At 61.4% G+C, this 57671-nt stretch carries 46 protein-coding genes and 1 pseudogene (2 of these 47 cut by a window edge); 10 read left to right on the top strand and 37 right to left on the bottom strand.

From position 1 onward, the window contains the following. Both rffA and PQR54_RS26480 read right to left on the bottom strand, forming a co-directional pair. Positions 1 to 479: the beginning of a dTDP-4-amino-4,6-dideoxygalactose transaminase gene (gene rffA, locus PQR54_RS26485; protein WP_408250839.1), read on the bottom strand. 694 nt of this gene lie to the left of the window's left edge; only the first 479 of its 1173 coding nucleotides appear in the window; the start codon lies at positions 477 to 479; its stop codon lies beyond the left edge, outside the window. Positions 480 to 638: 159 nt separating this feature from the next. Then, complete coding sequence (locus PQR54_RS26480) at positions 639 to 3014, bottom strand: polysaccharide biosynthesis tyrosine autokinase (RefSeq protein WP_408250837.1); 2376 nt, start codon at positions 3012 to 3014, stop codon at positions 639 to 641. A 933-nt stretch (positions 3015 to 3947) separates the two neighbouring features. Between PQR54_RS26480 and PQR54_RS26475 the strand changes: the two genes are divergently transcribed. Together PQR54_RS26475 and rfaE1 are read left to right on the top strand one after the other, a co-directional pair. Further along, positions 3948 to 5051 (top strand): glycosyltransferase family 9 protein, encoded by a 1104-nt coding sequence (locus PQR54_RS26475; protein WP_408250835.1) that lies wholly within the window; start codon positions 3948 to 3950, stop codon positions 5049 to 5051. Between the two features lie 5 nt (positions 5052 to 5056). Next, a complete protein-coding gene (rfaE1, locus tag PQR54_RS26470; RefSeq protein WP_408250833.1) occupies positions 5057 to 6118 on the top strand; it encodes a D-glycero-beta-D-manno-heptose-7-phosphate kinase in 1062 nt (353 codons plus the stop codon). A gap of 795 nt (positions 6119 to 6913) precedes the next feature. Here rfaE1 and PQR54_RS26465 read toward each other — a convergent pair. Then, complete coding sequence (locus PQR54_RS26465) at positions 6914 to 7750, bottom strand: hypothetical protein (RefSeq protein ID WP_408250831.1); 837 nt, start codon at positions 7748 to 7750, stop codon at positions 6914 to 6916. Between the two features lie 417 nt (positions 7751 to 8167). Here PQR54_RS26465 and PQR54_RS26460 point away from each other — a divergent pair, with 417 nt between their 5' ends. Then, positions 8168 to 8623: a helix-turn-helix domain-containing protein gene (locus tag PQR54_RS26460; RefSeq protein WP_408250829.1), complete on the top strand. Its 456-nt coding sequence runs from the start codon at positions 8168 to 8170 to the stop codon at positions 8621 to 8623. A 2369-nt stretch (positions 8624 to 10992) separates the two neighbouring features. On the opposite strand, the gene PQR54_RS26455 is transcribed toward PQR54_RS26460, so the two are convergent. From PQR54_RS26455 to PQR54_RS26395, 13 genes are all read right to left on the bottom strand, one after another. Next, positions 10993 to 12150: an acyltransferase family protein gene (locus PQR54_RS26455; RefSeq protein WP_408250827.1), complete on the bottom strand. Its 1158-nt coding sequence runs from the start codon at positions 12148 to 12150 to the stop codon at positions 10993 to 10995. A 307-nt stretch (positions 12151 to 12457) separates the two neighbouring features. Then, positions 12458 to 13498 (bottom strand): hypothetical protein, encoded by a 1041-nt coding sequence (locus tag PQR54_RS26450; RefSeq protein ID WP_408250825.1) that lies wholly within the window; start codon positions 13496 to 13498, stop codon positions 12458 to 12460. A gap of 212 nt (positions 13499 to 13710) precedes the next feature. Continuing rightward, positions 13711 to 14844, bottom strand: coding sequence for an AGE family epimerase/isomerase (locus tag PQR54_RS26445; protein ID WP_408250823.1), 1134 nt, complete (start codon positions 14842 to 14844; stop codon positions 13711 to 13713). A 114-nt stretch (positions 14845 to 14958) separates the two neighbouring features. Then, positions 14959 to 16203: a glycosyltransferase family 4 protein gene (locus tag PQR54_RS26440; RefSeq protein ID WP_408250821.1), complete on the bottom strand. Its 1245-nt coding sequence runs from the start codon at positions 16201 to 16203 to the stop codon at positions 14959 to 14961. Between the two features lie 310 nt (positions 16204 to 16513). Beyond that, positions 16514 to 17377, bottom strand: a complete 864-nt coding sequence (locus tag PQR54_RS26435; RefSeq protein WP_408251036.1) for a sugar transferase — start codon at positions 17375 to 17377, stop codon at positions 16514 to 16516. A 933-nt stretch (positions 17378 to 18310) separates the two neighbouring features. After that, entirely contained in the window at positions 18311 to 19045 is a 735-nt protein-coding gene (locus PQR54_RS26430) for an ABC transporter ATP-binding protein (protein WP_408250819.1), read from the bottom strand. Between the two features lie 29 nt (positions 19046 to 19074). Next, on the bottom strand, positions 19075 to 21015 hold the full coding sequence (locus tag PQR54_RS26425; RefSeq protein WP_408250817.1) for a branched-chain amino acid ABC transporter ATP-binding protein/permease: 1941 nt from the start codon (positions 21013 to 21015) through the stop codon (positions 19075 to 19077). Positions 21016 to 21023: 8 nt separating this feature from the next. Beyond that, positions 21024 to 21899: a branched-chain amino acid ABC transporter permease gene (locus tag PQR54_RS26420; protein ID WP_168792830.1), complete on the bottom strand. Its 876-nt coding sequence runs from the start codon at positions 21897 to 21899 to the stop codon at positions 21024 to 21026. A gap of 96 nt (positions 21900 to 21995) precedes the next feature. Continuing rightward, positions 21996 to 23213: an ABC transporter substrate-binding protein gene (locus PQR54_RS26415; RefSeq protein WP_408250814.1), complete on the bottom strand. Its 1218-nt coding sequence runs from the start codon at positions 23211 to 23213 to the stop codon at positions 21996 to 21998. 224 nt (positions 23214 to 23437) lie between these two features. Further along, complete coding sequence (galE, locus tag PQR54_RS26410) at positions 23438 to 24460, bottom strand: UDP-glucose 4-epimerase GalE (RefSeq protein WP_012431967.1); 1023 nt, start codon at positions 24458 to 24460, stop codon at positions 23438 to 23440. 12 nt (positions 24461 to 24472) lie between these two features. Beyond that, positions 24473 to 25621 carry a glycosyltransferase family 4 protein gene (locus tag PQR54_RS26405; RefSeq protein ID WP_408250812.1) on the bottom strand — a complete coding sequence of 383 codons (1149 nt, stop codon included), beginning with the start codon at positions 25619 to 25621 and terminating at the stop codon, positions 24473 to 24475. 39 nt (positions 25622 to 25660) lie between these two features. Beyond that, positions 25661 to 26491 (bottom strand): glycosyltransferase, encoded by an 831-nt coding sequence (locus PQR54_RS26400; RefSeq protein WP_408250810.1) that lies wholly within the window; start codon positions 26489 to 26491, stop codon positions 25661 to 25663. Beyond that, a complete protein-coding gene (locus PQR54_RS26395) occupies positions 26488 to 27750 on the bottom strand; it encodes an oligosaccharide flippase family protein (protein ID WP_408250808.1) in 1263 nt (420 codons plus the stop codon). The genes PQR54_RS26400 and PQR54_RS26395 overlap by 4 nt, the downstream gene beginning before the upstream one ends. 292 nt (positions 27751 to 28042) lie before the next feature. Between PQR54_RS26395 and PQR54_RS26390 the strand changes: the two genes are divergently transcribed. The 4 genes from PQR54_RS26390 to waaA all read left to right on the top strand — a co-directional run bounded on the left by PQR54_RS26390 (position 28043) and on the right by waaA (position 32975). Next, a complete protein-coding gene (locus tag PQR54_RS26390) occupies positions 28043 to 29437 on the top strand; it encodes a phosphomannomutase/phosphoglucomutase (protein WP_134456952.1) in 1395 nt (464 codons plus the stop codon). A gap of 212 nt (positions 29438 to 29649) precedes the next feature. Further along, on the top strand, positions 29650 to 30651 hold the full coding sequence (waaC, locus tag PQR54_RS26385; protein WP_408250806.1) for a lipopolysaccharide heptosyltransferase I: 1002 nt from the start codon (positions 29650 to 29652) through the stop codon (positions 30649 to 30651). 49 nt (positions 30652 to 30700) lie between these two features. Further along, positions 30701 to 31585 carry a Kdo hydroxylase KdoO gene (gene kdoO, locus PQR54_RS26380; protein WP_106285876.1) on the top strand — a complete coding sequence of 295 codons (885 nt, stop codon included), beginning with the start codon at positions 30701 to 30703 and terminating at the stop codon, positions 31583 to 31585. A 70-nt stretch (positions 31586 to 31655) separates the two neighbouring features. After that, positions 31656 to 32975 carry a lipid IV(A) 3-deoxy-D-manno-octulosonic acid transferase gene (gene waaA / locus PQR54_RS26375; protein WP_408250804.1) on the top strand — a complete coding sequence of 440 codons (1320 nt, stop codon included), beginning with the start codon at positions 31656 to 31658 and terminating at the stop codon, positions 32973 to 32975. Positions 32976 to 33011: 36 nt separating this feature from the next. Here the strand turns inward: waaA and ureG are convergent, their stop codons facing one another. The 16 genes and pseudogenes from ureG to PQR54_RS26295 form a co-directional block, all read right to left on the bottom strand. After that, positions 33012 to 33665, bottom strand: coding sequence for an urease accessory protein UreG (ureG, locus tag PQR54_RS26370; RefSeq protein ID WP_408250802.1), 654 nt, complete (start codon positions 33663 to 33665; stop codon positions 33012 to 33014). 11 nt (positions 33666 to 33676) lie between these two features. Then, entirely contained in the window at positions 33677 to 34357 is a 681-nt protein-coding gene (locus tag PQR54_RS26365) for an urease accessory protein UreF (protein ID WP_408251034.1), read from the bottom strand. Beyond that, on the bottom strand, positions 34344 to 35015 hold the full coding sequence (gene ureE, locus PQR54_RS26360) for an urease accessory protein UreE (RefSeq protein ID WP_408250800.1): 672 nt from the start codon (positions 35013 to 35015) through the stop codon (positions 34344 to 34346). The genes PQR54_RS26365 and ureE overlap by 14 nt, the downstream gene beginning before the upstream one ends. A 2-nt stretch (positions 35016 to 35017) precedes the next feature. Next, the gene (gene ureC, locus PQR54_RS26355; RefSeq protein WP_408250799.1) at positions 35018 to 36724 is read right to left on the bottom strand and encodes an urease subunit alpha; all 1707 of its coding nucleotides are present in this window, start codon (positions 36722 to 36724) and stop codon (positions 35018 to 35020) included. 58 nt (positions 36725 to 36782) lie between these two features. Beyond that, positions 36783 to 37088, bottom strand: coding sequence for an urease subunit beta (locus tag PQR54_RS26350; protein WP_408250797.1), 306 nt, complete (start codon positions 37086 to 37088; stop codon positions 36783 to 36785). A 27-nt stretch (positions 37089 to 37115) separates the two neighbouring features. After that, a complete protein-coding gene (gene ureA, locus PQR54_RS26345; protein ID WP_012431981.1) occupies positions 37116 to 37418 on the bottom strand; it encodes an urease subunit gamma in 303 nt (100 codons plus the stop codon). Between the two features lie 175 nt (positions 37419 to 37593). Next, positions 37594 to 38397, bottom strand: a complete 804-nt coding sequence (locus tag PQR54_RS26340) for a transporter substrate-binding domain-containing protein (protein WP_408250794.1) — start codon at positions 38395 to 38397, stop codon at positions 37594 to 37596. 252 nt (positions 38398 to 38649) lie between these two features. Next, positions 38650 to 39753, bottom strand: a complete 1104-nt coding sequence (locus PQR54_RS26335) for an acyltransferase family protein (RefSeq protein ID WP_408250793.1) — start codon at positions 39751 to 39753, stop codon at positions 38650 to 38652. Between the two features lie 35 nt (positions 39754 to 39788). Continuing rightward, positions 39789 to 41222 (bottom strand): hypothetical protein, encoded by a 1434-nt coding sequence (locus PQR54_RS26330; RefSeq protein WP_408250791.1) that lies wholly within the window; start codon positions 41220 to 41222, stop codon positions 39789 to 39791. 694 nt (positions 41223 to 41916) lie between these two features. Continuing rightward, positions 41917 to 42798 carry an urease accessory protein UreD gene (locus tag PQR54_RS26325; protein ID WP_408251032.1) on the bottom strand — a complete coding sequence of 294 codons (882 nt, stop codon included), beginning with the start codon at positions 42796 to 42798 and terminating at the stop codon, positions 41917 to 41919. Between the two features lie 116 nt (positions 42799 to 42914). Then, positions 42915 to 43607: an urea ABC transporter ATP-binding subunit UrtE gene (gene urtE / locus PQR54_RS26320; protein WP_106305873.1), complete on the bottom strand. Its 693-nt coding sequence runs from the start codon at positions 43605 to 43607 to the stop codon at positions 42915 to 42917. A 32-nt stretch (positions 43608 to 43639) separates the two neighbouring features. After that, positions 43640 to 44506, bottom strand: a complete 867-nt coding sequence (gene urtD / locus PQR54_RS26315) for an urea ABC transporter ATP-binding protein UrtD (RefSeq protein WP_408250789.1) — start codon at positions 44504 to 44506, stop codon at positions 43640 to 43642. Beyond that, positions 44503 to 45687, bottom strand: a complete 1185-nt coding sequence (gene urtC / locus PQR54_RS26310; RefSeq protein ID WP_408250787.1) for an urea ABC transporter permease subunit UrtC — start codon at positions 45685 to 45687, stop codon at positions 44503 to 44505. The genes urtD and urtC overlap by 4 nt, the downstream gene beginning before the upstream one ends. A 1-nt stretch (position 45688) precedes the next feature. After that, positions 45689 to 47326, bottom strand: coding sequence for an urea ABC transporter permease subunit UrtB (gene urtB / locus PQR54_RS26305; RefSeq protein ID WP_408251030.1), 1638 nt, complete (start codon positions 47324 to 47326; stop codon positions 45689 to 45691). Between the two features lie 260 nt (positions 47327 to 47586). Next, positions 47587 to 48882 carry an urea ABC transporter substrate-binding protein gene (gene urtA / locus PQR54_RS26300; protein WP_408250785.1) on the bottom strand — a complete coding sequence of 432 codons (1296 nt, stop codon included), beginning with the start codon at positions 48880 to 48882 and terminating at the stop codon, positions 47587 to 47589. Positions 48883 to 49363: 481 nt separating this feature from the next. Further along, a pseudogene (locus PQR54_RS26295) lies at positions 49364 to 50458 on the bottom strand (DUF3443 domain-containing protein); the annotation flags it as partial. 47 nt (positions 50459 to 50505) lie between these two features. Here PQR54_RS26295 and PQR54_RS26290 point away from each other — a divergent pair. Continuing rightward, positions 50506 to 50646, top strand: a complete 141-nt coding sequence (locus PQR54_RS26290) for a hypothetical protein (protein WP_408251052.1) — start codon at positions 50506 to 50508, stop codon at positions 50644 to 50646. 321 nt (positions 50647 to 50967) lie between these two features. Here the strand turns inward: PQR54_RS26290 and PQR54_RS26285 are convergent, their stop codons facing one another. The 5 genes from PQR54_RS26285 to PQR54_RS26265 all read right to left on the bottom strand — a co-directional run bounded on the left by PQR54_RS26285 (position 50968) and on the right by PQR54_RS26265 (position 54838). Then, complete coding sequence (locus PQR54_RS26285; protein WP_408250783.1) at positions 50968 to 51420, bottom strand: DUF2844 domain-containing protein; 453 nt, start codon at positions 51418 to 51420, stop codon at positions 50968 to 50970. A gap of 144 nt (positions 51421 to 51564) precedes the next feature. Further along, positions 51565 to 52884 carry a DUF3443 domain-containing protein gene (locus tag PQR54_RS26280; RefSeq protein WP_408250781.1) on the bottom strand — a complete coding sequence of 440 codons (1320 nt, stop codon included), beginning with the start codon at positions 52882 to 52884 and terminating at the stop codon, positions 51565 to 51567. A gap of 30 nt (positions 52885 to 52914) precedes the next feature. Continuing rightward, on the bottom strand, positions 52915 to 53385 hold the full coding sequence (locus tag PQR54_RS26275) for a DUF2844 domain-containing protein (protein ID WP_408250779.1): 471 nt from the start codon (positions 53383 to 53385) through the stop codon (positions 52915 to 52917). 418 nt (positions 53386 to 53803) lie between these two features. Next, the gene (locus tag PQR54_RS26270) at positions 53804 to 54127 is read right to left on the bottom strand and encodes a rhodanese-like domain-containing protein (protein WP_408250777.1); all 324 of its coding nucleotides are present in this window, start codon (positions 54125 to 54127) and stop codon (positions 53804 to 53806) included. A 57-nt stretch (positions 54128 to 54184) separates the two neighbouring features. Beyond that, on the bottom strand, positions 54185 to 54838 hold the full coding sequence (locus PQR54_RS26265) for a protein-L-isoaspartate O-methyltransferase family protein (protein WP_134456908.1): 654 nt from the start codon (positions 54836 to 54838) through the stop codon (positions 54185 to 54187). Positions 54839 to 55140: 302 nt separating this feature from the next. On the opposite strand from PQR54_RS26265, the gene PQR54_RS26260 reads away from it, so the two are divergent. Together PQR54_RS26260 and PQR54_RS26255 are read left to right on the top strand one after the other, a co-directional pair. Beyond that, positions 55141 to 56220: a LacI family DNA-binding transcriptional regulator gene (locus PQR54_RS26260; protein ID WP_408250775.1), complete on the top strand. Its 1080-nt coding sequence runs from the start codon at positions 55141 to 55143 to the stop codon at positions 56218 to 56220. A 3-nt stretch (positions 56221 to 56223) separates the two neighbouring features. Next, on the top strand, positions 56224 to 57671 hold the 5' portion of the coding sequence (locus PQR54_RS26255; RefSeq protein ID WP_408250773.1) for a sugar ABC transporter ATP-binding protein. The gene runs 40 nt beyond the window's last position; the window shows 1448 of its 1488 coding nt (coding positions 1-1448); its start codon is at positions 56224 to 56226; the stop codon falls past the right edge of the window.

Raw genomic sequence — 57671 nt, 5'->3', positions numbered from 1 at the left:
TGACGTTCGGCGATGCAGAGGATCGTGTCCATTTCACACGCCACACCGGCGTAATGGACCGGGACGATCGCGCGGGTTCGCGGCGTGATCGCTGCTTCGATCAAACGTTCATCGAGATTCATGGTGTCTTCACGGACGTCCACGAAGACAGGCACGCCACCGCGCAAGACGAATGCGTTCGCCGTCGAGACGAACGTATACGAAGGCATGATGATCTCGTCGCCCGGTTGAATCTCCAGCAACAGAACCGCCATTTCAAGCGCGGCAGTGCAGGAGTGCGTCAGTAATACCTTGCTGGAACCGCTTCTTTCTTGTAGCCACTTGTTGCAACGTCCCGTGAAGGAACCGTCGCCAGCAAGCTTCTTATTGAAATGAGTTTCCGCGATGTACTTCAATTCGTTACCCGTCATGGCAGGTGTATTGAAGGGAATGCGGTTCTCGTTTACCTCGATTCCAATTTGCGGCGTAGATCGGCTCATGAATAGTTCACCCCACATGATCGAGAATCAATGGTTCTCGCTGCGACACATAGTTGGGTCTCGGAGCTGCCCGGCTTCGAGACCCCGATTTCCGGCGAACTCGCCAGGTGTTTCAGGGAGCAAGCTGCGCGAGCGCACTTGCCGTAGAGCTCTGTATCGTCACGCTTCGGTAGTCTCGTCGAGCGTGCGCGTGTACTGCGCGGCCTGCTCATAGCTTCTCCAATTGCTGGCCCGCTTGGGTATCGCGTTGAAGACCGACCCCAGAAGTCGTCCTCCGGCGCGCCGTAGCTTCTTGACTGTTTCGGAGATCTCGTCTTCGCTTTGCATGCCGGAGCGAAGCACGAGGACGGTCGCGCCCGCGTGGGGCGCCATGATCGCGGCGTCGGTCACCACCAGGAATGGCGGGGTGTCGACCAACACCAGATCGAACTGTTCGCTTAACTGATCGACCACCTGCTTGAAGTCGTGCATCATCAGCAACTCCGACGGGTTGGCCGGATAAGCGCCGCACGACATAAAGGAGAGGCCGCGAACGCCTACGGACCGCACGGCATCGGTGCTGCGGAGCTTGCCTTGGAGAACTTCGGACAGGCCGCCGCGATTGGATTGCTTGAAGAAAGAGGCAAGGTTGCCGCGACGCATGTCAGCGTCGATGAGCAGGATGCGCAAGCCCACTTCCGTGAGAAGTATGGAAAGGTTCGCTGCAACAAAGCTCTTGCCGGTGGACGGACTCGGACCCGTCAACATCACAATGTTGTTCTTCTTGTTCAGACGATCGCGGCACACCTGCGTGCGTACTTCGCGAAGCGCCTCGACTGACGGCTCGTGGGGCAGCCGGCTGGCAAGAATGCGCGCAGCCGCCTCGCGTGCCACGCCGGCGGCGAAAGCGGGCCTCGAGCGCTCTGCATCGAGCGGATCCAACGTTAGCGCATTAGGATCGGGCAGGCCCGGTAGGCCGTCCTCACGCCCGGATAGCGATCCCTGCGAGGTTTGCACTGAAGTTTCATTCTCGAGCTGGGCCTGTTGCCGGCTGAACAGCACTTCGCCGAGGACGGGCACGTCCAGGCGCCGTTCGACAAAGAGCGGGTCGGTGACGCCGGTTGTTGCATAGCGTCGCAGCACGATAAAGAATGCGCCGATGAAAAAGCCCAGGCCGCAGCCCGCGACGATCACCAGCGGGCGGTTCGGCTTGATCGGTCGATACGGCTGCATCGCAGCGTCGACAATGTGAGCGCCACCCGTCGCGCTTGCGCGGCGCACGGACAGCTCGGCGGATTTGTTGACCATACCCAGATAGATGGTTTCTGCCACCTTCACATCGCGAGTCAACTCAGCGTTGCGCCGTTCAGAGGTCGGCATGCTGGTGAAGCGCGCGTCGAAAGCGCGTCTCGCATCGGCCAACTGCGCGAGTTGCGTGTCGATCGTCTTGAGCTGGGGGCTGTTCGGTGTGAAGATCTGCGCCGCTTGCGTGCGCTGCAATTGCAGGTCTGCCGTGCGCTTCTGGAGTTCGATGCTGCCCTGCAGATACGATTGCGCTTCGGTAGTCGGGCGCATTGTCTCGGTCGACGATTGATAATCGCTCAACGCCTGTTCGGCACGCTTGAGGTCCTTGTCTAGCTGCGGCAACTTGCCGTCGATGAAATTGAGTGTCTTCTCATCGTTGGACTGGCGGCTGGAAACGGAAGTAGCGATATATTGCTGGGCCACCGCATCGGCGACATCCGGAGTCAGCAACCGGTCTTTCGACGCAAAGGAAATCTGTACGATTCCCGTGTCTTTAGTCACTTCGGCGATCTTGAGCTGACGGCGCAATCTATCGATTGCGTCCATCATATTGCGGTGGGTAATCGTGAACTGGGTGCCAGGTCTGGCGACGAGATCTTTCACCGTGATCGACAGCCCATCCGGTCCGGTGGCGGGCTTGCCTGTCTCGCCACGCAGCAGGACATCTCCGTTGGACGCGCGAAGTTCGTACTGTCCTTTGTCGAGAGCGGTCAGTTCTAGCGGCTTCTCCTCGAGCTCCGTGGGCACGTTTAGAGCAGGGATTTGGAGCCTCTCGCCACCCCAGGCGAACGAACCTAATCCAAACCACGGTTTCGAAGGATGGCCGGGAAAGGCGAATTGCTCCGCGAAACGTCCGAGCACAGGAACCGAGTGCGGTACGACTTCGACATCGAATTGAAATCGACGAATCACTGGCTCCAGCACGGAACGGCTCTGCATAACCGAGATCTCCGCGGCGGTCGCTTGCATGCCCGGTTGTTGCTGCGCTGTACCGTCCTGGCGGGAAATGCCTAGCGCATTCTGGTCGGGCGGAGCAGGCGGGTCGACGCGCACGACGACGTCGGCGGAGTAGGTCGGTGTCGCGAGGAAGGCGTACGCGGTTGCAAGCGTCGTCGCTATGGCGACGAATGCCAGCAGTGTCCAGATATGGTCTCGCAACAGATGAAGCATGTCGCGCAACGAAAAGTTGCCTTCTTCGTTGCCTGCGCGAGACGATCCGGAGTTGAGAATATGCGTGTTCAAAGGCGCCATCTCCAAGATTCGGGGGTAACTAGCTTCTCGATCGTGCGACGAGCTTCGTCGCGTCGATCATGGGGCAACGGCCCGAGGACTCGCCTGGGGCCGAAATTGATACATGGGTAGACTTTTGTTCGACGAATCGCCGGGCTCGGAATTGATGTCGTTACCTGGTCCGCCACTCGCCGATTCGTCGCAGCCGCGCCCATCGACGCGGCTTTGGGCAAGTGTGATATGAATACCTCTTTTGCCGCTTCCCAGTCTGTGGTTTAGCGCACGTTGGACCGCGCTGGTTCAGGCAAGGCAAGTGGGTACTGGGTGAGCGAGCAAAGATATTTGTTTCATCCGTTTTGGCATGGCAGGATTGTCGGCAGTCCTCCGTCATATTTGCCGACCTGGCGAGAACGCGAACATTCGACCGGACGCCGCTCGGCACTCGGGGTGACACCGGAGAAGGCGTTCCGCCGCCGCAAGCCGCTGTTCGAAGGTCTGACGAATACATCCGGATCAAGCTTTCTACGATTGCCAAAGGACTGGTGAAATGCGCCCGCGAAAACCGTCCATCTATTGACGATCACTCGTGCTAGTTGGCAACATAAGCAGTACTTTACATATCGGGAAATTTTTCCCCCGCTGGTCTCACTTGAACAAAACCTTTCACGCGGACACCTGAACGTTCGCATCCGCACAGACGCCGGCCATTGCGATATGGATGATGTCAGTTGCATCATCGACCATTCATCGGTACAGCAGTAACGTCGGGTAGCATGGATGACCCGATCCAGCGCGGGCCCGCAGCATTCACACCGTGCGGCGTATCAACGACTCCGACGGCTGGCGTCTCGTGATCATCAGCTTCACACCGGAAGGCAAAAGGCGGCGCTTGGCGATCGCCGACAGCCATCGGGAATCGAAGGATTCTTGGGTTGAAGTGCTACTGGACCTGAAATGAAAAATGAGCGCGGACAAAACCTTCTGAAGCGGATCGACCTTATTGTCGGTGGCGCTTTCTTATACATACTAGGAGCGTTTCGCAAGAAACGACGCCTGCCGACTGAGTGCGCCGCGATAGGAATTTTTGCTTTCGCTGCAATCGGCGACTCGATTTTGTCGTCGATAATTATTTCTGAGGTGAGGAAAGTAAAGAAGTTTTCCAGAGTGGTGATATTTGCATCGCGAAGCAACGCGCGCATCTACGATCTGTTCGATGGCTTTGACGAGATCGTAATCGTCCCGCTGACCAGCCCGCTCGATGCGCTCAGGGAAATAAGGAAATACGATGTTGATGTCTTGATCGATACTTCGCAGTGGCCGCGGATTTCGGCGATATTGGCGGCGTTTTCCCGAGCGAAGTTCACAATCGGTTTTAACACCAGACGTCAATTCCGCCATTACGCCTACGATATCAGCGTCGAACATGGCGATGGCCTTCATGAGCTGGATAATTTCAGAAAGCTGCTGCGCCCGCTGGGGATTGAGTCGACGGAATATCCGCGGATAACCAAAGACATTCGGCCCTCCGGCTTACCTTTCGTCATTGACGATAAATATATCGTTTTTCACCCGTGGGCATCCGGAACAAATTTTGCCATGCGCGAATGGCCGATGGCGCACTGGCGCGACCTTGCACGCATATTGATCGAGAAAGGGTACGCCATCGTCATTACCGGCGGTCCGGAAGACTCAATACGGGCCGAGCAATTAGTTCAGCTGATCGGCAGCCAGAAGGTCGTGAGCGTGGCAGCCAAGGTTAGCTTAACTGAGGTGGTCGGAATAGTAAGGCAGGCGGAATGCATAATCTGCGTCAATACTGGAATCATGCATTTGTCCGCAATGCTGGATACACCAATGATCAGTCTGCACGGTCCCACGAATCCGTTTCGCTGGGGTCCTGTCAACAAAGAGCTTGGAGTCATTGCAGTGTCGCGGCGGGAAGGCGGAATGTTTCTGAATCTCGGATTTGAATATCCTAGGAATCCGAAGTATGTGATGGAAAAAATCAGCGTCGCCTCTGTGGCCGACGTTTTGGGTGAAGTTTATTCGATCATTTAGCCACCATGACAAGAAACCCACCGGCGAAGCTCGCGCTTCCTGATTTCGACCGCGCTCAATTAATGATCGTGGGCGACGTCATGCTTGATTGGTATTGGCACGGCTTGACCTCTCGAATCTCGCCGGAGGCACCGGTTCCCGTCGTCCATGTGCAAACTGAAGAGACGCGTGTGGGTGGGGCAGGAAACGTCGCGCTTAACGCAGCGGCGCTCGGGGCCCATGTTAGTCTTCTCGGCCTGGCTGGGCAGGACGCGCACGCTGATCGGATTGAGCAGTTGCTGCGCGAAGGCGGTGTCGAGTGCTTTCTCCAACGTGTCGGCGGTAGCAAGACGATAACGAAGCTTCGCATTATTTCTCATCATCAGCAGATGATCAGGGCGGACTTTGAGGACCATTTCCCCGAACTGAATGGCGACGAGTTGATGTTCACCTTTGAGCAGCAGCTACGCGAAGTCGAGGCGGTCGTCTTGTCCGATTACGCCAAAGGGTCACTGCGGGATTCAAAAAACCTGATTTCCGCTGCTCGCCGTGCAGGCAAACCCGTGATCGTCGATCCGAAAGGAAGAGATTTCGAGCGTTATCGCGGCGCCACTGTCATTACGCCCAACCTTTCCGAGTTCGAGGCGGTCGTTGGGCGTTGCGAGAGTGAAGTCGATATTGAACGGAAGGGTGTTGCCCTTAGAGACGCGCTTGAACTGGATGCGGTACTCGTCACTCGCAGCGAGAAGGGCATGACGTTAATTGCTCGCGGCCACGCCCCGTTGCATTTGCCGACGCGCGCGCGTGAGGTGTTCGATGTGACAGGTGCGGGGGACACGGTCGTTGCGACGCTAAGTGCTGCGCTCGGTGCCGGAGTTCCGCTCGACGAAGCAGTAGCGCTGTCCAATGTCGCGGCGGGGATTGTCGTGGCTAAATTGGGTACCGCGACGGTGGGCCGGCCCGAGCTTCATCAGGCACTACACCAGGACCCGCATTCGGCGCGTCGAGGAAACATGTTGGCGCGAGTTTCCCTGCTACCCTGGCGAGCGAAACGCCGCGCTGATAAGCCGAGTAGTGTGAGCAACTGACGCAGCGATTTTGTGAACGGCACGTTGAAGTCTTTCACGCTGTGGACACCTTCGAGCAGCTTGCGGTACGTCTTCCGCAGATCGAAGAAGGTATTGCTACATTGCCGACTGAATTGGCTAGGCATGCCATGCTGCGGTCGACGCGGATGCCTCGGCATGCGAGTTGCCGCTAGACCTTGCATACCTCGTACTTCTGGGAGTTCTGTGCTTCCGCACGCGCGAAGTTTCGCCGCCCAGCACTGAGTCACAATGTGCTCGCGCGCTGGCCGGCGTGCTCAACTGCCCGCCGGGCCATATGTCGTAAACACGTCGACGAGGTGATCGGCAGTATCCTGCAGACCGCCTGGACCGAATGAACCTGCCGGCGATCTTCGATCAACATGATCATCGCTTCGGTCGGCAGGTCGAGCCGCGTGTGTGCGAAATACACCGATGCCTTTCGCAGGATCTTAATAGATCCATTGCAACTCGCGAACCTCCCGCTCCAGCGCTTTCAGACGTTCCTGATCTGCGACGTTGCCGTCGCCGCGCGAGCCCCCATTTCCTTCGTGCTGTCATACACAGCCACGGAGGGTCTCGCCGAAACGACCCATCCTTGCAGCATCGACGCCATCACACTCGGTTGCGATTAATGTTCGCCACCGCGCTTATTGACCATCTCACTGCCAAATCACGGAGTTCCGGCGACTACCGCGGAGAGCTCGTCTCGATGTTTTCCACAGCTCCACTTTCTCAAGATCTGGAGCATATGGAAAACCCAGGGCGTCAATCTGGACCGCCCTGAAACTCAGGCTGTCAAGGCGTGGGATTCGATGCAACAGCAGTCGTCATCGCGGTCGCACGACCGGCGTTGCCTACGCCCGGCGAGTTGTACAAGCCCATATAGAAGCCGTTCATATTCTGGAAGTTGTAGAGCTCGTACCAGTCAACGCCGATGATGTTGTAGGTCTTTGCAGTGCTGGCGTACTCGGCGATGTTCGAAGCAACGTACGAGTTGTAGGTGGAACTCGACACACTGGTTTGCACACCGATCTCCGACAGCAGGATCGGGAGGTTGAACAGGGACTTGATGACCGCTAGAGTGTTGACGCCGCCTGCGTTCTGGATGTCTCCAAAGTCGTAGTACCAGTGATAGTTGGTGATATCCCACGTCGCGGTCGGATGCCCGGTCGAACCATCCGGCGATTCACCCTTCCACAGGCCCTCGAGCATCCCGTAGTGCAGCCAACCTACGCTTGGGCTGGCAATGAGAGTTTTCTTTGTCGTATCCACGGCACGGAAGCCCGCGTAGAAACCACGCACTGCGCCGCGGAACGCTGCCCACTGACTGTTCGAAGTTGCCCATTCAGTCACGTCCTGACCGCCATACTTGGGCCCCTGTTTGAAGTACATGTTCTCCGGTTCGTTCATCAACTCGATCACCGCGACCTTGCCGGCAAGTTGACCGGCCACGGTTTGACCGTAGGCGTAGAACTGGTTGTACGCGGTAGTTTCGTCGGTGGTCGTCGGGAAGACGTTAAAGACCGGCTGGATTTTGACAGGCGCGAACGAACTCACCAGAGTTGCCATTTTGGCCGTATCCGCAGTGCTGTAGCAGTCCTGACGGATCGACGTGACTCCCATTGCCTTCATGTCAGCGACCTGTTGTGCAATGTTCGACGAGTAGACACCCCCTTGAACATAATGCCCATTGACCCCGTAGAACGGGACCGAGGTAGACGTCGTAGGCGTAGAGGTCGGCGAACCGCTCGACGAACTGCCCGACGAACCTGTCGTTGGGTTTGTCGTTGACGTGCCGCCGCGGTGTTGACGGTTTGCGACTGCAGCGGCGTCTGCCGCGTCGGAGGATGATCCACCACCGCAAGCCGTCAGGGTAGCACTGGCTGACACAAGCAGCATTGTGAGCGTCAAAAATCGAATTCTCAAAACGGAGCTCCAAGTAGATGAAATGAAAGTAATTGGGTCGCAGCGACCCATAAACGGATAGCAGTGCTTACTATTTGTAAGCGACTATCATCGCGACATATGCGGACGGCCTAAAAATCCGAGATGCGACACCTGTCTCGTAGAAGGTGTGGCGATGTACGAATGAACTCAGAGCGCCAGCAACTGCAACCTGAGGAGCGCCTGACCATTGCAAGCCAACACCTGCAGGGTTTGAGTATCCGGACCGTGAGTCGGATGCTCGAGCGCTTGCCGGCGACCGTAAGCCGCGAACTCGCGCTGATCAACTTGCCTGATGGCGACGCACGCTTTCCTGCTGGGCACTCAAAGCAGCCCGACGCACCAGGTTTCTCACGAAACCATCTACGCGCCGAAGGGAATCCCTCGGGGGGGCGATGCAGGCACAATGGCGTGGCGAATTGTGCCGTCGCCGTTGCTCGCCGACGCCATGGCCACGGCATGCGCATGCCGCGCACGCGGGGCACAGACCGACGCGGCCAGTATTCATATACGGCAGCCCGAAATCGAAGACGGGTTGCCACAGGGTCACGGGGAAGGTGACCTTATCAAAGGCGCGGGCAGCCGATCCCCGGTAGGATCCAGGTCGAACGGATACGCACCTTCGCACTACTAAAGAAGATGAAAAATGCCGCCGCCGCTTAAATTCTGGCTGGCGTTCCGCCAAACTCAATTCGATTGCCCAGCCCTTGCGACAAAGCTTCACCTGCAGTCAGGGAAGGAATGTCGCGACGTCGGGAACAGGCGGCTGTAACCGGTGTGGCAGGTCTACTTCTGCGATTCTCATGCGTTGGCTGTACGGCACCTTCGAAAACATCGACGCGCCGCTCCACCAGTACCTGCCTGGAGGCATTTATTTGCCGACGGCCAAAACGAGTTCGACGCTACCGCCGTCGGCCTAACAGTTGGTCTTGCGCGACTCATACCTTGCACTCTCCGGCCAAAGTCTTCGCCGTGACCCTTTTCACAGCAGACCAGGCTCACTGCTCCAAACGCTAAATCCGCTGTTACACCTCACTTTTGAAAGTGCCCTTTACACCCGTCGGCTCGACAGCGGTCGAGGCAATACCCTCGCGTCGCTAGTCGGGTTCGGAACCCAAAAAACCGGTTGACCCGCGGACTTTCCTCGCGTGGTCCAGTGGCGGCGAAAGGCATGATTCGTCGAATCCGACATTTGCCGATCGTCCGTCCGCGTCGCATTGCGTCGGAACAAACTCCCTGCCGCAGCGCAGCAACCGTTGGTGTAACTGTTACAGAGCATGCAGTACCTGTTCGCATACCCGGTATTAGTTACAGAAGTTTCTGGGCAGACGAATTATAAACGTTTCATTCGTGTAACGTGACCAGCTGAGGGGAGATAAGTGACAATTACGAAAAATTTCAATACGATTCGAGCGAAGATTTTGCAAATGCGTTCGTATCGGAAAGCTCTGCCTCACTACGGCTAGGAAAACGTAAATGTTTGATTCGTCTACAGATTGATGAAGAGGTCTATGCCTCATGTGGCCATGAATCTTTTACATTAATACTACAAATTGGCCCTCGGCGACTATCCGTCACTTAGATCGATTGATACCGGTAATGAGAATGAAAATACGTAAATAGTGTCGCATCCATTTTGTCAAATATTCAACTCGTTTTTTAAGGGATTACAGAATCGAAAATCGCTAAGGGCGGCTATGAGCAGCGGCTCGGCGCCTCGAGATCCGGCGCATTTTATTTCGCATTACGAGCTATACCGGTGTGCCCAGAGGAGTCGGCAAGAAGCACGGCAAATACCGCTGACGCACTACTGCTCGCATGGCGATCAGCCGCAGAGTCGCCAGATTCGGGGGCGCGGCATGCCACGTAAGTCGCAAGTCGATCGACAGCGTGAAGATTAATGCCACGATGGCCCGCGGATGGGTCAATTGGCTGACCTACCGCTGCCTCAGCGACAGGGCATGCATCGGCAAATGCCGCCATCAGCATCAACAGAGAGCGGCCGGAATGCACTACGCCTGCCAGCAACGCGCGTGGCGTGCCGGGACTGATCAGGCTGCCCACGCACAGGACATCCCCGCTGAAGATTCCCGCAGTCGGCGTTTCTCGAAACAGCGGCGCGGAGACAGATATTGTCGAAAGCGGCACGAGTGACGTCATGATCGTCGCTGTAGTGCGGTTGTTGTTTCAGAGAAGAGATGTTCGGTCGAAGAGCTCATTCTGAACACCAGACGATATGACCTACGCTGTCGCGGAGGCAATACGCGCCGTCTCCGTTGCAACGCGTAGTGCAATCAAGGCGAAGACACCAGTTGTTAATCAGTAACGAGCCTTGCTGAAAGGCGCGTCTCAGGATATCGGCGATCGTCTTCTGAAAATGGAAGCGGCGGAGTGCGTTGAGGGTTGCGCGAGCCTTCGCTTATTGCGCAATAAGGTCGCATTGCGGACGCAAACGACGACGTTGTGGTTGCCGGCGACGCGCAGGTTGACGTTGCCGGATAGGCTCAAGGCGCTAGACGGCATGTTCGATAGTGTGGCCGACGAGCACGCCGGGCGCAGGTACTAATCAACTGATATGAGAGCTGGCGTTTGGATGCGACCATTGTATTTTCGAAGAGAGTCGACAATCCAATGAAGCGAGCCACGGAGCCATCGGATGGTATGGATACCTATAGATTAGGAACGTGCCACAGTGGCAAGAAACCACGCACGGCAAGCTGCGGAATTGCCGGCACAAATGATGGATTTAGTTTGACTCTGCTTGTCTGAACGAGGCGAAAATAAGCGTCTTGAAACCAGGTGCACGACCGCTCAGGCATCTAGCTGGCGGTCCGTCAGGTGGGCGAGTTGGGTGGACGCCGGGACGGCAAGAAGGTAACGGCAGCGCGCAGAGACCTGGGCCGCGGTCGGCTGTGCGTTGCGCTAAGGCCTCAGTTCGAGTCGCCCGATGCAACCAGCGCTGCGCGCCCATGCGCTGTCGCGTCGCGACGCGACGTCAGCGCATGCGCCAGTCGGATGCCGGGCGCCTCAACGAGTTTGTAGCTCGCCCAGGACAGAACGATTGCCGGCGGCACGGTCGCCACCATATACAAACCGAGCGGGCCTCCCACCAGGCCATAGTGCCGGCAGAGCCAGACGATCACGTAAAGCGGCACGCCGTGCAGCAGGTAGATTGAGTAGCTGATTTCGCCGAGCCACGCGAACACGCGCAGATGGACCTTCAGTACGGTGGAGAACAAAGCAAACGCGGCGATGCCAAGAAGATAACCAAATGCCACTGACATATGCGCGACGTCATTATGGCGCCAATCGATCGCGGCCATGAGCAGCGCTATCACAGCAATCAGCGCGGTTACCCCGACGAGCGCCACGCGATACGTGACTGAAACCTGCGAGCGTGCGCCGCGCGCCCAACGGAACGTCACGCGCTCCAATGGTGTGTCATATGCCTGCCGGAAGCACGCACCCCAGAACATGATCGCAAGGTGATACAGCATCCCCTTGTACTGTCCGAGCGCGTCGGACGGAAGCAGCTTAAGCGCAGACGTTATTACGAAGACGAGACACAGTCCGACGCTGACGAGACACAAGTCACGCATGCGATGCAGTGCACCGAGCCAGAAGAGGATGAGACACAGCCCGTAGAAATACAGTTCGGTTTCCAGCGTCCAGTAGTGCCCCATCACCGGGATCTTGCCAAAAGCAGACGGAATCATCGTGACGTTCGCGATCAGGCTGGACATGTTCATTTGCGTGCCGAACAGCGTCCAGTACGCAAGATAGCCTATCGGCAACGACAGCCAGAACGCTGGGTAGAGCCGCAAGAAGCGGCGGATCAGGAAGCGGCGCGACCCGTCCCGCGGTGTGCCGCGCAAGCTGGTCGGGATCAGCATTCCGCTGACACCGAAGAAGATCACGACACCGACGCGGCCGAAGTCGGCCCAACGCTGCAGCGCGTAGAGCGCGAATTGCGAGCCGGCGATCGGCGCAAACATTTCAGCGTAGTGCGTCCACATCACGAGCAGCACCGCGATCGCGCGCATGGCGTCGATGTGGTCGAGACGACCTCGGTCAACTGGGCTGGTCATGGTGGAAAACCAAAAATATGACTTTGCGATATGTGAAGCGGCATCGCGTGCCGAAGCAGCGATGCCGCGCGTGGCGGGCCGTTCGGACAAGAATAGGCGGACGCCCGCAGGAGAGTACCGGGCAAAGCGTCTTTCGAGAGACTAGGCGGATCTGGATGTGGGATCGGTGCGGCAGCGCACTGAACTCGCCGATAGCGCGTGCATTCCGCTCTGCCGATCAGCGACCAAGGCTAGTACGAGATCGCCGGAAATCTGCCTGGTGATTTGCAACCGCGAATGAGTCTCGTCGCGCCGTGAAATCGCTTGGTCAAGGCGCGGGATTCGCTGCGACGGCGCTGGCCATGGCGGACGCCCGCCCGGTATTCACTACGCCTGGCGAACTGTACAAACCCATATAAAAGCCGTCGATTTTCTGGAAATTGTAAAGCTCGTACCAGTCAACGCCGATGATGTCGTAAGTCTTGGCTTTGCTGGCGTACTTGGCAAAGCTCGACGCAACATACGAGTTATAGACGGAACCCGACACGTTCTTTTGCACGCCGATCTCGGTCAACATGATCGGGAGGTTGAACGCCGACTTGATCGCCGCCAGCGTGTTGACGCCTCCCGCGTCCTCTATGTCTCCAAAGTCGTGGTACCAGTGATAGTTGGTGATATCCCAGGTCGCCCTTGGGTGTCCGGACGAACCATCCGGTGCTTCGCCGTTCCACAAGCCCTTCAGCATGCCGTAATGCAGCCAGCCCACGCTTGGGCTGGTAATGAGGGTTTGCATGGTCGTATCTACAGCACGGAAGCCCGCATAGAAGCCTCGCACAGCACCGCGAAATGCGGCCCACTGACTGTTTGAAGCCGACCAGTCGGTGACGTTTTGACCGCTGTATCGGGGCCCCTTGGTGAAGTACATGTTCTCCGGTTCGTTCATCAGCTCGATCACCGCCACCTTGCCGGCGAGTTGACCGGCGACAGTCCGACCGTAAGCGTAGAACTGGTTGTACGCGGTGGTCTCATCGGTAGTCGTGGGGAAGACATTGAAGACCGGCTGGATTTTGACAGGCGCAAACGAACTCACCAGACTGGCCATTTTCGCCGTATCGGCGATGCTGTAGCAGTCCTGGCGGATCGACGTGATGCCCATAGCCCGCATATCGGCAACCTGTTGTGCGATGTTCGTCGCGTAGACGCCCCCTTGAACATAATGCCCGTTGACCCCGTAGAACGGGACGCGCACCGTTGTGCTGACCGGTGGCCGCTTCGGATCATCACGGTTGCGGGTGCTCTCGAAGTGCGCCGTCACGGTAGCGCCGACTGTCACAAGCAAGACGATCAGCACCATAAGTCGAAGTTTCAACACTTAGCTCCAAACAGGTGACGATGGTTGAGTCGCAGCGTGGGGAAGTTTGCCGGATAAGCATGCATGCGTCCGTTCGTTCGCGATCGATGTACACCATGACGACGAATCGTCGGACAGAACAAATCGGGAATCGCTCAGGCCGCGCAAGTTGAACGAATTCAGGCCCGCGACCGAAAGCTTGCGCGGGCCTTGTCGTTAGGAGATTGCAGTCAGGCCGCAGCAATGCTGCGATCGACGCGAGCCTCAACCGGCAGTGCCGCGTAAGCGGTGGCCAGATGATAGGGCGTAGTCGACGGCATGTCGGCGCGCGATACGTCGCCCGCGGCGGTCTTGCATTCGAACCAACCGTGCCCATGCAGAAACCGCTGGCGGAAGCGCTCGATCTGCCGCGGCAGCACGGCGCGCGCCGCGTCATCGTCGCGGGTGGCGAGTGCGCGCAGATATTCGCTTTGCGCCCAGATCCGCTGCGTGGCGTCCTTCATCCGGCCGGCTTCGTCGAGCGACGCGCACACGCCGCCCGTGATCGGATCCACGCCATGTTGCTGCGCAAATTCAAATGCGCGCGTGAGCGCGTCGTCGAGTCCGGATCCGTCGAGCAACTCGCCCGCTTGCCTGATCAGCCAGAACCATTCGAACTGATGGCCGGGCTCCAGACGGTTGTCGTCGACTCCCAACGGCAGTTCCGCGATGCAACCGGTCGGCGCATGCACGAACGTGCGTTCGATGGCGTCGGCCAGCTTACGCAACGCGGAATCGAATGCACTGTCATGGGTTACGTCGCGTGCGGCGAGCCAGGCTTCGGTGAGATGCATCAACGGGTTTTGCAGCGGCGTGCCGGTCACCGTCGAAAAATCCGCGTCGAGCGCTGCATTGAACAATCCGTGTTGCGCGGCGAAACGCGTTTCGATTAGCGCCGAGGTGCTGTGGACGAGGTCGAGTGCGTCGCGATTGTCGAACCTAGCGGCATATTCAGCGCAGGCGAAGACCAGGAACGCGTGCGTATAGAGATCCTTCGTCGTATCGAGTGGCGTACCTTGCGCATCGACGCTGTAGAACCAGCCGCCGCGCTGTTTGTCCTGGAAGTAGTACAACAGGGATTCGAACAGCACATGGGCGTGAGCTGCTTCGCCGGCCTGCGAGAAGACGAACAACTGCCGCGCGCATGCCATCGCGCGATAGCGTTCAACCGGCATTGGAAGGTGGCCCACGTCAGCGCTAACGGCCTCGTAGGGCAGATGCATTGCGCCATTGAAGCCCGGCCCGCGCCAGACCGGCAGGACGACGCGTGCGAAGTGATCTCGTAGGGTGGCGGCAAGGGCGATCGTGGAGGCGGGCGTATTCATGCTGCGAATCTCCTTCGGGATGGGCGTAGAAAGCTTGTCGCATTGCACCTGAACTGCGCACTCGAAGATTCGCGCATACGAGCTTGCGCCCTACGCACGCTGCTGCGATCCGCGTTAAACGCGCGATGGCGCGGATTGCGCGGATTGCGCATGAACCGGGCGAGCCACTCCACCCGCGAGTTCACGCTCCAGAACATCGAGCAATTGATGTGCGGACCGCTCCCACCGGAAACCACGAGCATGCTCCCGTCCGCGTTCACGCCACGTTTCGCGCACCGCGGCGTCCTCCATCATCTGCGTCACCTTGTCGACGATGTCGTCGACCGAATGCGCGTCGCAGTACAGCGCGGCATCGCCGCATACCTCAGGAAGGGAAGCTTCACGCGACACGATGACCGGGCATCCACAAGACATCGCTTCAAGCGGCGGCAGCCCGAAGCCCTCATACAATGAAGGAAACAGAAAGCAGGCTGCATTCTCATACAGCGCTCTCAATTCACCGTCCGAGACGAAGCCTGCGGGGATGATGTTTTTCGACAAGTCGTAACCCACTTTCGCCTGTGAGCTGAAGACCCGCAAATCGCATCCGCCGACGACAACAAACTTCAGGTCATGGCGATCGCTCAGGCGCTCCATCGCGGCAACGATTCGTGGAAGGTTCTTTCCTACCGAGAGATTTCCGACAGCGAGCACGTAAGCATCGTTCTGCAGACTCAACCGCGACAGAATCGCCGGGTCCGGTGCGATCTTTTCAAAGTGGTCCACACCATTCAGGACGACCGAGATGCGCGACCCGTCGATGCCAAGTCGCTCCATGATGCGTGTCTTCGAAAACTCCGACACCGTCACGATGTGGCTGGCGTTGCGTTTCAGCAGAGAAAACGCGACGCGATACCAGAGCCTGTACTTCCACGAATAATTTTCAGGCAGATCGTAGATCGCAACGTCATGCATCATCACGACCTGCCGGCGAGCGAACAAGGGGCCCATATTGCAAAGGCTGAGAAGCGTTCGGCCACCAAGCGCGAATGGCAGTGCCAGTTGTTCCCACAGCGAGCCCTTGAACCACCGGCCGATCATTTTTGTTTTCGGCAAGACAACGTCGGCTCGTGCGTTCGCAGGAACCAACACGGGCAGGTCGGTTTCCTCAGGAAACAGACGTTGGAACGCCATCGCCAGTTCATAGCCGACACGTTGCACGCCTGTTATGCGTTGAGATGCAAATTTGCCATTGATTGCAAACCCAGCAGAGGGACCCCGCCAGTGAGACTGTCGCGCCGAGCTGGCGTCGGCGGGCAACGCAGACTGAATGGGGGCATCTTCCCGGCGCACGTCAGACCGCTCCGCAAACTGCTTCATGAGATGTCGCTCCTGTATGCCAGTCGATGCGAGCATCGAAAAGGCGCTGTCAGCCAGCACAAACGTTTGCCGCTCGGCCTTTCATTTGAAATTGCCGCAACTGGACGTTCGGGGGAGAGAGAAGATGGGATGTCGGCGGTTTCGCTACGCCGCGAGGATGCAGGGCAAACTTCGTGAGCTTCACCGGCGAGACGATCTGAAACCTTGCAAGCCACGAAGAGCGTACCTGTAGAAGCCGATTCGACGACATGCACAATGTTCATAGGCATTTCGTACGGGTTACCTTGCGATGCACGGGGGTGCATGCTGTTCAATACGCCCCGCTGCCGTCGAAGACCACCTTGAATGTTCTCAGCAGAATGCTGATGTCGAGCAGCGTCGAACGTTCCTTCACGTACGAGACGTCCAGCGCGACTCTCGTTGCATAGTCAACGTTATTGCGTCCGCTGACTTGCCACAATCCTGTCACGCCGGGCCTGACCGACAGGTAGTAGTGAGCGTCAGGGCCATACCGTTCCAGTTCTTTCGTGACGATGGGGCGGGGGCCGACGAGACTCATGTCGCCCCGAAGAACATTCCAGAGTTGAGGCAGTTCATCAAGGCTCGTCTTGCGCAGAATCCGGCCGACGGTGGTGATGCGTACATCGTTCTTAAGCTTGAAATCGCGATTCCATTCCTCGCGCGCAGCGGCGTCGGTGGCGAGGAGTTCGGCGAGAACGACATCGGCCTTCGGCACCATGGAGCGGAATTTCAGGCAGCGAAACGATCGTCCGCCTCTTCCAACGCGCGGATGGCCAAAGAAAGCCGACCCGCCGTCGCTTAGCACGACGCAACCTATGACGAGAAAAATCGGCAGCAGCACAAGGAGCAACGCCGACGCGCCGAAAATGTCGAAAACACGCTTTGTGAAGTCGCCTTTTCTTGACGGGATGTCAGGGTCATTGGCCGCCGGCAATGCACGGCGAGGCACGGGACCCGCAGCGGCATCCGCCGATACGTCCGAAGCAAACGACTCCTCGGCGCGATTCAATTCCGAGGTGCTGTCCATATGTGAAGCTGAAAAGCCGCGGGCGCCCAATTCAGGATGATCGGCGTGCGAACGACTTTCGTAGCGGGTATCGAAAGGATTGACGTCCTTTGACACTGATTCCGATACCTTGCCGACTAAAGCCATTGCTGCCCCCGGTTCGAAGTTCGTTGACGAGTACATCAGTGTTTCGGCAGTGCAAGTCGTGCCGGTTGTTTCAATCGTTGAGGCAAAGCACGCCATCAGACGAATGCGGCGGACGACTCGAGATCGGACAGCAGGGATATAGCAATTAAATTGCTATAAAAAATACTGCAAATAATTAAGAAATCAGCTGAAGAAAAATGAATGAAAAACTGCTTCATGCGAAGCGGGGACGCGCGCTAGCAGCATGCGAAGCGTCGCATTCCCCGGCAACTTAAATCCTAATTATTTCAATAGAAAGTATAGCTTTGCAATTTGGCGTCCGTGTGCGGACAGGTCGTAAATTGCCGATGTCTTGGCCGACCCAGAAAGATATGCCGACCGGCGTCGCGATAAATCAGACGGCCACCGCTGGCACTACGAAAATGTTGATCGTTATGAATATCCCAATTGTCACGGCCGTAGCCGGATAGAACAGATAAACCTTTCATCCGGGAGGCCGCGGCTCACCCACTACGTATTGACCTACGGTGTCGATCAACGCGATAAATACGCGCTTGCTATGTGTTTGATCGAGTATGTGTAGACGTAGAGTATCTGTACGAATGTCGCTACTCCGTTCGGTACAGCACACAAAGCTCGGTTAGGGCACGCGTCAATCGCCGCGTCCATGTGTATGATGAAAGCGGCGCGCCGCGCAGACGCTGGCTCCAACAAGATGAGTGCCGATTGCCGTCGCCAGGCCTTGCGCGTTGTTTCCCAGAGTTCAGCCAGACGTGTAGCGAGAATTCCGTTGGCTTTAGTGTGCTGGTTAGCCCGCGATACGAGTGTTCGATCTCCCACGCAATATGCCAAATCTTTCATCTGGCTTGTGCAGTCGAGAGAGAAGGTTGAATGTGACCCGCACGGTTCGTGCCTCACGCAAGCAGGTGCGCCTCAGTGACTCGCCCCAAGGTACGCCGCCTTCACCGAGGGATCGTTGCGCAATTCCGTCGCGGGCCCATGCGCTGCAATTCTGCCGTTTTCCAGCACATAGCCATAATCGGCCACATTGAGCGCCGCAGCGGCGAACTGTTCGACCAGCAACATGGTGACGCCCTGACTCTTCAGATTGCCGATTATTCGAAACACCTCTTCGACCAGAATGGGCGCGAGTCCCATCGACGGTTCGTCGAGCAAGACCAGATCCGGGTTCATCATGATCGCGCGCGCCATCGCCAGCATCTGCTGCTCGCCGCCGGAGAGCGTGCCGGCCAGTTGATGGCGTCGTTCCTTGAGCCGCGGAAACATTTCGATCGCGCGCTCCAGATCGGCCTTCACGTCGCCGCGCGGCCGCGCCGAGGTCAGGCGCGGGAACGCGCCGAGTATCAGGTTGTCGGTCACGCTCATGGTCGCGAACACGCGCCTGCCTTCCGGCGAATGCGCGAGTCCTAGCCGCGCGATGCGATGTGAGTCCAGCGCGTCGATGCGCTTGGCGTCGGCGCCGACGCCCATCGTAATCTCACCGGCACTCGGCCGGATCATGCCGGAGATCGCGCGCATGGTCGTTGTTTTGCCCGCGCCGTTGGAGCCGATCAGCGTGACCACAGACGCCTTCGGCACATCGATCGAAATGCCGTGCAGCACTTTCACTTTGCCGTAGCCCGCATGCAGATTTCTGATCGATAACATGTCTGTTCCTGTAGGCGCGCTGGCTCGGTTCACGCCGCTTGACCGGCAGGCTGGCCGCCGAGATAGGCTTCGATGACTTTTTCGTTCGACTGAATATCGGCAGGCTTGCCCTCAGCGATCTTCTGCCCGAAGTCCAGCACCGAAACGCGGTCGCACACGCTCATCACCACGTCCATGTGATGCTCGATCAGCACGACGGTAATGCCGTGATCGCGCACTTTGCGAATGATCGCGACCAGTTCCTTGATATCCGGTGCGGTGAGCCCCGCAGCGGGTTCGTCGAGCAGCAGTAGTTGCGGATCGAGCGCGAGTGCCCGCGCGATTTCGAGTAGGCGCTGTTTGCCGTACGGCAGGTTGCGTGCTTCCTCGGCGGCGACATTGTCGAGGCCGACGAACCGCAGCATGCCGAACGCGCGCTCGCGGGCGGCGCGTTCCTCACGCCGATAACGCGACGACATCAGACCGACATCCGCCAGATTCGCGTTGAACGTGTGATGCAGGCCGACCAGCACATTCTCGAGTGCGGTCATCTCGCCGAACAACTGCACGTTCTGGAAAGTGCGCGCGATCCCGGACAGCGCGATCTGTGCGGAGGTCTTGCCCGCGAGCGACGCGCCGCGATACTCGAGCGTGCCCGCGGTCGGCACATAGATGCCGGTGAGCACATTCATCATCGTGCTTTTTCCGGATCCGTTCGGGCCGATCAGTCCGTGAATCGTGCCGCGCTGCACGGTCAGATCGACGTCGTTGAGCGCCTTCAGTCCGCTGAACTGCATCAGGATGCCGCGCAACTGCAGGATGTCTTCCGTGCCGCCCGCCTGCACCGCCTGAATCGCATCGCCACCGATCGTGGCCGGTTTCGTGGTGTCGACGGTAACCGTGCGGACGCGGCCATGCATCACGATCTTGCGCACAAAGCCGACCACGCCGTCCTGCAGGTAATACACCACCAGCAGAATCATCAGCCCGAAGATCGTCAGGCGCCAGTCGGCGAGCGTGTCGATCCGGTAGGAAAACGCGGCAAGACCTGCCGTGCCCAAAACCGGAATCGCGACCTTGCGCGGCGTGGACACCTTGCGCGCCAGCGCGACGCCCGCGCCGATCACGACGACTGCTGCCAGCACCGAGGCGACGGTGCGGAACATGTCGATATCGTCGAGCAGTTTGGGCAGGAGCACGATGATCGCCGAGCCGAGCAATGCGCCAGTGCGGGTTTTGCGGCCGCCCATGATGATCGCGAGCAGGAACAGAATGGTGAGTTCGAAGTTATAGGTATTCGGCGAGATGTACTGCTCGGAATACGAATAGAGACAGCCGGCCAGTCCTGCGAACCCGGCGCTGATCACGAACGCATAGACCTTGTAGCGGTACACCGAGACACCCATGCAGTCCGACGCGATCGGACTATCGCGCAGCGCTTCGAATGCGCGGCCCAGATGCGATCGGAGCACGCGGTGGACGACGATCAGCGAGGCGACCAGCAGCGCCGCGACGAGCCAGTAGTACTCGACTTCGTTCATCGGCCGGCCGCCGATCAAAGGCTTCGGGATTTTCACGCCCATCGGCCCGTTGGTCAGAAAATCCATCTCGTTGATGAGAATTTGCAGGATCGTGCCGAACGCCAGCGTCACCATCGCGAGGTAAGGACCGGACACGCGCAACGCCGGCAGCGCGAGAATCGCACCGAAGGCGGCGGTGATGAGAATCGCCAGCGGCGCGGTGACGATGAACGGCATGCCGAGCTTGAAGAACAACACGCCGGCCGTATAAGCGCCGACGCCGAACAGCCCGGCGTGCCCAAGCGACACCTGCCCGGTATAACCGACCACGATGTCGAGACCGAAGAGCAGGATCGCGTAGATCATGATCGTCTCGAGCAGGTGGATGTAGTACGGGTTGCCCGACAACACGGGAAACACCGCGAGCGCGATCAGCGCCAGTGCGGACGCAACGAGCTTCTTCGGATTCACGGCGGGCCTCACACTTTCTTGATCGACGTCTTGCCGAACAGGCCGGCAGGTTTCAACGCGAGCACGATCAGCAGCAGTACGAGCCCGGGCACGTCTTTGTAGCCGGTGGAAATGTAGAAGCCGGTCGTGGTCTCGGCGATGCCGAGAATCACGCCGCCCACCACGATGCCCAGCCCGCTCGACAGCCCGCCGATGATCGCCACAGCGAACGCCTTCAGTCCGAGCACGGCGCCCATCGTCGCGCCGGTGAGCGTGAGCGGCGCGATCAGCACGCCGGCAAAAGCCGCGGTCAGCGAAGACAACGCGTACGAAAACGTGATGACGAGGCCGGTATTGATGCCCATCAACGCCGCGGCGTCGCGGTCGTTCGCGGTGGCCACCACCGCCTTGCCGAAGATCGTCTTGCGGTTGAAGAACTCGACCGCCAGCATCATCACCAATGCGCCACCGACCACCAGCAACTCCATCGGCAGCACATTGGCGCCGAATACCTTTAGCGGTGCTTCCGGAAGCGGGGAGGGGAAGCGCAGATCGTCGCGGCCCCAGAGGTTCTCCGCGACGTTCTTGAAGATGATGCCGAGCGCGATCGTCGACATGATCCAGCCGAATTCCGATTTGATCTTGATCGCGGGCCGCACGCCAATCCGTTCGACGAACGCGCCCTGCAGCAGGCCGAACACGCAGACGAGCGGAATCATCAACCAGTAATTGACGCCGAGCGTGACGAGCGTGAGGCCGACCAACGCGCCGAGCATCAGCGCATCGCCCTGGCCGAAGTTGAGCGTGCCGGACGTGGCGAACGTCAGTTGATAGCCGAATGCGATCACGGCGTAGATCATGCCGAGCGCAATGCCGCTATAGATGAGCTGCAGAAGAATGGCCATCGTCGAGCGCCTTGGAGTTCACCGGATATGAAGCAAAGCCGCGCCCGCCGCGAGGCGGGTACGGCTTCGTAGCATGCCGCCGCGCTTACTTCACGCTCAGTTCGCCGCGCTCGCCTGCTTGCTGCGCAGCTGGCTGCCGCCTTTCTTGTCGGCTTCGTACGCGTAGACCACGCGACCGCCCTTGACCTCGCCGACCACCGGCACGTTCGGGCTGATCGCTTCGTGGTCGTCGTGCGTGAACGGTTTGTCGTAGACCATCACGACGCCTTCCACCTTGGTGTTGAGGCTTTCGAGCGCGGCGCGCACTTTCGGGCCGTCGGTCGAGCCGGCCTGGGTGATCGCGGCGGCCAGCAGATAGACCGAGTCGTAACCTTGCGCGGCGGACACCGGCGAGTCGATGCGGTTGTTCTTCGGCTTGAATTCCTTCAGGTACGCGTCGATAAAGGCTTTGCGTTTGGGCGTGTTGGCTTCCTGAATGAAGGTCTGCGGCATGCGCGCGCCTTCGCCGTTGGTGCTGGCGTTGTCGATATAGTTCGCCATCGACAGGGTCCAACTGCCGATCAGCGGCACTTTCCAGCCGAGCTTGGCCATGCCGTTGGCGATCTGCGCGAGTTCCGGTCCGATCCCGTATGTCAGCACCGCTTCCGCACCGGCCTCTTTGGCCTTGAGCAGTTGCGCGGTCATGTCGACGTCCTTGATATTGAATTTCTCGACGGCGACGGGTTTCACGCCTTTGGCGGCGAGTGCTTTTTCGAGGTCTTCGCGGCCGAGCTGACCGTAGTTGGTCGAGTCGGCGAGAATCGCGACCTTCTTGAAGCCGCGTTTGGTCACGGCTTCTTCGACGATCATCGGCGCCTGGATGCGGTCCGCGGCGGCGTTGCGGAACACGTAGTTATCCGGCTGATCGGTGAATTGCTTCGTCACGACGCTGCCCGTGGCGACGTTGTTGAAGACGGGAATCTTCGCTTCCTGGAAGAAGCGTTGAGAAGCAAGCGCGACGCCGGTGTTGATGTAGCCGACCACCGCGACGACTTTTTCCTTGTTGATCAGCTCTTGCGCGATCTGCACGCCGCGTTCGTTCTTCGCTTCGTCGTCGCGTTCCACCAGCACGATCTGGCGACCCAGCACGCCGCCGGCCTTATTGATCTCGGCGGTCGCGAGGCGCACGCCGTCGCGCATGCTCACGCCCATCGAAGACGAGCCACCGGTGAACGGTCCGTCGACGCCGATCTTGATCGGATCCGCCGCGTAGCTGACATTGGCGAGGGCACAAAGGGCGAGCGCACCCACAACGCTTTTCAAGCGAATTCCCATAGCTGTCTCCGTAGCATGTCTTTTCTTGCATGAAGCCTCGATGCGGGCTCATGCACGCCGATTCACGCGTTCTTAGGAAGCCTGACCGTCAATCGGTAAGTCAGTATAGAAATCGTAAAGTATTAGTAATATGCGGAATTACCCGTGTGGTGCAATCCCGCAGTCGACGGCGGCGGAACCCCTGCCTGGCGGCTCCTTCGTGCCGCCGTCGACTTTCAATCACCTCAGGCGAAACCTTGCGGATTCGTCGATTGCCAGCGCCAGTGATCCGCGCACATCCGCTCGATGCCGAACTGCGCGCGCCAGCCGATGATCTTCTCGGCCGCGGCCGGATCGGCGAAACACGAAGCGACGTCGCCGGGGCGGCGCGCCACGATTTCATACGGCACCGGCCGGCCGGCGGCCTTCTCGAATGCCTTGACCACGTCGATCACGCTATAGCCCTGGCCCGTGCCGAGGTTCACGACGAAACTGGCGTCGCGCTTGACCAGCGCGTCGAGCGCGGCCAGATGTCCGCGCGCCAGATCGACGACGTGGATATAGTCGCGCACGCCGGTGCCGTCAGGCGTCTCGTAGTCGCCGCCGAACACGCGCAGCTTCTCGAGCTTGCCCACCGCCACCTGCGCGACATACGGCATCAGGTTGTTCGGAATGCCGGCGGGATCTTCGCCGATCAGGCCGCTCTCGTGCGCGCCGACCGGATTGAAGTAACGCAGTGTGGCAATGCGCCACGACGGATCGGCCAGTTCCAGGTCGCGCAGCACCTGTTCGGCGATCAGCTTCGACTGGCCGTAGGGATTGGTCGCCGACAGCGGGAACGACTCGTCGATCGGCGAGCTCTTCGGCACGCCGTACACGGTCGCCGACGAGCTGAACACGAACTGCTTGACGTTACGGTCGCGCATCACGCCGAGCAAGGTCAGCAGGCTGCCGACGTTATTGCTGTAGTACTCGATCGGCTTGGCCACCGACTCGCCCACCGCCTTCAGCGCGGCAAAATGAATCGCGCCCGTGATCGGATGCGCGTCGAAAATACGGTTGAGCGCCGCTTCGTCGCGCGCATCGGCTTCGTAGAAGGTCACCGCCTTGCCCGTGATCTTTTCCACACGCCGCAGCGATTCGCGGTTGCTGTTCACGAGATTGTCGATTACCACGACGTCGTAACCGCCGTTCAGCAGTTCGACACAGGTGTGCGAGCCGATAAAACCCGCACCGCCTGTTACCAGAATCGTGCCCTTCGTGGTCATGCTGTTGCTCCGTTAAAGTAAAACGCCCGTCATTTTCTGCACCAGGTCCTTATACGTTTCGACGACCACCCGTTCGTCGAATTCTTCCGCGACTTTCTTTCGGCCGCGTTCGGCCATGGCCCGCCGCTCCGCGCCGCTCATCTCGAGCATGCGCGCCAGCGCGGCCGCAAGGCTTTCTGCATTGCGCACTTCGCACAGCAATCCGTTGACGCCGTCCGCCACCACCTCGCGGCAGCCGGGCACGTCGGTGGCGACGATCGGCCGGCCTATTGCCGAGGCTTCCATCAGCGTGCGCGGTACGCCTTCGCGATACGACGGCAGGACCACGCAATCCGCTTCGGCGATTAAAGGCCGCACGTCGTGCGCCTCGCCAAGATACTCGATGATGCCTTCCTGTTCCCACGCCGCCACTTCTTCGCGGGTGATCGCGCTGGGATTGTCGACGCCCACCGGGCCGAGCAATTGGAACCGTGCGTGCGGGTAACGTTCACGCAAACGCCGCGCGGCTTCGACGTATTCGCCCACGCCCTTGTCCCACAGCAGCCGCCCGATCAGCACGAAGCGGTAATCGCTTCGTTCGGGCAACGGCGTGAAGGCGAACTGCACGAGGTCGACGCCTTCGCCATGCAACAACCGCGCACGCTCAGGATGCACCAACAAATTCTGTTCGACAAACGCGGCTTGATCGTCGCGATTCAAAAACCATATTTCACGCGGGAAACGGAACGCGAAACGATACAGTTTCTTGGCCACCTGAGCGGCGCGGCTATGTTGGATGAACACATAGCCCAAGCCCGTTGTGACCGCAACCGACTGCACCCCCGCCAGCTTCGCGGCGATCGAGCCATAGATATTCGGCTTGATCGTGTAGTGAAACACCACGTGCGGGCGGATCGACCGGTAGTGCCGGTAGAGCGCGTACAGCGTGCGCAGGTCGTCGCGCGGACTGGTGCTTTTCGAGGCGACCGGCAAGTCGATGCAGCGGCAGCCCATCGCGGTGAGCAGTTCGAACGTGCGGTCGCGCGGCGCAACGATTGTCACATCGACGCCGCGTCCAACCAGCATACGGATCAGCCCTTGCCGATAGGTATAGATTGCCCAGGCGGTGTTACAGACGAGTGTAATGCGCAACGCGGGCGTCGACTTCAAGGCAGGCTTCATGCGGGAACGAGCTCGGCGGTGAATGGGGTGGTGAATGATCTAATGGCTCGCGCGCGGCGTGAGCAGGCTGCGTTTGATCCGCTGCAGTGCGCTGTAGGGCGTCACCAGATGCAGCAGATTTTTGGCGAGGCCCAGCCAATCGTACAGATTGGCGGCGTTGAAGTAGCGCAGTTGCAGCCGCAGCGTCGAACTCACCTGGCGGCGCCGTTTGGTCGCGCTGATGCCGCCTTCGTTCAGTTCGTAGTAGAGCCCGAGTTCCGGCAGGTTCGCGCAGTCGTAGCGCTCCATCAAACGCACGAAGAGATCGAGATCTTCGGCGGAGCGATACTCGGCGCGGTAGTTGCCGACCGCGCGCACGGCGTCGATGCGCAGCATCATCGAAGGATGCGCGAGGCATGAGCGGAAGAAGCGCAGGCGGCGGATCGCGTTCGGTTCGGCGGGCGGCGTCAGCATGAAGAGCGGCTTGCCCTCGCGCGTGACGACTTGCGTCCACATGCCGAGGCCGGCCACGCGTGGATGGAGTTCCATGAACACGCGTTGTTTGGCGAGCCGCTGCGGCACGCTGCGGTCGCCCGCGTCGATGCGCGCCGCATAGCGAAAGCCGCGCTGGGCAAGCGCATCGATGCCGGTTTGAAGCGCGCGTTCGATCCCGCCGTTGCGCGCCATGCGCAGCACTTCGATCTTCATATTGGCGATGGCCGGTGGGACGATCGGCGGCGTGCTGCCGTCGTCCACGATCAGCACGTGCACCGGCGCGCTTTCACTGAACGAGGCGAGCGTGAGGTCGACATCGGCCTGGCCGTTATAGGCGGGAATCAGCACCGCGACGTCGTCGAGGCTCATTTGCGCGGTGGCGGGTGAGTTCGTCATGGGCGCAATTTGAAACGAATGTAATAAAGATTAACCGACGCGGCCGCCAGATAGCCGGCCGCGAGACCGACAAGCGCGCCATATGCGCCAAGCCGCGGAATGGCCAGCAGATTGACTACGAACGCGACAGCCAGCGCCAGCAGCCATTTCGCGAGCAACACGAACTTGGCCTGATACTTCAGCACGATCAGATTGCCGATGGCCTCGATGCCGGCGGGTACCGACAACCACACGGCCCAGCGAAAGATCTCGATTGCGCCTTCGAACTGCGGCCCGAACACGCGGCGGATGATCAGCCCCGCGAGCAGATCCAGCACGATCGCGCCGCTCACCATCAGCGCGGCGGTCATGGCGGTGAGCCGCCACATGTTGCGGCGCAACTGGGCGGCCTCCTGCACGCGATACACGAAAGCGGGCGCAATGGTCTGCGCGAGCATCAACGCGAGCGTGATCCAGTTTTCGTTCAACTGCTGGGCGGCGGAATAGCGCCCGAGATCGGCGAAGGAAATCGTCCGTTCGAGCATCAGCCGGTCCAGTTTCAGGAACAGATACATACAGATCAGGCCGAGCCAGAACACCGTGCCGGCGCTCGCGAAATGCCTGAAAAGCGAGCGGTCGAGATGCCAGCCGAGCTTGCCACCATGCCGGCGCATGTAATAGATCAGCAGGACCGCGCCGATCGCCGCCGATTCGAGCGCCCACAGCCAGCCGAAGCGCGCGGGCGTGGCCGCCGCGCGCACCAGCAGATACACCAGAGCGGCCTTCAGCACCGCGGTGCTCATGCTGGTCAGCAACTGCGGCTTGCTGTAGGTCATGCTTTGCAGCCACGCGTTGATCACGCCGACGAACGGTTCGCGAAACAGCATGGTCACGGCGAGGCCGGCGAGCATGGCGCCGACCAGCGGCTCGAAGAAATGCAAGGCGATGCCGAGCCACGTCAGCAGCAAAGCCGCCACCGACACGGAAATGCGCAACGCGAAAGCGCTGCCCAGCACGGTGCCGAGCTGCGCCGGCGGCCGGTTGACGATGGTGGGCACCAGAATCTCCGCGCCGCACACCCAGGTAATGGGCGAGAGCACCAGCAGCAGCGTGTTCGCGTATTGCCATTTGCCGAACGTGTCCGGCCCGAAGTAGCGCGCCAGCATGCCGCTGATCACGATCGCCACGCCGATCTGCGTGAGCCGCTCCAGCCCGAGCCAGACGATATTCGTGAAGGCGCGCGTGACGTCCGGATTGGCGAAGCGTTTGAGCGTCAGCATCCGCTGGCCGCTCGCCGTTCCGTATGCGCCGAGCGTGCCGACGGCACCGCGAGCACGCGCGGCACGCGTGATCCGGGCGGCACAGTGCGCGCGTTTGCCCAACCTGCCGACTGTCGCGGCAACTTTACATTTGGAGGGCGTCTAAGCATTAGAATGGTGCTATAAGGCTGGTCCGAAAGGCGCAATTATAAGTTGGAACCGGATCGCTTCCGGCAAGGGCGCATCGCTGTGTTTTACCGATTCATCGGCGGTGCGCCGGTCAAATTTCTCCATTGCACGCAAGTGAGCCAACATGATCTCCAAATCTATTTTCAAGGCGTATGACATTCGCGGTGTAATCGGCAAGACGCTCGACGCCGATGCAGCGCGTTCGATCGGCCGCGCATTCGGTAGCGAAGTGCGGGCGCAAGGCGGCGACGCCGTCGTGGTCGCGCGTGACGGCCGCCTGTCGGGTCCCGAGCTGGTCCAGGCTTTGTCGGACGGTCTGCGTGAAGCCGGCGTCGACGTGGTCAACGTGGGCATGGTGCCCACACCGGTCGGCTATTTCGCGGCCAGCGTGCCGTTGCAACTCGACGGCGGCGAGCGTCGCGTCGATTCGTGCATCGTCGTGACGGGTAGTCATAATCCGCCGGACTACAACGGCTTCAAGATGGTCCTGCGCGGCGCGGCGATTTACGGCGAGCAGATTCTCGCGCTGCATCAGCGCATCGTCGACGAGAACTTCTCCGCGGGCAGCGGCACGTACACCGAATACGACATTGCCGACGCCTATCTCGAACGCATCACGAGCGACATCAAGCTCGCGCGTCCCATCAAGATCGTGGTCGATACCGGCAACGGCGTGGCCGGCGGCCTTGCGCCGAAGCTGTTCAAAAAGCTCGGCTGCGAACTGGTCGAACTGTTCACCGAGATCGACGGCAACTTCCCGAACCATCACCCGGACCCGGCTCACCCGGAAAACCTGCAGGACGTGATCCGCGCGCTGAAGGAAACGGACGCTGAAATCGGCTTCGCGTTCGACGGCGACGGCGACCGCCTGGGCGTGGTCACCAAAGACGGCGAGATCATTTATCCGGACCGTCAGCTCATGCTGTTCGCCGAAGAAGTGCTGTCGCGCAACAAGGGCGCGCAGATCATTTACGACGTGAAGTGCACGCGTAACCTCGCCAAGTGGGTGAAGGACAAGGGCGGCGAGCCGCTCATGTGGAAGACCGGCCACTCGCTCGTGAAGGCGAAGCTGCGTGAAACCGGCGCGCCGCTGGCCGGCGAAATGAGCGGCCACGTGTTCTTCAAGGACCGCTGGTACGGTTTCGACGATGGCCTGTACACGGGAGCGCGTCTGCTCGAAATTCTCACGCGTGTGGAAGACCCGAGCAAGCTGCTGAACTCGCTGCCGAACTCGAACTCCACACCGGAACTGCAGCTGAAGCTTGAGGAAGGCGAAAACTTCGAACTGATCGCACGCTTGCAGCAAAACGCGAAGTTCACCGGCGCGGACGACGTCGTGAAGATCGACGGTCTGCGCGTCGAGTATCCGGACGGCTTCGGTCTTGCGCGTTCATCGAACACCACGCCGGTCGTGGTGATGCGTTTCGAAGCCGATAACGATGCGGCGCTCAAGCGCATCCAGGAAGACTTCCGCCGCGTGATCATGGCGGAGAAGCCGGACGCGAAGCTGCCGTTCTAAACGCACGAGCGGCGCTGCGGTTCTTTTTGAACCGCGGTGGCCGTCGAACGCGGCGCGGGTTTCTCTGACCGCGCCGCGTTTTTTCATGCGGTTTACATGCAACGCGCTAGAATTGCCGTCCTCATGAGAAATGGCTGAGTGTTTCAGGTTTTCTCATGCCCCTTGGGGCTCTCTCAACGCATCTTCGGGCCGGATAGCCGGTTTTCCCACTCTTGAGCGTGCAAAAGATACTGATCGTGAGGGTGTCGTCGTTGGGCGACGTCGTTCACAACATGCCGGTGATCGCCGATATCCGACGCCGTCATCCCGAGGCCCAGATTGACTGGCTCGTCGAAGAAAGCTTCGTGGGGCTCGTGCAACTCGTGAGCGGCGTGCACCGGGCGATTCCCGTGTCGCTGCGGCGCTGGCGCAAGCGCATTCTGTCGGTCGACAACTGGCGCGAGATCGGCGCATTTCGCCGCGCGCTCGCCGCCGAACACTACGACCTCGTGATCGACTGCCAGGGGCTCATCAAGACCGCGTGGGTCGCGAGCATGGCGCGCGGCACGCTGGTCGGTCTCGCGAACCGCACCGACGGCGCGGGCTTCGAATGGCCGGTGCGCTTCTTCTACGACAACCGCGTGCCGATCGAACCGCGCACTCATGTGGTCGAGCGCACGCGCCAACTGGTGGCCGCGGCGCTGAACGACCCGCCGCCGCAGCCCACCGACGACATCGACTTCGGCATCGACACCGGGCGCGCCGCGCTGGCTTTGTCGGAGGCGAATCTGAACCTGCCGGTGCCGTACGTCGTGTTCGTGCACGCCACCTCGCGCGCCGACAAGCAGTGGCCCGACACCGCGTGGATCGAGCTAGGGCAGTCCTTGGTGCGGCGCGGTGCGTCGATCGTGCTGCCGTGGGGCAGCGAAGAGGAGCGCGCGACCAGCGAGCGTCTGGCGAAAGAGTTCGGCGCGGCCGCCATCGTGCCGCCCAAGCTCTCGTTGCCCGCGGTGGTCGGCCTGATCGAAGGCGCGGCCGCGACGGTGGGTGTCGACACAGGTCTGGTTCACATCGCCGCGGCGCTGAAGCGGCCGACGGTCGAGTTGTACAATTTCGCCACTGCGTGGCGCACTGGCGGCTACTGGTCGCCGAACGTCGTCAATCTCGGCACGGCCGGACAGCCGCCCACGCTGCAACAGGTGAAGTCGGCACTGGCGGGCTTCGGCCTGCTATGACCCGTCCGGGGCGCTTCGCCTTGCGCTCCAACCGTTTTCAAGGGCGACCATGAACGAAACCCAGATCATCGAAGTAGCGAACGCCGACTGGCACGGACGCAATCTGTCCGTGCCGCGCGAGACGCTGCTTGCCGGCGTCGAACGCGGCAAAGTGCTGTATTTCCCCAATCTGCGCTTCGCGATCGAAGGCGGCGAACAGGCGCTGCTCGACCCCGCGCTCGCCGATCCGAACCGCAAGAACATCAGCCTCGAACCTAATGGCGGCGCGTTGCACGGCGTGGCCGGCGACGCCGTCACGCAATCGGCAGTGCGCGCGTTGATCGCGCGTTATCAGACCAATGCGCGCACGCTGGTCGACGGACTCTTTCCCGAATACAACGGCAGATTGCGCGTGGCGCCGACCAGCCTGCGGCTGCATCAGGTGGAAACGCGCGAGACGTCATGGCGCAAAGACGATAGCCGTCTGCACGTGGACGCCTTTCCTTCGCGGCCGAACTACGGCGAGCGCATTCTGCGCGTGTTCACCAACGTCAATCCGCATGGTGCGCCGCGCGTGTGGCGCGTCGGCGAACCGTTCGAGGACATGGCCAAACGTTTCCTGCCGCGCATCAAGCCGCAGATGCCGGGCGCGGCGTGGCTGCTGAACCTGCTGCACGTGACCAAATCGCCGCGCAGCGAGTACGACCATTTGATGCTGCATCTGCACGACGGCATGAAGGCCGACCTCGACTATCAGAAGTCGAGCCCGCAGGAGACCATGCCGTTTCCGCCCGGCAGCGTCTGGGTGTGCTTCTCGGATCAGACCTCGCACGCGGTGATGTCCGGCCAGTTCATGCTGGAGCAGACCTTCTTCCTGCCGGTCAAGGCGATGGCGCAGCCGGAATGCGCGCCGCTCGGCATTCTCGAGCGCCTGAAGGGCAGGGCGCTGGTTTGAGCGCCGCGCCTGGCTATTCGCCGTTTTCGTTCGCCGTATTGGCTCGCTGCTTCCGTCGAGCGGAGGGCCGATGCTGAGGGCGATCTATCACGCGCTCTGGTGGATCATCGCGCCGCTGGCCGTGTTGCGCCTGTTGATCCGCTCGCGCAAGGAACGCGGCTACCGCGAGCATATCGGCGAGCGTTTCGGTTACTCGCGCGGCCGGCTGCCCGAAGACGATGCGCCGCTGATCTGGGTGCACGCGGTGTCGGTGGGCGAGACGCGCGCCGCGCAACCGCTGATCGATGCGCTGATGAAGGCGCGTCCCGACGCGCGCATTCTGCTGACGCATATGACTCCGAGCGGGCGCGCCACCGGCGAGCAGATTTTCGGCGACCGGGTTTTGCGCAGCTATCTGCCGTACGACATGCCGCACGCCGTGCAACGGTTTTTGCGGACATGGCGGCCGTCGCTCGGTCTGGTGATGGAAACCGAAGTGTGGCCGACGCTGATCGACGAGTGCCGTCGCGCGGACGTTCCGCTGGTGCTGACCAATGCGCGGATGTCGGCGCGCTCGTACAAGCGCGCGGCCAAGTTCGGCAATGCGACCAAGGACGTGTTCGGCGGCTTTGCGCGCGTGCTGGCGCAGAGTCCATCGGATGCCGAGCGGCTGACCGCGCTCGGCGCGCGCAACGTCGCCGTGCTCGGCAATCTGAAATTCGACATGAGCACGCCACCGGAGCTGGCGGCGCGCGGGCATGCGTGGCGCGCGGCGATCGGTTCGCGTCCGGTGTGGGTCGCGGCGAGCACGCGCGAGGGCGAAGAGGAACTGGTGCTGCAGGCGTACGCGGCGCTCGGCATTGACAACGCGCTGCTGATTCTGGTGCCGCGTCATCCGCAACGGTTCAATGAGGTGGCGGGGCTGGTCGAGAAGGCCGGGCTGCGGCTGGCGCGACGGTCGGTGTGGGCGCCGGATGCCAAGGTGGCGTCGGCGGCTTCGGCTGTGGGCGGTGGCGTGCCGGCTTTGCCTTCCAGTGTGAACGTGTTGTTGGGCGATTCGATGGGCGAGCTGGGCGCTTACTATGCCGCTTCGGATCTGGCGTTCATCGGCGGTAGTTTGTTGCCGTTGGGCGGGCAGAATCTGATCGAGGCGTGCGCGGTCGGTGTGCCTGTGTTGATCGGCCCGCATGTGTTCAACTTCACGCAGGCCACCGCGGATGCCGTTGCCGCGGGCGCCGCCGTGCAGGTTAACGATCCGGCCGATCTGGGGCGCGCGTTGCGTGAACTGTTTGGCGACAAGGCGCGCAGGCTGGCCATGGGCGGCGCGGCCTCGGCATTCGCCGCGCGCCATCGCGGCGCGACGGCGCGGACCGTGGATGTGTTGATGGCGTTGTTGCCGGAGGGGGAGTGAGGGAGGGGCGAAATGCGCAATGCTCGCCCGCCTGCCTCAAACCTTCAACAACCCCTTCTCCTCAATAAACTTCACCACCACATCCAACCCGTCGAGCGCCTTCAGATTGCACATCACGAAGGGCCGTTCGCCGCGCATCTTCTTCGCGTCCGACGCCATCACATCGAGATTCGCGCCGACCATCGGCGCGAGGTCCGTCTTGTTGATCACCAGCAGATCCGACTTCGTAATACCGGGCCCGCCCTTGCGCGGAATCTTCTCGCCGCCCGCCACATCGATCACGTAGATCGTCAAATCCGACAGTTCCGGACTGAACGTCGCCGCGAGGTTGTCGCCGCCCGATTCGATGAACACGATATCCGCATCGGGAAACCGCGTCAGCATGCGGTCGACGGCTTCGAGGTTGATCGAGGCGTCCTCGCGAATCGCCGTGTGCGGACAGCCGCCCGTCTCGACGCCCATGATCCGTTCGGCCGGCAACGCGCCCGCCACGGTCAACAGGCGCTGATCTTCCTTCGTATAGATGTCGTTGGTGATGGCGACGAGGTCGTACTGTTCGCGCATCGCCTTGCAGAGCATTTCGAGCAGCGTGGTCTTGCCCGAGCCGACCGGGCCGCCGACGCCCACGCGCAACGGCGGCAGTTTTTTCGTGCGAACGGACGAGTGGGCAGGCTGATGAGGTGCGTTCATGATGGTTCGTGTTATGAGCGAAAGAGCCGCGAATACTGCGACTCGTGACGCGCCGAGAGAATGCCGAGTTGCGGCGCGAAGGTGTTGATGTTGTCAGGCGATGTGGCCATGGCGCGCGTGACGGCCGCATCGATCGGCTCGCGTAGGGCGACGATGATGCGTTGACCGGCAAGCTGTCCCAACGGCACGGCCTTCAACGCGGCGGCCGCCTGGTTTTCCACCCAGCTGAAGGCGTAGGCGGCGAGGGCGGCGTCGACGGCGGCGTCGTGCGCGTAGGCGGCGAAGGCGAACGCCGTGGGCTGAGCGAGCGGCGTCAGTGAGGCGAGCGTCGTGCGCCGCTCGGCATCGCCCCATTCGAGCGATACGCACAACTGCCGCAACGACCAGCCCATCTGCTCCGTTTCGCGGCGCAATTCCGCGGATTCGCGGCTCGCGAGGAATTCGCTGTTGGCGCGCGCGAGCGCCGAGGCGTCATGCGTGCGCCAGCGTTCCATCTGATGCGCGAGGAACGGCAACTCGCCGCGCGCGAGCACGTCGGTCAGGCCGCTGGCGATCCAGTCGCGGGCGGAGTCGGCGTCGATGATCAGTTGTGCTTCGATGGCGGCTTCGAGGCCCTGCGAGTAGCTGAATGCGCCGATCGGCAGCGCCGGCGACGCAAGATGCAGCAGCGCCGTCAGTTCAGCGATGTGCATGATGGTGGTGATGCCCGTGGCCGCACGATTCGTCGTGGACGTGATCGCCGTGATCGTGGTCGTGGTCATGATCGTGCGAATGCGAATGACCCTGCGCCGCGTGGCTATGTTCATGCTCATGGTCGTGACCATGCTCATGCCCATGATGCTCGCCGAACACCTGCTGTGCGAGCGCATAGTCTTCGGCGAAGGTCTCATCATGACCATGCTTATGGCCGCCGCCATACGCGCCGGACTCCGGCTGGAACGGCATCGAAACCTGATCGACCGACGCGCCGATGCGCTTGAGCATATCGGCCAGCACCGGATCGAATTCGAGCTTCAGATAATCGGCGCCGACTTCCACCGGCGTGTGGCGATTACCGAGGTGATAAGCGGCGCGAGTCAACGTCAGCGCATCTTTCGCGCGAACATAGAGGACCGCTTCCGGCGCGGCGACTACGCGCACGAGGCCGCCATCGTCGGCAACCAGAACATCGCCGTCGCGCAGCACGGTGCCGCGCGGCAACAGCAGCGCGACTTCTTCGCCGCTATCGAGCGTGGCCGCGAGCCGGCTCTTGCGGCGGTCGTCGAACGCCAGGGTCAGCGTCGGCGCGCGCTTGACCAGCACGGGCGCGAGCTTCAGATGCGGCGCGATAAGTTTGTCGATGGTGCGCATGGCTAGAACAGAAAGTAGCGTTGCGCCATCGGCAGCACGGTGGCCGGTTCGCAGGTCAGCAACTGACCGTCGGCAATCACCTGATAGGTTTCCGGATCGACACTGATCGCCGGACGCCACGCGTTGTGGATCATGTCTGCCTTCGAAATGTTGCGGCAGTTCCTGACCGCAACGATACGCTTGTTCAGGCCGTAGCGTTCGCCGACGCCCGCATCGGCGGCCATCTGCGAGACGAAGGTCAGCGACGTGCGTCCCAGGGCGCCGCCGCGCGTCGCGAACATCTCGCGATAGTGCACCGGCTGCGGCGTCGGAATCGACGCGTTGGGGTCGCCCATCTGCGCCATGGCGATCATGCCGCCCTTGAGAATCAGCGACGGTTTGATGCCGAAGAACGCCGGCTCCCAGAACACCAGGTCGGCCCACTTGCCCGGCTCAATCGAGCCGACTTCATGCGCGATGCCGTGCGTGATCGCCGGATTGATCGTGTACTTGGCGACGTAGCGCTTTGCACGAAAGTTGTCGTGGCGCGCGTTGTCTTCAGGCAGTGCGCCGCGTTGCACCTTCATCTTGTGCGCGGTCTGCCAGGTGCGGATGATCACTTCGCCGACGCGGCCCATCGCCTGCGAGTCCGACGACAGCATCGACAGCGCGCCGAGGTCGTGCAGGATGTCTTCGGCGGCAATGGTCTCGCGGCGAATGCGCGATTCGGCGAACGCGATGTCTTCCGCAATCGACGGGTCGAGGTGATGGCACACCATCAGCATGTCGAGATGCTCTTCGAGCGTGTTGACGGTGTACGGACGCGTCGGATTGGTCGAGGAGGGCAGCACGTTCGATTCGCCGCAGACCTTGATGATGTCCGGTGCGTGGCCGCCGCCCGCGCCTTCCGTGTGATACGTGTGAATCGTGCGGCCCTTGAACGCGGCCACGGTCGCTTCGACGAAACCGGCTTCGTTCAGCGTGTCCGTGTGAATCGCGACCTGCGTGTCGGTATCGTCGGCGACCGAGAGGCAGTTGTCGATCGCGGCCGGCGTCGTGCCCCAGTCCTCATGCAGCTTCAAACCGATCGCGCCCGCGGCGATCTGCTCCAGCGCGGGCTGCGGCAGACTCACGTTGCCCTTGCCGAGAAAGCCGAGATTCATCGGATAACCGTCGGCCGCTTGCAGCATGCGTTCGAGATGCCATGGCCCCGGCGTGCATGTGGTCGCATTCGTGCCCGTCGCCGGACCGGTGCCGCCGCCGAGCATCGTGGTCACGCCGCTGGCAAGCGCCTCTTCGATCTGCTGCGGGCTGATGAAGTGAATATGCGTGTCGATGCCGCCCGCCGTCACGATCAGGCCTTCGCCCGCGATCACTTCGGTGGAGGCGCCGATCGCGATCGTCACGTTCGGCTGGATGTCGGGGTTGCCCGCTTTGCCGATCGCGGCGATGCGGCCGTCTTTAATGCCAATGTCGGCCTTGACGATGCCCCAGTGATCGAGAATCACCGCATTCGTCACGACGGTATCGACCACGTCGGCATGTACGCGTTGCGACTGGCCCATGCCGTCGCGAATCACTTTGCCGCCGCCGAATTTCACTTCTTCGCCGTAGGTGGTGAAGTCGCGCTCGACTTCGATCAGCAATTCGGTGTCGGCGAGGCGCACGCGGTCGCCGGTGGTGGGGCCGAACATTTCCGCGTATGCGCGGCGGCCAATGCGTAAGGTCATGGTGTGGATCCGGAAATGAACAGGGCGATCTGGGCGCGTGCGGAGACGGAGAGGCGCCTCACAGCTTGCCCATCACCTTGCCGTTAAAGCCGTAGACGACGCGCTCGCCCGCCAGTTCGACCAGTTCGACGGTGCGCTCCTGACCCGGCTCGAAGCGCACAGCGGTGCCCGCCGCGATGTTGAGGCGAAAGCCGCGCGCGGCTTCGCGGTCGAACGAAAGCGCTTCGTTCACTTCGTAGAAGTGGTAATGCGAGCCGATCTGCACCGGACGGTCGCCGGTATTCGACACGACCAGCGTGACGGTGGCGCGGCCCGCGTTCAGTTCGTGTTCGCCGTCGTCGATGAGGAGTTCGCCGGGAATCATCTAGCCTGCCTTATGTGATTGCAGTGATCAGGGAATCGGGTGATGAACTGTGACGAGCTTGGTGCCGTCGGGGAACGTGGCTTCGACCTGGATGTCGGGGATCATTTCCGGCACGCCTTCCATGACGTCGTTGCGGGTGAGCAGCGTGGTGCCGTAGTGCATCACTTCGGCGACGGTCTTGCCGTCGCGGGCCGCTTCCATCAGCGCGGCGGTGATGAAGGCGATCGCTTCCGGATAGTTCAGTTTGAGGCCGCGCGCGCGGCGCCGTTCGGCAAGCAGCGCGGCGGTGAAGATCAGCAGCTTGTCCTTCTCGCGAGGTGTCAGCTTCATCGAATGAGTGCGTAGGGTTGTGACGTTCGTTGCGACGATCCCGGGCGGGACCGTCCGCGACAATGATAGGCGCTGCGTGTCATGGCCGGGATCGCGTGCGCCGCACGGGATGCGTCCATGACGAGTGCAATGCCGGATAAGCCGGTCACGGTATCAAGTTCGGCTAACGGCGCGCTTACAGATCAGCCGGCAGCGGCGCGCTGAACCACTTCTTCGACATCGTGTTGAGCGTGCCGTCCTGCTTCGCCTGCACGATGGCGGCGTTCACTTTCTGCTGCAGGCGTGGCTCGTTCTTGTTCATACCGACGAAGCACGGCGAATTCTTGATGACGAACTTCGGCTCCGGGCGGCGCGGCGGATTCTTCGCGAGGATCGCGGCCGCGACGATGTTGCCCGCCGCGATCAGCTGCACCTGGCCCGACAGGAACGCGGCGATTGTCGCGTTGTTGTCCTCGAAGCGCTTGATGGTCGCGTTCGGCGCCATTTGCGTGAGACCGATTTCCTCGAGTGCGCCGCGGGTTGCGCCGACCGTCTTGCCGGTCAGATCGGCCGGGCCGCTGACCTTGATGTCGGCGGGACCGAACACGCCCTGGTAGTACGGCGCGTAGGCGGTCGAGAAGTCGATCACCTTTTCGCGATCCGGCGTCTTGCCGAGCGACGAGATCACCAGGTCGACCTTGCCCGTTTGCAGATACGGAATGCGGTTGGCGCTATTGACCGGCACGAGTTCGAGCTTCACGTTCATCGACTTCGCGAGCAGGGCGGCGGTGTCGATGTCGTAGCCCTGCGGCTTCATGTCCGCGCCGACCGAACCGAACGGCGGATAGTCTTCCGGCACGGCGACCTTGAGCACACCGGCTTTGGCGATGTTATCGAGCGTATCCGCGTGAGCGGCGGGCGCATTGACGGCGAGGACGGGCGAGAGCAACAGTGCGGCGAGCCAGGCGCGACGCGCGGGGCGAGGAGTCGATCGAGTCATGTTCTGTGAGCGGTGGTGGCGACGGGCCGGTCGGCTGCCGTCAGGACGCGGCAGCATCGTGGGGAATGGCGATGCAAGGTATGTGCCATGGCGGTGCAGCATGGCCTGACGGTACGCCGCGATGAGCGATGCACTCAGTTGAGGCGCCGAGATGCGCCGGATTGGTGCGCATCTTGTCTTACGACGGTGAAAGGCCGCAAAGTCACGGCGATGCCGCGCCCGTGCTCGCGCCACGCGGTCCCACGACCAGAATCACACGCGCGACTTCGCGCTTTTGTCTGCGCGCGGCGCAGGCTTACCGGAAGACTCCGTGCCTTCGCTCCGCGCGGCCGCGGTTTCCGCAAAGCCGGCCCAACTCGCGATTCGAAGCCGCTTCGCGAGAACATAGATGGCGATTGGCAGCGCCAGACCGACCGCGCTGCCGAGCACGAAGTGGACGGCTGGCTGGCCGATGCCGAAGGCCAGCAGCGCGTTCCAGACCAGGGCGGTGGCAAGCACGTGCATCAGATAGATTGGCTTCCACGTCAAGCCGATCAATACGATCCAGCGCGACCTTCGCCAGATCGGCAAGCATTTTCCAACCCAGAGGGCTGCTGCAATGCCCAGAAAACTCGTCAGCAGCGAATACGAGTCGAAATGGTGGCCGAAACGCTGCCCCATGAACGTGGCGGCGCCAAAGGCGATTGCGCTTGCCAATGCGACATAAACGCCCGACGCGTGGCTCTCTTGCCGATCCGGCCGCGAGGCAAGCAGCACGCCCGCCAGGAAGAAAACGAGGCCCCAGCATGTCATCGTGACGATGCCCCAGTGACTTCGTATCGCGACGGTTGCGCTCGCCAGGATCATCGCGAGAATCAGGCCGCGGTTCGCCACCGTCAACGCACATCGGACCGTTGTGCACCGTGGCCATACCGTGATGAACGCGACGATCTGACAGATGAACAGCGCGTAAAGAAACCAGAATTGTCCAATGGGCGCCCATGCCACACGAGTCAATTCGAATTGCTGGGCGGGGTAGTCCTGATAGTCGGCTACCAACCATTGCACGGCCATTTGCAGTATCGACCAAAGCAGATACGGATAGAGAACAGTCAAGGCAAGCGACTTCAGCAACCGCGCGCGCGAGCGTTGCAAATAGGCTAGCGTGCTCACGCCGAGCAGGAAGAAGGCCGTTGGGTATCCCAGCGTGCTGGCTGCGTACAGAAGAACTTTCAGAAGACGGGCCACGTGCCCATCCTGCAGAAAGCCCGCATCGCTGACCCTGCCCAGGGCCTCGGCGAAAACGATCGCAATGATGGAAATTGCCAGACCGCCCCTGATGCGCTCTTCTTTCACCATTCCCTCGTTCCGGTTCATGTTGCCATGCGGCGCGGCCAGCCCTTCACGCAATGCTAAAGCTGCACATCGAAAATCAGGCACCAGTTGTCGAGGCGCATCGATTCGCGTCCGTCATTGAACTGGATCGCGTCGCCCTGTGAATCGCGCAGATTGCCACGCGGACCATAGCGGCTGCCTGCGACGCCCACGCCATTAAATGCGTACTCGACGTGCGTACCGGCAGGAATAGGCGATTGGGCCGTAATGCTCACCTCGTCCGTTCCGGTGATCGATACCGACCGGATCGGCAGCAACCCGCCGGACGGCAGACGCAACGAGAAACCATAATCCGAATTGCCGGCGACTTGCGTCGTGTCCCATCTGAGGGGCGGGGCCGGGACATTGAAACGCAGCACGGCCATTGAGCCCTCGCGTCGCCAGTTCAACGGTTCGAGAGGCGTCCACGTCTGCTTGTCGATCAGAATCCTCTTGAGGACCAGCCCATAATAGGCGCCCATCCATTCGGTGCTGCGATTGTCGGTGTGTCCGCCGTCCACGTAGCGAAAGAGATACATCGGCACAGCCAGATGAATGTGTGGATCTTCGTGGCTGGCTTCCAGCAGCGCGAGTGCTATGTGCGGATACCGCTGATCGAAACGGCGATGCGTGGCCACTTGATAGGTGATCATCTCGACGTCCTGCTTCTGTCCGGTCATCGCCTTGGCGTCGCGGTCGACGTCTGCCCGCAAGCTCCTCAGCTTCGCGATGTAAGTCGGAATCGATGTCTGACTGGAGTCGTCGGCTTCGCCTTGCGTCCACGTAATAGCGCCGACGCCGTAAGTCTTGCGTTCAGCGTCCGCAAGCCGCTTTCCCTGGGCGATATCTCGCAGCAGTTGTGAGTAGTAGTGTCCCGGCGCCGACAGCGTCGCGATGTCCATCGATCCTTCACCCGGCGCCGACCCAACGAACCGGTAGGGGAGATCCACATGATTCTGCAGATTCTCCTGCTCGATCAACTGCATGGTCATATTCAGCGTCCCGCTGGTCGGCGTCTCTGCCTTGTCACCCCATTGAGTCTCGACTAACGGGACGAATTGCTCGTATGCCGCCGCGAAGTTCTCGCCTTGCACGCCGTCTTGAGCCCGCACGCCGCCGTTGAAGCGCAACGAGGAATAACGCTGATGGCTCGACAGCACGGGTCGATTAAAAAAACCTTGGCTAAGCGATTGACCGTAAGTAATGACATGCGTGATGTCCCAAGGCGCGGCGCCATGTGGAATCCATGCCGAATAGGCCGGCTCGACACGTCCATCGGCGGAGCCTGCCTGTGATGTATCGAAGATGGTCGTTGAAGAGAGCGCGCTTGCCGCCGACACTTTCTGCACCGTCCAGGCGCCAGCCGACGAAGCAAGGACGAACTGGATGTGACTACCCGGCCGCCCGTCGGCGTTTTGCACCGTCACGCTAGCCTGGTTGCCATCGACTTGCGTGTTGAAGGTTTCGGGCATTGCCGTCAGACGATCGCAGGCGGTCGCCGTCGAGACATGTCGGAGTTGCTGGAACAGACTTTTCAGTTCAGCGAGCGCGCCGCCCCCGGCTGCGCACGTTGTTTGGTTATATCGCCACAGCGGGTCAAACTTATTTCGCCATTCGTGCACGGCGCTTTCGATGCCGCGATCTTCCAGAGGTAAGGCTGCGCGATTATCGTGCTGCGAGCACGCATTGCATACGATTGCCAGCAGGACGAGGTACACGAAACGCATTCTGTCATCCTTAGCGTTCATCTGCGCGGGAATATTGTAAGGGGATCGCGGTACGCGTTATGTGCGACCTCGCACGTACGTAGCGGGATGTGCGCAAGGCGGGGACATCCGATTGGAACGTCCAGCGTTCAAGACAATAGCGCCAAGCGAAACGACGGTACCGCGGCACCTGTCGGAAGAACCGCAACGGCGCGCGCAGCGCCGCCGGAAGAATGACTGCTGTGTCACTAACGCGGAATGTGCGAGAACCCAGATTCCAGATGCACCACTACCGTGACTGCGCGGGGGACCCGCTTAAGAACTAGCGGTGTGAGCCGCTTTCTTTGCCTACTTTCTTTGCGGCGGCAAAGAAAGTAGGTGCCGCCCCGCACAGGGGCAGCGCTAATAGACCACTAACAATTCAAGAAAAGGCCAACCTCAAGTCAAGAAAAGCCCAACCTCAAGTATTCCAGATCCGCAAAGGCACCCCCTCAACCCCATGCACAACAGGCCGCAACTGAAGCCAACACTGGGTAAACGCCCGCTGCAGCATCTCCATCGACCGAGCGACCCCACGCACGACCAACACCCGAGAAGTAACACAAGAAGCCGCAACCCGAACAGAACAATCAAACGGCAACTGCGCCGTCAAACCTTCCGCAAGCGCATCATCACAAGCATCCCCAACAGCCCAAAGCGTCCCATAAGCAGAAAACCCAGCCAACCCTTGACCAGCATCACGCAGTGAATCGAGCGCCGAGAGACTAGCCCGTTCGAACCAAAGCAACTCACCACTAACCCCAACAATCCGCGACACAGCACACAACCGCCCATCAGACCACCGTTCCCCAGCAGCCTGCCGCCCAAGCTGAGTAGCATCCCATCCGATCGCAGTCGCGCCATCCGCAAGGCTCAACGAAAAATCCAGCTCTGCATTAGCACGATCGAAAACGATATTATTCTGCGGCAGCCAATCGAGCTTACCCCGCGCGCCAACACGCACGTTAATCCGCTGCTGAGCCTCACGCCCATTGGACTTGTACCACTTGGTCGCCCCCGGCGTGGCAATAACAGCATGCGCGCCATCCCCGACAGAAACATCGATAGCAAGCTGGTCCCCACCCGCGATCCCCCCCGGCGGATGCACAATCACCGCATGACATATGCCCTGTCCTTCCGGATAAAGCGGCCTTTGAACCCGCAACGGCCCATCATGCAAGCGATGCTTGAGCGCAGTCCGCTCGCCATCCTTGACGAACCCGAGTTCAAGACGCGCTCGCCATTGCGAATGCGCGCCGGCTTGCGCGGCAGCGAGCGTAACGTGATTTTCGTGAAGCGACATGCGATTGGAATGCGACCAGACGGAGAAAAGCAAATCGTGCCTGCGCACGTCAGGCAACGCTCAACCGCGTTGCCACCGGATGCGGCGAGAATAGCACGCCAGCGGGCGCGTGCCGCTCACACGGCGATCAACGTCCGCACACCGTCCGTATCCATATTGGCGCCTTCACCGCCGGCGATGATCTCGCCGCGGCTCATCACCCAATACCGGTCGGCAATGTCTTTGGCGAAGTCGTAATACTGCTCGACGAGCAGCACCGTCATGCCCATTTCCTCGACCAGTTGACGCAGCGTGCGGCCGATATCCTGAATGATCGACGGCTGAATGCCTTCGGTAGGTTCATCGAGAATCAGCAATTGCGGATCGCTCATCAAAGCCCGGCCAATGGCGAGCTGCTGCTGTTGTCCGCCGGACAGATCCCCGCCGCGCCGGCTGCGCATATCCTTTAACACCGGAAACAGTTCATAGATACGATCCGGGATCTTCTTGGGCGCCTTCTTGCTGGCGGCCCCCACCAGCAGATTCTCTTCGACGGTCAAACGCGGAAAGATATCGCGCCCCTGCGGCACATAAGCGAGGCCTTTCTCCACACGCGAGTAAGTCGGCAGTTTGGTGATCGGCGCGCCGCGCCAGGCGATCGAGCCGCTCTTCGTTTGCACGACACCCATCAGACAGCGCAGCAGTGTAGTCTTGCCCACGCCGTTACGGCCGAGCAGAACAGTGAGTTTGCCGTCCGGCACGGTGAGCTTCACATCGCGCAGAATGTGGCTGCCGCCGTAGTACTGGTTCAGATTTTCTACTTCTAGCATGTCGGTTCAACCTTTTATTACGGCAACCCGTTTCACCGGCCCAGATAAGACTCGACGACCGTCTCGTCGCGTTTCACTTCGTCGAGTGTGCCGTGAGCGAGCACGCGCCCCTCGGCCATCACCGTGACCTTGCCGGCCGCGCCCGAGAGCGCCGCCACGAACTCCATATCGTGCTCGACGACCATCATCGAACAGGTGCCGCGCAGATGATTGAGCAACTCGGCGAGTTGCATGGTTTCGTCGTCGGTCATGCCGGCGGCCGGTTCGTCGAGCAGCAGCAGCGCCGGCTGCTGCATCAGCAACATGCCGATTTCGAGCCGTTGCTTCTGGCCGTGCGAGAGTTCGCCCGCAAGGCGCCGCGCTTCGCTCTCAAGGCCGATCAACGCCAGCGTCTCTTCAATGCGCGCTTGCGCCTCGCGATCCAGACGCGCGCGCAACGAGGCCCACCAGCCCTTGTCGGCCTTCATCGCGAGTTCGAGGTTTTCCCACACGGGATGCTGCTCGAACACCGTGGGCTTCTGAAACTTGCGGCCGATGCCCGCACGCGCGATCGACGGCTCGTTCATTCGCGTCAGATCGATCGACTGGCCGAGAAACACTTTGCCGGAATCCGGCTCCGTCTTGCCGGTGATGACGTCCATCATCGTCGTCTTGCCGGCGCCGTTCGGACCGATGATGCAGCGCAATTCGCCGGCGTCGATGGTCAGCGTCAGTGCATTCAGCGCGCGAAAACCGTCGAAGCTCACGGTCACGTCTTCGAGATACAGAATCGTGCCGTGCGACACGTCGATCTCGCCGGGCACGACCGTACGGCCCATGCTCGCGACGCCGCTCAACGAGGTTTCTTCAGCGGGTTCTTCCGGTAAAGCCAGATCAGGAACCATCGGGTTTTCGTTCATGAGCGGTTCCTCTTGCGCGTCACGAGTTCGATCAGCCCCATGATGCCGTTCGGCAGGAACAGCGGGACCAGCACGAAAATCAGACCGAGAAAGAACAGCCAGTATTCAGGAAAGTTCGCCGTGAAAAAGCTCTTCGCGCCATTCACCGCGAAGGCGCCGATGATCGGGCCGATCAGCGTGCCGCGTCCACCCACGGCGACCCAGATCGCCATTTCGATCGAGTTGCCCGGCGACATCTCGCCAGGATTGATGATGCCGACCTGCGGCACATACAACGCGCCGGCGATGCCGCACAACACGGCGGACACGGTCCACACGAACAGCTTGTACGCAAGCGGGCTGTAGCCGAGGAACATCAAACGTGTTTCGCCGTCGCGTACCGCGGTCACCACGCGGCCGAGCTTCGAGGTGACGATGGCCCGCGCGCCGAGGAAGGCGAGGATCAGCACAGCAAACGTAATCAGCAGCAGGGCAGTGCGCGTGCCCGGATGCGTGATCGGAAAGCCGCCGATGCGCTTGAAGTCGGTAAAGCCGTTATTGCCGCCGAAGCCCGTTTCGTTGCGATAGAACAGCAGCATCGCGGCGAAGGTCATGGCCTGCGTGATGATCGACAGATACACGCCCTTGACCCGCGAGCGGAACGTGAAGAAGCCGAACACCCATGCCACCACCGCCGGCACCAGCACCACCAGCAGCAGCGCGTAGCCAAGATGCTGCGTGCCTTGCCAGTACCACGGCAGTTGATGCCAGTCGAGGAACACCATGAAGTCGGGCAGATCGCTGCCGTACTTGCCTTCGTGGCCGATCGAGCGCATCAGATACATGCCGATCGCGTAGCCGCCGAGCGCGAAGAACAGCGCGTGGCCGAGGCTCAGAATGCCGCAGTAGCCCCACACGAGATCGAGCGCCAGCGCCGCGATCGCGTAGCACATGAACTTGCCGGTGATCGTCATCGCGTAAGCGGACAGATGCAGCGCGCTGGTTTCCGGCACGACCAGCGTGCAGAACGGCACGCCGAGCCCGAACACGATGATCAGCGCGATCAGCGCAAGCCACGCGCGCCGCGACAACAGCGCGGGACGCGCCGGCAGACCGAGCGCGAAACCGGTTTGCGCTTCGCGTCCGGCGCTGGCGCCACCGCTCGCTGCGCCGACGTGTGCCGATGAAGTTGCCGATGTCATCTCATGCCTCCGCGCTACGGCCCTTGAGGGCGAACATGCCCTGCGGACGCTTCTGGATGAACAACACGATCAGCACGAGCACCGCGATCTTCGCGAGCACCGCGCCCCAGAACGGTTCGATTGCCTTGCTGATGAGCCCGAGGCCGAAGCCGCCGATCACCGTGCCCGCCAGTTGACCGACACCACCCAGCACCACGGCCATGAACGAATCAATGATGTAGCTTTGGCCGAGGTCCGGCCCGACATTGCCGATCTGCGAAAGCGCACAGCCGCCCAGACCCGCGATGCCCGCGCCGAACGCGAACGCATACGAATCGACCCGCGCGGTCTTCACACCGACGCAAGCCGCCATCCGGCGGTTCTGCGTGACGGCGCGCACGAAGAGGCCGAGACGCGTCTTCGTGAGTACGGCCCACGCAATGCCGACCACGATCAGCGAGAACGCGAGAATCGCGAGCCGGTTGTACGGCAGGATCAGATTGGGCAGCACGGTGACGCCGCCGCTCATCCACGCCGGGTTGACCACCTGCACGTTCTGCGCGCCGAACAGCATGCGCGTCGCCTGAATCAGGATCAGGCTGACGCCGAAGGTGGTCAGCAACGTCTCGAGCGGGCGGCCATACAGATGCTTCAGCACCAGCCGTTCGAGCACGATGCCCACCAGCCCCGCAGCGACGAACGAAGCCGGAATGGCGAGCAGCGGATACCAGTCGAACGCGCCGGGCGCGAAGCGCTGAAAGAGGTTCTGCACGACATAGGTCGCGTAGGCGCCGATCATCAGGAATTCGCCGTGCGCCATGTTGATGACGCCGATCAGCCCGTACGTGATGGCGAGACCCAGCGCGGCGAGCAGCAGCACGCTGCCGAGCGACAGGCCCGCGAACAGCGTGCCGGCGATCTGGCTGCGGCGCTGGATCGCGTCGAGTTCGTCGATGCCGCTTTGCGCAGCGGCGCGCACGCGGTCGTCGGGCTCGTTGAAGGTGCCGTCGGGCTTCTTCGCGACGAGCGGCCGCAGCAGTTCGTTCATATCGAGATCGTGGCGCGCGGCGACCAGTTGCACGGCTTCCAGGCGTTTGGCCGCATCGGCATCGTGCAGGGCCGTCATCGCCCACAGCGTGTCGAGGCGCTTCTTCAACGCGGGATCGGTTTCCTTCGCGCGAGCCGCGTCGACGAGCGGTTTGATCGACGGGTCCGGATTCTGCAGCAACGAGGTGATCGCGGCGTCACGCGCGGCCTTATCCGGCGAATCGAGTTGCAGGCCGGACAGCGCGCCCGCGACTTTCGAGCGCAGCAGATTGTTCAGCGTGACCGGCTGGGCGTCGCCCGCGGCGACGGTCTTGCCGGTCACCGCGTCTTTTGCCGTATCGCCGTCTTGAAGCAGCACCGCGCCTGCGTCGGTGGCGAGGGCGCTGTCTTCGGATAGCGCTTTGAGAACCGCCATCGATTCTTTGTCGTGATTGGCGATCAGCTTGTCGATGGCTGCGGACTTCGCGTCGAAGTCGTCGCCGGCGAGCGGCGCGACGTCGGCCTGGGTCAGCGCGAAGGCGGCCAGCGGTGCGCCGGCGAGCAGCACGAGCGCCACGCTGGCGATGCTGCGCCCGGCGGCTTTTCGTGCGGATGTCAGGAATGAAAACGCCATGGTGGCCTTTGAAGAAAATCCGGCGGGGCGGCGCGGCATGTGGGCGAGCGCCATTGCCGCGCCGTCGAGTTGCTGCGCGCGAGAGTCGTGCCTTTCGGACGTCCAATCAAGGCACGCACGCGGGCGTGGTGGGCGCGCCCGTCGCAAGAAGCGATCGGCAAATCAACGCGCCGCGTCGGCCAGCTTCGCCGCTGCGGCTCGCGTTCCTAATCAACGCACCACGCCGCGGCCTAGCTCCACCAACGCGGCACGCCTTCCTGTCAGGCGACGCGCGAGCGCTTCAGGAACGCCGGAATCGAGCTGACCACATCCGGCTTGCTCGAATTGCCGGCAATGAACGGGCTCCACGGCTGCGCGCGGATCGCGGTCTTGGTCCGCCACACTACGTTGAACTGACCGTCGGCACGCACTTCGCCGATCATCACCGGCTTGTGCAGGTGATGATTGCCGTCCATTTCCAGCGTGAAGCCCGACGGCGCCGCGAAGCTCTGGCCGACCATCGCCACGCGCACCTTGTCCACTTCCGTGCTCTTGGCCTTCTCGACCGCCTGCTTCCACAAATGAATGCCGACGAAAGTCGCTTCCATCGGGTCGTTGGTCACGCGCTTGGTGCCGCCCGGCAGGTTGTTCTGCGCGACCCATGCAGCCCATTGCTTCTTGAACTTCTCGTTAGCCGGGTTGCGCAGCGACATGAAGTAGTTCCACGCAGCCAGGTTGCCGACCAGCGGCTTCGTATCGATGCCGCGCAGCTCTTCCTCGCCGACCGAGAACGCGACGACCGGCACGTCCGACGCCTTCAGCCCCTGGTTGCCCAGTTCCTTGTAGAACGGCACGTTCGAGTCGCCGTTGACCGTCGAGATCACTGCGGTCTTGCCGCCTTGCGAGAAGGTCTTGATGTTCGCGACGATGGTCTGATAGTCGCTGTGGCCGAACGGCGTGTAGACCTCCTGGATATCGGCTTCCTGCACGCCCTTCGACTTGAGGAACGCGCGCAGGATCTTGTTGGTCGTGCGGGGGTACACATAGTCGGTGCCCAACAGGAAGAAGCGCTTGGCGCCGCCGCCTTCCGCGCTCATCAGGTATTCGGTCGCCGGAATCGCCTGCTGATTCGGCGCTGCGCCCGTGTAGAACACATTGCGCGACATTTCCTCGCCTTCGTATTGCACGGGGTAGAACAGCAGGCCGTTCAGTTCCTCGAACACCGGCAGCACCGATTTGCGCGACACCGAGGTCCAGCAGCCGAACACCACGGCGCACTTGTCCTGTGTGATCAGCTGACGCGCTTTTTCAGCGAAGAGCGGCCAGTTCGATGCAGGGTCGACCACCACCGGTTCCAGTTGACGGCCCATCACGCCGCCGTTCTTGTTGATGTCCGCAATGGTCATCAACGCGGTGTCCTTGAGCGATGTCTCCGAGATCGCCATCGTGCCCGACAGCGAATGCAGGATACCTACCTTGATCGGACCACTGGACTGCGCCTGCGCAAACGGAACCTGACCTGCAAGCGCCAACGCGCCCGACATGGAGCCGAACTTCAACAGACTGCGACGTTTCATGTATATCCCCTTGCCATTGATGGTGACTGTTTATGGGCGTCGATTTCAGCCAGCAGGGCTTATCCCGCATGACTTGCCGCTTGTGTACTGCAAGGCACATGCCATGCAGTAAATTCGACTTATCTGGCGCGGAGTGCATGCTGGTGCGCGGCTGCGCGATGGCGGCCGTATGCGTGATAGGGCGCAAAATTGGTGCAGCATCGCGCGGCGCGCCTCGTTCGGGTGCGTGTCGCGCCGCAACGAAGCGCATGTATCCGCCAGCGGGCGTCGGCGGTGCATGGCCGCTGCGCCGTTGTGCATGCGCTGTACCGTGCCTTCAGTGAGGCGCCGATCGATGAGATCTTTACGACGGTGGTGGAGGCGCTGAGGGAGAGCGGAGTAAATCGGGTTCGGTGGGGGCACGGAACGGCCGGCGTGGTGTGGCGCCGGCCGTTTTCTATTTCTTGTTGTCGATTGGGCGACTCGCGCAGCGAGCCTTCGATCAGAAGGCGATGAACGGTCCCGGTTGCTTGCCGACCATCACGTTATTGATCGCGGTGTACACGCTTCGGCCGAAGAAGAACGGCAGACCCCAGATGAACATGCCGGCCGAGGGCGAACCCAGGCTGTCGTAAGCGGCGTACTGATTGGTCATCAAGGTCCAGCCGTTAGCCAGCGAGAACGGTACGTTGATCGATGCGGCGGCCTTGTCAACACCGGTGAGAATCGCGGACAGGCTGAGCGTGGTCGTCGGTACGTACCAGTCGCCGGAATAGGGCACCGTGTAGTCCGCGAAGATGTTCGCGTTGGAACCGCTGTCGATGGCGCTGCTAAACGTGTTGCCCTTGTACGTGGTGGAGAAATAGCCGTACTGGTCGAGCGCGAGAATGTTCGGCTGCGAGGGCATGGCATTGTTCTTCTGCGTGCCGATGCCGAACACCAGCTCACCCGTCACGCTCGCCTGGCCGCCCGCGGGCAGCGCGGGCAGACGGATGATCGTGCCGTTGTTGTCCGAGGTGAAATCGGCGACTGGATTCATGACCTGCGTGTCGAGCGGAACACGTGTGCTCGTGCATGACGTCGCGGACGTGCAGTAGTAGTAAGCCGATGGCAGTACCGTCTGCGCCGCCGCAGGGAAATCGCGTTGTGCCGGTCCGATGCCGATTACGCCATTCGCGCCGAGCGCCGGTTCCGAGCCGAGGTTGTAGACGCCGCGCGACTGGCAGTCCGAGGGCGTCGCGTACTGGTCGTCGGCAATCACCTGCAGCGGCATGTTGCCCGCTGTCTTTCCGCCGATCGTGACGTCCGCGCGCTTGATGGACCCCCACGTATAGCCCGAGCCGAACACGGCGCATTCGGCGATCGATGCGTTGCCGGTCGGATCGTCGGTGGCGCCGGATTGCTTCGGCAAGCGGGCGGCGAGCGCGGACCCCAACGCGCTGCCGAGCACGCGCACGCCGACCGAGCCCGTGTCGAGTTGCATGTGATCGACCGTCGCGCATTGATTGCTGCCCTGAACGCCAGGGATGCAGATCGTCGCGGTCACGTACGGCATGTTTGCGTAGTTGCCGGTCCAGCGCTCGATGGTGATGGGGGCGGTGTTTGGGGTTGGGGTGGAAGTTGGCGTTGGCGTTGGAGTTGGAGTTGGAGTTGGTGTCGGTGTCGGGGTTGGTGCTGGTGTTGGTGTTGGTGTTGGTGTTGGTGTTGGTGTTGGTGTTGGTGTTGGTGTTGGAGTTGGTGTCGGTGTCGGTGTCGGTGTCGGTGTCGGTGTCGGGGTTGGTGTAGGAGTCGGCTTTGGCGCCGGTGCCGGAGTCGGAGTCGGAGTCGGCGTTTGCGTTGGCTGTGGAATGAGCGTAGATGTAGGCGTCGGAGCCGGAGCCGCCGTCGCCGTAGACGCACCACTCGCGCCGGACGACGAAGCCGGCGCCGCTCCCGCGGACCCCGCTGACGGCTTTTCGCTGTTCTTGGCCGCATTGCCGCTGCCATCATCGCCGCTACCACCGCCGCCACACGCGGACAAAGCCACGCTGGCACCCAGCAGCGCACAGCAAAGTGTCTTATTCAATGCCGTCATGTTTAGCGTATTGGATGAATTCGCGCGCTGCTTCATTGCAGTTGCTCCACGCGAACGTTAACGGGAACCAGACGCGGCAGATACGCCTTGCCGAAAAAGCGTCCCGCACGGCCCGCTGACTCGATATGAAAATCGCCGTTGTGTTCGATCATCGGCCCGGCACCGCGCGCGCGTTGGGCGGCAGCATCAGTGAAATTGGGAAAGTAGCTGCCGAGCAGTGCGCTCATGTCCGGGCGCACCGGACCTTGCCAGCTGACGGCAAACACCACATTGTTGGGCAACACGTATTCATGAATCGTGACGCCGTCAGCGCCAGACGTTGCGCGCATCGTGTACGGCGTAGCCGCTGCGGACGCGTTCAGGGAAACCGCCGATCGGAGCACCGACTGCGACGCCGCGCCCGTACCCGGCGCCCCACCCAATGCCGCATAAGAGGCGAGCGGCAACATGCTCGCCACAACCAGCGCGAGCTTCACAAAATTCATCACAATGCTCCAGAAGACAGGTCGGAGCATGGTGCCAGCGGGGCGTTATTGGGACTGCTGGAAAAGTCCCAATCGAAAATCGGAAATGGCTTGAGGAGACACCGCTATAGCGCAGCGTCTTTATCGCAGCCATGTGGCCGGTCGTCAGAACGCGACGAACGGTCCTATCAGCTTGCCGGCCTTGGCATTGCCGATCACGTTATAGACATCGCGGCCATAAAAGAACGGCAGTCCCCACAGGAACATGTTGTCGTCACTATTCGAAAAGTACTGGCCGATGTTGATGAACGCGGCGTTTCCGCTTGCCATCAGATTGTCGGCGTTGTCGATCGAAAACGGCATCTGGAGCGGCGCGCTTGATCCGTTGTTCGGCTCGATTGTCGCAGTCAGACCAAGCGTGCTAGTCGGTGTGTATAGGCCTTTGACCGAAACCGGAATCGCGTTATCCGGGAACGCATAGCCGAGGGTGCCGCTATCGATCGCGCTCTGGTTGAACACCTGCCCCTTGTACTGCGTCGTGAACGTACCGTATTTGTCCAACGCAATGACAGTGGCATTCGCCGGCAACGCATTGTTCTGCTGCGTGCCGACGCCGAACACCAACTGGCCCGATACGCTTGCCTGACCCGTGGCAGGCACAGCGGGCAGATGGATCACCAGGCCGTTGTTGTCCGTGGCGAATGCGGCGACCGGATTCGTGACTTCTTTGCTCGCCAGCATGCGCGTGCTCACGCAACCGTTTTGCGTCGGGCAATAGTAGTAAAGACCGGGTACCGCTTTGGTCAAGGCATCCTGGGAATCGCCGGTGAAGTTGCCGACACCGAGAATGCCGCTGACTCCCATCACGTTGAGGGACCTGCCCAGGTCGCCGCCGTTGTGCGCAATACAGTCGTCCGGCGTGGAGAACGCGTCATCGGAAACCACCTGGATCGGGATATTGCTCGCCGTCTTGGCGCCGATCGTGATATCGGCGCGCTTGACCGACCCCCAGGTGTAGCCCGACGCGAACGGCGCGCACTCGGCAATCGGCGCCGAGCCGATCTTGTCGTCCACCGCGCCGGCTTGCGTGAGCAGCAAAGCGGCCAGCGTGGGTATCGCGCGGGCTGAAATGCGCACGCCTGTCGAGCCGGTGTCGACCAGCATGTTGTCGACGGTCACGCACTGGGGCGCGCCCTGTGTACCCGGCACGCAAACCTTGATCGACGCGAGAAGCCGGTTGACGTTGCCCGTCGATGTATCGACGCGAACCGGCACCGTGTTGTCGCCGGTGGCAGGAGTAGATGAATTGTTCGAGCTACCCGAACCGCCAGAGCCGGATGGCGCCGGGGTCCAGGCGGGCTTGGCGTCCCATCCCATGGAGTTGCTGCCCTGGGTGCCACCCGAACTTCCGCCGCCTCCGCACGCGCAGAGAGCGAGCCCCACGAAGGCCGCGACGACCCATAGCGTCGTCTTCAATGTGTTCATGTTCCGTTTTTTCATGGCTCGACGTCGTTCTTATTTCAGATCGCCCGGACGCAGGCCTGCGGGCATCAGGCGAGGTAGCCAGGCCATACCGCTGAAGCGCCCCACGCGGCCAGCGGACTCGATACGAAAGTCGTCGTTGCCGTCGATCAGCGGCCCCGTGCCGGTCGCGCGGTTTTGCCCGGCGTTGACGAAATTGGGGAAGTAGCTGCCGAGCAGCGCCGTCATGTCTGGACGGATCGGTCCGTTCCACTTGACCGCGAACACGATGTTCGCGGGCAGCACGTATTCGCGGATGGTGACGCCGTTGGCGTCGACCGATTGGCGCATGGAGTAGGGCGCGCTGTTCGTCGGCTGAACGGTGGGTGTCGCGGCGGCGAATTGCGACGTAGCGCGTAGCGTGGCGGGCGAGGCCGCACCGCTGCTTGGCGCACCACCCAAGGTTGCATGCGATGCGAGCGGCAACAAGGTTGCGGCCAACATCGCGGACTTCAAAAATCTCATCACACGGCTCCCCAAAACGGTCGGAAGCATGGTGCCTGTGCGGTGCTCAGGAAACCGTATGAAATTTCGGAAGCGAGTGCGTGAAGCGGCGCAATGAAAGCCAGCCGTTAGCGTTCTGCAGAAGGGGGGCTTGGTTGAGCCGTAGGAAGATGGCAAGCCGCCGCTGAAACCGGTGCTCTGAAGGCTCGCGGTGAGCGATGCCGAGACCTACGGCAGGAGTGTGGCGCGAGCGGTAGTTCTCGCGGTCGGCCACGAGCGAGGCGCGCGCTTTACAACAGCGCGTCTTTGAAGAGCGCTGCGTCGTAGAACTGGGAAAAGCCGACGACGGCCTACGCGGCTAGTACGTGAAGCGCGAGGCCAGGCGCCAGAGGGGCCGTGAGGACCGGCTCCCGCTGGCGCGTCACTGCGGCCCGTACGATCAGTAAGTCGGAACGGACGGATCGACCTGACGCGACCACGCGTCGATCCCGCCTTGCAGATTGAAGACGTTGGTATGGCCGCGCGACTCGAGGAACATCGCGACCTGGGCGCTGCGCGCGCCGTGATGGCAGACGCAGACGATTTGCGCGTCGTCGTCGAGTTCTTCGCTGCGCGCGGGAATCTCACGCATTGGGATCAACACGGCGCCGGCGATCGACGCCGTCTGGATTTCCCACGGCTCGCGCACGTCGAGCAGCACGGGCGCGGTACGAGAAGTGTCGGCAAGCCATTCGGCGAGCGCCGGAGCGGTCAGATTTTGCATCAGCGGAACATCCGGTTCAGAGGACGCCAGCGCTGCCGGCCGTCCGGATCGTGTGAATCAGAACTTGAAACGCGACGGCTGCACGGCGTTGATGAGCGGCTCGACATACGTTTCGAACACGTCGGCAATGCGGTATTGCTTCTCGTCGATACGCGTGATGACCTGCGCCTTCATGACCGGCGCGGTGCCGACGAACGCCGCCAGGCGGCCGCCGATCTTCAGATGGTCGAGCATTTCTTGCGGCAGCACCGGCAGGCCGCCCGACACGCAGATCACGTCGTACGGCGCAGCGCCGGCCCAGCCGCGCGCGGCGTCGCCGGTGGCGACTTCGGCGTTCAGCACGCCGTTGGCGATCAGGTTGCTCTTCGCCAGTTCCGCCAGTTCCGGTTCGATGTCGACCGTCAGCACGTGCTGAGCGCGGTGCGCGAGCAACGCGGCCATGTAACCCGAGCCCGCGCCGATTTCCAGCACGCTTTCGTGCTTCTTCACCGCCAGTTCCTGCAGCACGCGCGCTTCGATACGCGGCGCCAGCATGTGCTGGCCGGCCGGCAGCGGAACTTCGAAGTCGACGAAGGCCAGCTCGCGATACGCGGTGGGGACGAAGTTTTCACGCTTGACGATCGAAAGCAGATTCAGCACGTCCTGGTCGAGCACTTCCCAGGGGCGGATCTGCTGTTCGATCATGTTGAAACGCGCTTGCTCGATGTTCATGGTGGGTTCGGCTGTATGGTTTGGCGAGTTTTGCGGGGTTTGCTGCGTTTTGCTTTCAGCCACTGACCGCCGGTCTTGCTCGCGCAACTCAGCACGCAAGGCCCGTCAGGGTAACTGCGGGATTGTACCAAATGACGGTGACGATCCGCGCCCTCGCGGGCAGGGTGCGGCGCCATCGCGAGACGAAAGGTGGCGGTGCCCGTCCGCGCACGCCCCCGTGTTAATCCCTAGCGATCTTTCCTTGCGCTTCCCGCGTCCATCGCTCAAGAATGTAATCGATTACATTTTCGAGGCGAGTTCACTTGTCCAGATCGTCGTCCAGGAAGGCTCCCGCAGCGGTGTCCGCGGCGCGTCCCCAGCCCGGCGTCGCGCCATTGCGCGGCGCGGCCGAAGGTATGTCGATTGCCGGCGTAGCTGAGCAGGCGGGCGTCTCGGTGGCGACGGTGTCGCGTGTGTTGAATGGCCACGAGAACGTGCGGCCGGCCACGCGCGACAAGGTGCTGGCCGCCGTCGATGCGAGCGGCTACCGCGTCAACGAACTCGCGCGTAACCTCCGCACCGCCGAAAGCCGCCTGCTGCTGACCATGGTTCCGGACGTCGGCAACCCCTTTTACGCGGAGATCGTGCGCGGCATCGACAGCGTGGCGCGTCAACATGGCTACTTCATGCTGCTGTGCGATACCGGCGCCGATCCGGGCCGCGAGCGCAGCTACTTCGATCTGCTGCGGCGGCGCCGCGCGGACGGCGCGATCTGTCTCGACCCGGCCACCATCCAGCAGGCGCTGGGCGAAGCCTCCAGCGCGCTGCCATGGGTCGCGTGCTGCGAGTTCGATCCGGAGATGGGCGTGCCGTATGTCGGCATCGACAACTACCGCGCCGCGGGCGACGCCGTCCGCCATCTGCTCGCGCGCGGCCACCGTCGTATCGGCCTTATCAATTCCGATGTCGATTACCTGTACGCACGGCAGCGTCAGCAGGGCTATCTGGACGCATTGACCGCAGCGGGCATCACGCCGGACGAACGCTGGCGCATGAACCTGAACAGCCTCGACTATGAAGCGGGCGCGTCGGCCGCCGCCACGCTAATGAATCAGCCGCAGGCGCCGGGCGCGATCTTCGCGGTCTCCGATACTTTGGCCATCGGCGTGATCCACGGCTTGCGCAGCGTCGGCAAGCGCGTGCCGGACGACATCGCGGTGGTCGGCTTCGACGACATCTCGCTCGCCGCGCAGATCGATCCGCCGCTCACCACCATCGCGCAGCCCATGCGCGAGCTGGGCGAAACCGCCGCGCGTCTGTTGCTGCAGCGGCTCGCCAATCCGTTGGCGAACGTGCCGGGCGTGCTGCTGCCGCATCGGCTCGTGATTCGCGGGAGCGCCTGAACCATGAGTCTCGCGATCCGTTTCGACGACATCCGCAAAGACTTCGGCCCGGTGCGCGTGCTGCACGGCGTCAGCTTCGAGCTGGCGCCGGGACGCATCTACGGTTTGCTCGGCGAGAACGGCGCGGGCAAATCCACGCTGATGAAGATCCTCGCCGGCTACGAGACCGCAACCTCGGGCACTTTGCTGGTCGATGGGCAAGCGCACCAATTCATCGGATCGCGCGACGCCGAAGCGCAAGGCATCGTGCTGATCCACCAGGAGTTCAATCTCGCCGAGCACCTGACGATCGCGCAGAACATGTATCTCGGTCATGAAAAAAAGCGCGGCTGGTTTGTCGACGATGCCGCGATGAACACCGAAGCCGCGCGTTTTCTCGCACAAGTCGGGCTGGAAAAAGCGCCGGACACGAAGGTGCGCGAATTGATCGTCGCGGAAAAGCAGATGGTGGAGATCGCGAAGGCGCTGTCCCGACGCGCGCGGCTGCTCATCATGGACGAACCCACCGCGACGCTCACGCCGTCCGAGACTGAGCGCCTCTTCACGCTGATGGCGAAGCTCAAGGCCGACGGCGTGACCATCATCTACATCTCGCACAAGCTGGACGAGGTGGAGCGCATCACCGACGAAGTGATCGTGATGCGCGACGGCCGCTTCGTCGCGCGCGGCGAAACTTCGGGACTCGCGCGACAGCAGATGGCGAACCTGATGGTCGGGCGCGAGCTCTCGGACATGTTTCCCGACAAGATCACCGTGTCCGCCGACGCGCCGCTCGCGTTGAAGGTGGAAGGCCTGGCTGTGCCGGATTGGGTCGATGACCTGAGCTTCGACGTACGCGCCGGCGAAGTGCTCGGTTTCGCGGGTCTGGTAGGCGCGGGCCGCACCGAAGCGTTCGAAGCGATCATCGGTCTACGCAAGCGCACGGCGGGCCGCATTGAAGTCGCCGGCCGTCCCGCCGATCTGAAAAGCCCGCGCGACGCGATGCGCCACGGCATCACGTATCTCAGCGAGGACCGCAAGGGCAAAGGCCTGCACGTGAACCTGAGCCTGCAGGACAACGTCACGCTGATGACGCTCGAACGTTACGCACATCCATTGCTCGACATGAAAGCGGGGCGCGCCGCGTTGACCAAAGCCGTGAGCGAATTCGGCATCCGCACGGGCGACCTGTCGAGCCGCGCGCGCATGCTGTCCGGCGGCAATCAGCAGAAGCTCGCGCTCGCCAAATACCTGCAGCCCGATCCGAACGTGATCGTGCTCGACGAACCGACGCGCGGCGTCGATGTCGGCGCGAAACGCGACATCTATTTTCTGATTCATCGTCTCGCCGCGCAGGGCCGCGCGGTGATCGTCATTTCATCCGAACTGATCGAGCTGATCGGACTGTGCCACCGCGTCGCCGTGATGCGCGCGGGACGCCTGCAAGCCACGCTCACGCTCGAACATCTGAC

The sequence above is a fragment of the Paraburkholderia phytofirmans genome, from assembly GCF_046028095.1.
Taxonomy (GTDB): Bacteria; Pseudomonadota; Gammaproteobacteria; order Burkholderiales; family Burkholderiaceae; genus Paraburkholderia; species Paraburkholderia phytofirmans_A.
Note: the sequence above shows the minus strand (reverse complement) of the source record. Positions and strands in the feature narration are given on the sequence as shown.

What these genes read in the sequence shown, in the direction of transcription:
- PQR54_RS26480 (WP_408250837.1), bottom strand. Translation starts at nt 3,014, where the DNA reads ATGGCGCCTTTGAACACGCATATTCTCAACTCCGGATCGTCTCGCGCA.
- PQR54_RS26475 (WP_408250835.1), top strand. Translation starts at nt 3,948, where the DNA reads ATGAAAAATGAGCGCGGACAAAACCTTCTGAAGCGGATCGACCTTATT.
- rfaE1 (WP_408250833.1), top strand. Translation starts at nt 5,057, where the DNA reads ATGACAAGAAACCCACCGGCGAAGCTCGCGCTTCCTGATTTCGACCGC.
- PQR54_RS26465 (WP_408250831.1), bottom strand. Translation starts at nt 7,750, where the DNA reads ATGAAGGCAATGGGAGTCACGTCGATCCGTCAGGACTGCTACAGCACT.
- PQR54_RS26460 (WP_408250829.1), top strand. Translation starts at nt 8,168, where the DNA reads ATGCGACACCTGTCTCGTAGAAGGTGTGGCGATGTACGAATGAACTCA.
- PQR54_RS26455 (WP_408250827.1), bottom strand. Translation starts at nt 12,150, where the DNA reads ATGACCAGCCCAGTTGACCGAGGTCGTCTCGACCACATCGACGCCATG.
- PQR54_RS26445 (WP_408250823.1), bottom strand. Translation starts at nt 14,844, where the DNA reads ATGAATACGCCCGCCTCCACGATCGCCCTTGCCGCCACCCTACGAGAT.
- PQR54_RS26440 (WP_408250821.1), bottom strand. Translation starts at nt 16,203, where the DNA reads ATGAAGCAGTTTGCGGAGCGGTCTGACGTGCGCCGGGAAGATGCCCCC.
- PQR54_RS26435 (WP_408251036.1), bottom strand. Translation starts at nt 17,377, where the DNA reads ATGGCTTTAGTCGGCAAGGTATCGGAATCAGTGTCAAAGGACGTCAAT.
- PQR54_RS26430 (WP_408250819.1), bottom strand. Translation starts at nt 19,045, where the DNA reads ATGTTATCGATCAGAAATCTGCATGCGGGCTACGGCAAAGTGAAAGTG.
- PQR54_RS26420 (WP_168792830.1), bottom strand. Translation starts at nt 21,899, where the DNA reads ATGGCCATTCTTCTGCAGCTCATCTATAGCGGCATTGCGCTCGGCATG.
- PQR54_RS26415 (WP_408250814.1), bottom strand. Translation starts at nt 23,213, where the DNA reads ATGGGAATTCGCTTGAAAAGCGTTGTGGGTGCGCTCGCCCTTTGTGCC.
- galE (WP_012431967.1), bottom strand. Translation starts at nt 24,460, where the DNA reads ATGACCACGAAGGGCACGATTCTGGTAACAGGCGGTGCGGGTTTTATC.
- PQR54_RS26405 (WP_408250812.1), bottom strand. Translation starts at nt 25,621, where the DNA reads ATGAAGCCTGCCTTGAAGTCGACGCCCGCGTTGCGCATTACACTCGTC.
- PQR54_RS26400 (WP_408250810.1), bottom strand. Translation starts at nt 26,491, where the DNA reads ATGACGAACTCACCCGCCACCGCGCAAATGAGCCTCGACGACGTCGCG.
- PQR54_RS26395 (WP_408250808.1), bottom strand. Translation starts at nt 27,750, where the DNA reads ATGCTGACGCTCAAACGCTTCGCCAATCCGGACGTCACGCGCGCCTTC.
- PQR54_RS26390 (WP_134456952.1), top strand. Translation starts at nt 28,043, where the DNA reads ATGATCTCCAAATCTATTTTCAAGGCGTATGACATTCGCGGTGTAATC.
- kdoO (WP_106285876.1), top strand. Translation starts at nt 30,701, where the DNA reads ATGAACGAAACCCAGATCATCGAAGTAGCGAACGCCGACTGGCACGGA.
- waaA (WP_408250804.1), top strand. Translation starts at nt 31,656, where the DNA reads ATGCTGAGGGCGATCTATCACGCGCTCTGGTGGATCATCGCGCCGCTG.
- ureG (WP_408250802.1), bottom strand. Translation starts at nt 33,665, where the DNA reads ATGAACGCACCTCATCAGCCTGCCCACTCGTCCGTTCGCACGAAAAAA.
- PQR54_RS26365 (WP_408251034.1), bottom strand. Translation starts at nt 34,357, where the DNA reads ATGCACATCGCTGAACTGACGGCGCTGCTGCATCTTGCGTCGCCGGCG.
- ureE (WP_408250800.1), bottom strand. Translation starts at nt 35,015, where the DNA reads ATGCGCACCATCGACAAACTTATCGCGCCGCATCTGAAGCTCGCGCCC.
- ureC (WP_408250799.1), bottom strand. Translation starts at nt 36,724, where the DNA reads ATGACCTTACGCATTGGCCGCCGCGCATACGCGGAAATGTTCGGCCCC.
- PQR54_RS26350 (WP_408250797.1), bottom strand. Translation starts at nt 37,088, where the DNA reads ATGATTCCCGGCGAACTCCTCATCGACGACGGCGAACACGAACTGAAC.
- ureA (WP_012431981.1), bottom strand. Translation starts at nt 37,418, where the DNA reads ATGAAGCTGACACCTCGCGAGAAGGACAAGCTGCTGATCTTCACCGCC.
- PQR54_RS26340 (WP_408250794.1), bottom strand. Translation starts at nt 38,397, where the DNA reads ATGACTCGATCGACTCCTCGCCCCGCGCGTCGCGCCTGGCTCGCCGCA.
- PQR54_RS26335 (WP_408250793.1), bottom strand. Translation starts at nt 39,753, where the DNA reads ATGAACCGGAACGAGGGAATGGTGAAAGAAGAGCGCATCAGGGGCGGT.
- PQR54_RS26330 (WP_408250791.1), bottom strand. Translation starts at nt 41,222, where the DNA reads ATGCCCGAAACCTTCAACACGCAAGTCGATGGCAACCAGGCTAGCGTG.
- PQR54_RS26325 (WP_408251032.1), bottom strand. Translation starts at nt 42,798, where the DNA reads ATGTCGCTTCACGAAAATCACGTTACGCTCGCTGCCGCGCAAGCCGGC.
- urtE (WP_106305873.1), bottom strand. Translation starts at nt 43,607, where the DNA reads ATGCTAGAAGTAGAAAATCTGAACCAGTACTACGGCGGCAGCCACATT.
- urtD (WP_408250789.1), bottom strand. Translation starts at nt 44,506, where the DNA reads ATGAACGAAAACCCGATGGTTCCTGATCTGGCTTTACCGGAAGAACCC.
- urtC (WP_408250787.1), bottom strand. Translation starts at nt 45,687, where the DNA reads ATGACATCGGCAACTTCATCGGCACACGTCGGCGCAGCGAGCGGTGGC.
- urtB (WP_408251030.1), bottom strand. Translation starts at nt 47,326, where the DNA reads ATGGCGTTTTCATTCCTGACATCCGCACGAAAAGCCGCCGGGCGCAGC.
- urtA (WP_408250785.1), bottom strand. Translation starts at nt 48,882, where the DNA reads ATGAAACGTCGCAGTCTGTTGAAGTTCGGCTCCATGTCGGGCGCGTTG.
- PQR54_RS26285 (WP_408250783.1), bottom strand. Translation starts at nt 51,420, where the DNA reads ATGAATTTTGTGAAGCTCGCGCTGGTTGTGGCGAGCATGTTGCCGCTC.
- PQR54_RS26280 (WP_408250781.1), bottom strand. Translation starts at nt 52,884, where the DNA reads ATGAACACATTGAAGACGACGCTATGGGTCGTCGCGGCCTTCGTGGGG.
- PQR54_RS26275 (WP_408250779.1), bottom strand. Translation starts at nt 53,385, where the DNA reads ATGAGATTTTTGAAGTCCGCGATGTTGGCCGCAACCTTGTTGCCGCTC.
- PQR54_RS26270 (WP_408250777.1), bottom strand. Translation starts at nt 54,127, where the DNA reads ATGCAAAATCTGACCGCTCCGGCGCTCGCCGAATGGCTTGCCGACACT.
- PQR54_RS26265 (WP_134456908.1), bottom strand. Translation starts at nt 54,838, where the DNA reads ATGAACATCGAGCAAGCGCGTTTCAACATGATCGAACAGCAGATCCGC.